This window comes from Ralstonia sp. GX3-BWBA (assembly GCF_003290055.1).
GTDB lineage: Bacteria > Pseudomonadota > Gammaproteobacteria > Burkholderiales > Burkholderiaceae > Ralstonia > Ralstonia holmesii.
This window is the reverse complement of sequence record NZ_QMKS01000006.1, coordinates 1-57,671: the sequence shown is the minus strand read 5'-3', so window position 1 is coordinate 57,671 and position 57,671 is coordinate 1. Positions and strand designations below refer to the sequence as shown.

Sequence of the window (57,671 nt, the reverse complement as noted above, 5' to 3'; positions counted from 1 at the left end):
CGGTCGTGTCACCCACCCCTCTTCTGCGCCGGCCTCTTCGCTTGCTCCGCTTCCGAACCAGAAGCGATCGGCCGCGTGCCGCCACCCTCGGCGCGCCGGCCATCCCCCACACACAACAAAAGCATTCAAGAGGAGACACCCCATGCAAATGGGTAACCCACGCGTGCGGCGCAGCCGCATGCTGATGTCGGCGCTGCTGTGCGCGGCGCTTTCGCTGTCGGGCTGCGGCGGCGGTGACGGCTCGACCGTCGCCAACAGCATCCCCGCAAATTCAAACACCATGCAGCCAGCACAGCCGGTGCAGCCGGCCGCAGTCAACTGGACCACGCTCGGTACGCGTGCCACACCGGCGCAACCGGGAACGTCCATCAAGAGCAACGCGGGCGCGAAGTGGGTCGACTACAACCCGCCCATGCTCTACGCGGGCGTCGCGCGGCAGGCCACGCAGTACATCACCATGCCCGACGGTACCAAGCTTGCTGCCTATGTGACACTGCCGGCCGACGCATCAGGCAAAGCCGCGACGGGCGCCTTTCCGACGGTGCTCGTGCAAACCTCGTACAACGGCGGCAACGCGCAATACGAAGCCTCGATTGGCTCAGCGCTGGGCGCGGCCGATCCGTACATCGTCCAGCACGGCTATGCGACCGTGGTGGTGGACGTGCGCGGCACCGGCCAGTCGCAGGGTGCGTGGGATGCCTTTGGCGCCGATGAGCAAAGCGACTACGGCCACGTGGTCGACTGGGTGACGCAGCAATCGTGGAGCAACGGTGCCATCGGCCTTTACGGCGTGTCGTACCTCGGCATCACAACGGTGATCACGGCGGCGCAGAACCATCCGGCGGTCAAGGCGGCCTTCCCCATCGTGCCGATTGGCGATGGCTACCGCGACATCGTCTTCACGGGTGGGCAGACGAATCTCACGTTCATACCGGCGTGGTTCGGTCTGGTGTCAGTGCTGAGCCTGACCGATCCGACGCTGGTGACAGACCCGACCATCGGTTTGCCGGCCGTGCTGCAGCACCTGGTGTCTGCAGTCACGACGTTCCAGCTGCCAACCATGGTCCAGGCGCTGCTCGGCACAACCGCCACCGCCTATGACGGCGCGTTCTGGGCAACGCGCTCGCCGCTGGAAAACGACGGGAAGATCAAAGTGCCGACCTTCGTGGTGGGCGGCCTGCACGATCTTTTCCAGCGCAGTGAACCTCTCACGTACGAGAGCATCAAGACGCAGGCACCGGCCAAGCTGCTGATCGGCCCGTGGACGCATCTGCAGGCCGCTTTGGGCAGCGGGTTGCCGGTCGATGGCGTGCCGCCGCTGAACCACATTCAGTTGCAATGGTTTGATCAGTACGTCAAAGGCATGAACGTGGGCGCCGATGCGCTTCCCAACGTCACGCAATATGTGACCGGCCTCGGCCACTACGCCACTGCTACAGACTGGCCGCATCCGCAGGTGCAGGCTCAGCAGCTCTTCCTGCGTGGTGACAAGAGCCTGTCGGCCACCGCGCCGGCCGCCAACGAGGGGCCCAACATGGTCGCGCAGCAGCCGCTGAACGGTGCGTGCTCGATCAGCCTGTCGCAATGGACGGCCGGCTTGACGGGTTTCCTCCCGCTGCCGTGCCAGACCGACGACACCATCGCTGAAGCCGCCGATGTGAAGTTCGAGACGCCACCCATGCCGGCGGATGTCTACCTCAACGGGCCGATTGAGGCGGATGTTTGGATCTCGACCACCGCGCTGGACGCCGGCGTCTCGGTACGCATTGACGACGTGGACGCGGCGGGGAACGTCACGCCACTCACTGACGGCCTCCAGACAGCCTCGCTGCGCGCGGTGGACGCGAGCCGTTCGCGCACGATGAATGGCCTGATGATCCAGCCCTGGCATCCGTTCACCCCAAGCTCCGCGCAGGCACTCATGCCCGGTCAGGCTGTGATGGTGCCGGTCGAGGTGTTCCCGACGAGTGCGCTCATCGCCAAGGGGCACAAACTGCGGGGGGCCGTGGGCGCAAGCAACTTGCCGCAAGGCGTGCCGCCGCTGCCCTCGCTGCTCAACTCGCTCATCGGTGTGCTGACGGTCTATAGCGATGCAGCCCATCCATCCAAGGTGGTGCTGCCTGTGGTGCCGGCCACGGCGCTGTAGCAAGCGCGCAGTCCTCGGTGATGTAACGGCCCGCTTCGCGGGCCGTTTTCTTTAAATACCAGGCACCACCAAAATATGTAATCCGCCAAATACATCCGTAAAACTACGCACCGTGAATAGTGTAGTGAAAATATCGATATCTGAATATAAATAACGCAAATAGAGTAGGAAAACGTTGGCACCATTCAGCCCGCATAATCCGTCTCACGATTCGAAACGATGGCACCCCAGGCCTTGCCAGATAAGGTTTCACCGGCAAAACAAAGGCCCCCGATTTGCATTAAGTGAAAACGCTCAGAAAGAATGTTATTCAGGATTTTCTTTTCAATGCCGATAACCCCGTGGAGACCGGGATATCGGACGAAAACAACCGGTCATACTGTGACATAACCTGCCTCTCTCAAGTACGCAGCCCTTGCACCTAACTAACGTGGTCGTCGACCGTCTTTCCCTAGCCGCTCCGGTGCGCGACCGCATCTCAATTCAGTCAGCAAACCGGAGGACACAGTGAACCTTTTTCAGATGACCATCAAAGCCAAGCTCAGGGCGGGCTTTGGCGTGTTGGCCGCCATTGTTGTCGTGGTGTCAGGCATGTCGTTGCGGGCGCTCTCCGAATCGACGGAAGGGTTCTCGAACTACGTGCACGGCATCAGCGCCCGCGCAGACGTTGCAAACGACGTGCGCACGGCGGTGGATCGGCGCGCCATTGCGGCACGCAACCTGGTCCTCGTGGTCACGCAAAAAGACCTGGATCTGGAGAAGGCTGACGTCTTTCGGGCGCACGACGATGTGAAGAGCAAGCTCAAGCAGCTCAACGACATGATTGCGGGCGCAAAGGACGCCAACGACCGCGCCCGTACGCTGGTGGAAGACATCAACCGTGTGGAAGCCCAGTACGGCCCCGTGGCAACCGACATCGTCGGGCTGGCGCTTGCCGGCAAACACGACGAAGCCATCCAGAAGATGGACAACGAGTGCCGCCCGCTGCTGGCCGCCCTCATCAAGGCCACCGACGCGTATGCCACGTACACGCACGAGCGCCAGGAACAGCTCGTGCAAGCGTATGAGGCGCAGTACGTCATGCAGCGCAATCTGCTGGCCGGCCTGTCGATCGGCGCGGTGCTGCTGGCCGTGATCGCGGGCATCATCATCACGCGCTCGATCACGCAGCCGATCCGCACCGCTGTGGATGTCGCCCGGACGGTGGCACGCGGTGATCTGAGCAGTCGCATCCAGGTGCAAGGCAAGGACGAGACGAGCCACCTGCTCTCTGCCCTGCGTGACATGAACGGCCGCCTGACGGAGATCGTCGACAAGGTACGCGACAGCAGCACAAGCGTCGCCGGCGCAGCCAAACAGATTGCGGCGGGCAATGCCGACCTGAGCCAGCGCACGGAAGCACAGGCTTCGTCGCTGCAAGAAACAGCCGCCAGCATGGAAGAGCTGACTTCCACTGTGAAGCAGAACGCCGACAACGCCCAGCACGCCACCGCGCTGGCCTCTACCGCGTCGGAAGTGGCGCTCAAGGGCAGCACGGTCGTCGGCCAGGTCGTGTCGACCATGCAGGACATCAGCGACCGATCAAGCAAGATCGCCGACATCACCGGCATCATCGAAGGCATCGCGTTCCAGACCAACATCCTCGCGCTGAATGCCGCCGTGGAAGCCGCACGCGCAGGCGAGCAGGGGCGCGGTTTTGCAGTGGTCGCCAGCGAGGTGCGCAGCCTGGCGCAGCGTTCGTCAACGGCGGCAAAGGAGATCAAAGAATTGATCGCCTCGTCGGCAGAGCGCATTCACGACGGCTCCACGCTGGCGGGCGAAGCCGGCGAGACCATGACGGAGGTCACGCAAGCCGTGGCCCGGGTCACGCACATCATGGAAGAAATTGCCGCCGCATCCGTCGAGCAGAAGCGCGGCATCGAACAGGTCAACCAGGCGATCTCGCAAATGGATGAAGTCACGCAGCGCAATGCGGCGCTGGTGGAAGAAGCCGCAGCCGCATCGCAATCGCTGCAGGACCAGGGGCAAGAGCTGAACGCTGCGATGTCCTTCTTCCGCGTCGATCCGCACACCGCACGCGCCTGATCGGAGCACGGTCACCGTCGTAGTTGTCTTCTCCAAGCTGTCATTGCGCCCGCCGCCGCAAGGCCGCGGGCGTTTTCTCTTTTCTGTCCTGTGTCTTTCGTTAGGCCGTCGTTCGTGACTTCCGCTGCATTGGCGGGCTCGCACGCGCGACGCAAAGTGGACTGGCCCCGTGTGCAACAAGCAACGGGGCAAGCCGGGGCCGTGCACGGCCCAGCCTGCCGACGAAGGCCACCATGCGACACAACAGCCCACACCTGCAACGCGGCTCGCTTTCCATCATCCTGCCGAGCACGCCAGCTAACGACGGGAGGCCAGCATGATCCCGCTCGGCTTCGCGCATTGGCTGCGCCCGCGTGCGGCACCGCAGCCACAACCAATCCCGCCCCTCGTTGAACAACTGCGTGAAGAATGCGAAGCGATGGCCCGCTACGCCCTGCACCACGGCTTGCCGGTCGCGCCGGAACTCATCGCCCAGCTTGGCCCGCTCATCGACAGGCAAATGCCATCGCAGGCCACACCGCACCACGCGCTGGCCGCCATCCACCGCAAACTTGCGGCCGCCATCGCGCCGGCTACCCCGCAAGCCGTCACGCTGCTCGACGCACAGCATCGCAGCGATCATCCATTCCCATGGCTCGGTCCTGTGCCGTTGATACGGCTGCTGACCAGCGCTGCGATCGTCTTCCTGATCGCCGTGATTGCCACCGGCATGTCGCCCGACGTGTCGAGCGCAAACATCGACCGGGGTTTCCTGGATTCGGACGGCGCGCCTCTGTTATGGAACACGCTTTTCCTGCTGTTCTGCGCGGGGCTGGGCGCGTCGTTTGCCACACTGTTTCAGGCACATCGCTATGTGGCTGCAGCCACCTACGACCCGAAGTACGACGCCTCCTACTGCGCACGGTTGATCCTCGGTGTGATTGCCGGGTTGATCCTGGTCGAGATGCTGCCGGCGCATCTGTTCGACGGGGGCAGCATGCACAACTTCGGCAAACCGACGCTGGCGATGCTGGGCGGCTTCTCTGCCACCGCTGTGCACCGGCTGCTGCAGCGGCTGGTGGACGCGCTCGAAACGCTCGTACGCGGTGACCGCTCGGCCGATGCCGACGCTGCCATGCAGACCTACCGTGCGCGCGCCGCCAGCGAGCGCACGCAGTGGCAAAGCGAACTCGCAGCCAACCTGATCGATCTGCAACAGTCGTTCGACAGCAACGCCTCACCCGAGGCGATGCGCCAACGCCTGGCCGACTTCACGCGCGCCATGCTCGCCGCCAGCGACCCGCCGGCTTCTGCGCCCCTCTCTGCCTCCAACCGGCCATCCAAGGAGTGACCTCATGCTGTTCCTCTACAACATCCCCGCATGGGCGATGGGCGCAATCATCGTCTTCGCCACGCTATTCGTAGCATTGGGCGGCTACGCGCTGTTTCGCCGCGTTTTTCCAGTCACGCTCGACGCCGAGCAGCGCAACATGACCATCGCCATGATGACGGCCGTCACGACCATCAACTCGCTGCTGGTCGCCTTCTCGGCCATCTCGGTATGGGGTGCGTATCAAGCCGCCGCCGACATCGTCGCCGCCGAAGCTGCGTGCGCCACGGAACTCGCGCGCGATCTCTCGGCGTTCTCGCACCCGAGCGCCACAACCGCGCGAAGCGAGCTGATCACCTATCTGGAGCACGTTGTCCGTGACGAATGGCCGAGCATGCAGCAGCAAGCGCGTCCTGACGCCGACACGGAGGCTGCGTTCAACAGCATGTTCGCCACGGCCAACCGCATCACGCCCCGCGACGACCGCGAACGCGTGCTGCTGATCGAAGTGCTCGCCCGCGTCAACGAGATGGTGAAGTACCGGGAGAAACGCCTGCAGAACCTGGAAGCCGCCATGCCCAGCACGCTCTGGGGCGTGATGCTGATCGCCAGCGGCCTTTCGTTGTTGCTGCTCTATGCGCTGCCGGCCACGCGCTTTCACATGGCGCTGGTGGCCGTGTGGGCGACCACGCTGGGCCTGGCGTTCTTTTTTGTGCTGGCCGTGGACCGGCCCTTTGCAGGCGAAGTCAGCGTCAGTGCGGCACCGCTGGAGCGGGCCATCGAGACGTTATCGAACGACAAGCCGCAGGCGCATCCCTTGCCCGACTGAGCGCGCCGCCTCGCCGCGCTACCCCACTCGTGTTGTGGGCTGGCGGGAGAGGTCAGCCCCAGGGCCGGAGCCCCCACGCTTCGGTCCTGCCCTTTGCCGGCTCGTCGGGAGCCGGCTTTTTTACTGCGGATCGCGAATATAGCCGACGAGTTTGTCGATCACCGGCCGGTTCGGCTTGGTCACGAGGCTCACGACAATCGCGGCGACAAAACCGGCCGGTACGCCGAACGCACCGGAGGCGATTGGGTCGACGCCAAACCACGGCTGGCCAAGCACGCCCGTCATGCGGGTGAAGAACGGGTAGTTGGCGATGATGTAGTACACGCTCACGGCCAGCCCCGTCAGCATGCCCGCGATGGCACCGGCACGATTGGTGCGCTTCCAGAACACGGCCAGCACCAATACCGGAAAGAAGCACGATGCCGCCAACGAGAAAGCCGCCCCAACCAGGAAGAGGATGTTGCCCGGCTTCAATGACGTCACATAAGCCGCCAGCAGCGCCACGCCCAGCAGCACCACCTTGGCGCTCGTCACGCGCCGCTGGTGGCTGGCCGTGTTGTCGATCATGTGGAAGTACACATCGTGCGACAGCGCGTTGGCGATGGTCAGCAGCAGGCCATCGGCAGTCGACAGCGCCGCCGCCAACGCGCCCGCCGCAATCAACCCGGACAACACGTACGGCAGCCCCGCAATCTCGGGCGCGGCCAGCACAACCATGTCCGGCTGCATCATCACCTCCGCCCACTGCACGATGCCGTCGCCGTTGATGTCATGCAGTGCAAACACGGGCGGGTCGACCTTGCGCCACGGCACGATCCACTGTGGCAGGTCGGCAAACGGCGCCCCTACCAGGTGCTGCAGCAGATCAAGCTTGACGAGCGCCGCCAGCGCCGGCGCTGACACATACAGCAGCGCCACGAAAACCAGCGTCCAACTCACGGAATTGCGCGTCTCGCGCACCGACGGCGTGGTGTGAAAGCGCGTGAGGATGTGCGGCAGGCTGGCCGTGCCGACCATCAGGCAAAACACCAGGAGCACAAAGTTCAGCCGCTCGGTGCCGCGCTCGTTTTGCGACGCCGACGGAAATGGCTCAATGGATGGCGGCGCCATGCGGCTGCGTGCCAGCGCGTCTTCGCGCTGCTGATTCCAGAGGATCGACGCGGTGGCCGCATCTGGAGGAAACTCTTCGCGCTGGCGCTCCAGTGCCTTGATCTCGCGCAGCGGCGCATTGCGTTCTCGTGCAAGCCTGAGCTGCGTGTTCAGTGTTTCCCGCGCATGCTCGAACGACTGCGGCAGTTGCGAGATGCGCTCCTGCAGGGCCTGCGCCTCGCTCAGGAACTGGTCGCGCACGTGCTGCTCTGCAGGGTCGTGCGCGATGCGCTGTTCCTCTTTCTCGATCTGCAGCAGCAGGCGGCCCGTCGAAAGCTGCGGCACCGGGTCGTGATACCGATGCCAACCGATGATCGACACCACGCCCAGGAACGACACGATCATGATGATGTACTGCGCCACCTGGGTCCAGGTCACGGCACGCATCCCGCCCAGGAACGAACACACCAGAATGCCCGCCAGCCCGAAGAACACACCCACCGAAAACTCGACGCCGATAAAGCGCGTAACCACCAGCCCCACACCCTGGATCTGCGCGACGAGGTAGACGAACGAGCACAGCGTCGCGCCCAGCACCGCGATGCCGCGCACGACAGAACTGCCGCCGCGCTCGCCATTGCCGTAGCGATTGGCCAGGAAATCCGGCACCGTGTAGCCACCGAACTTGCGCAGGTACGGCGCCAGGAGGAAAGCGACGAGGCAGTAGCCGCCCGTCCAGCCCATCACGTAAGCGAGGCCCTCGTAGCCCGAGGCGAACACGATGCCCGCCAGGCCGATGAACGAGGCGGCGCTCATCCAGTCAGCCGCCGTGGCCATGCCGTTGAAGAACGCCGGCACGCGGCGCCCTGCCACGTAATACTCGGTCAGATCCGCCGTGCGGCAGATCAGCCCGATGCACGCATAGATGGCAATCGTGACGAACAGGAACACATAGCCCAGCCACACGCCCGCGCCGCGCACGCGCTCGATCGCGCCCATCATCACGATGAAGAGCAGCAGCCCTACGGTATAGAGCCCGTAATACAGAAACAGCCGCTTGCGAAAGCGGCTGTCTTGTTGGGTGTCGGCGGCCAAGATTGGCGACCAGCGCTGGCGGTTAGCGTGTTTCCTTCAGTTGATCGAGGATGGCTGGGTTCTCAAGCGTGGACGTGTCCTGCGTGATGTCCTCACCCTTGGCCAGCGAGCGCAACAAGCGGCGCATGATCTTGCCCGAACGCGTCTTGGGCAGGTTGTCGCCAAAGCGGATGTCCTTTGGCTTGGCGATCGGCCCGATCTCCTTGCCAACCCAGTTGCGCAGCTCGTTGGCGATCTGCTTGGCTTCCTCGCCATCGGGACGCGAGCGCTTGAGCACCACGAAGGCGCAGATGGCTTCGCCCGTCATGTCGTCTGGACGGCCCACCACGGCGGCTTCGGCCACGATCGGGTTCGCCACCAGCGCCGACTCGATCTCCATCGTGCCCATGCGGTGGCCCGAGACGTTCAGCACGTCATCGATGCGGCCCATGATGGTGAAGTAGCCGGTGTCCTTGTCGCGGATGGAGCCATCGCCCGCCAGATACAGCTTGCCCCCCAGCTCTTCCGGGAAGTAGCTCTTCTTGAAGCGCTCCGGGTCGCCCCAGATGTTGCGGATCATCGACGGCCACGGACGCTTGACGACGAGGATGCCGCCCTGCCCGTTCGGCACGTCGTGCCCGGTTTCATCGACAATGGCAGCCATGATGCCCGGCAGCGGCAGCGTGCACGAGCCCGGCACCAGCGGCGTGGCCCCCGGCAGCGGCGTCATCATGTGGCCGCCGGTCTCGGTCTGCCAGAACGTATCGACGATCGGGCAACGGCCGCCGCCAATGTTCGTGTGGTACCACATCCAGGCTTCCGGGTTGATCGGCTCGCCCACGGTACCGAGCAGGCGCAGGCTGGAGAGATCGTACTGCTTTGGGTGGACCTTTTCGTCAGCTTCGGCGGCCTTGATCAGCGAGCGGATCGCCGTCGGCGCGGTGTAGAACGTGTTGACCTTGTGACGCTGGATCATGTCCCAGAAGCGGCCGGCGTTCGGATACGTGGGCACACCTTCAAACACGACTTGCGTGGCGCCGGCCGCGAGCGGGCCGTACGCAATGTAGCTGTGGCCCGTCACCCAGCCGATGTCGGCCGTGCACCAGAAGATGTCGTCGGGCTTGAGGTCGAACGTCCACTGCATGGTGAGCAACGTCCACAGCAGGTAGCCGCCCGTGCTGTGCTGCACGCCCTTCGGCTTGCCGGTCGAACCCGAGGTGTAGAGGATGAACAGCGGATGTTCCGCGCCAACCGGCGTCACTTCGCAGGTGTCGGGCTGGCCCGCTTCGACCTCGTCCATCGCGCGGTCGCGACCTTCCACCCAGTTCACGTTGCCGTTGGTGCGGCGGTAGACGATGACATGCTTGACGGCGTCGGTGCCTTCCATGGCCAGCGCTTCATCGGCGATGGCCTTGAGCGGCAGCGCCTTGCCGCCGCGCATCTGCTCGTCGGCCGTGATGAGCGCCACGGCGCCCACGTCGACGATGCGTTCCTGCAGCGACTTGGCCGAGAACCCGCCAAACACGACGGAGTGGGTGGCACCAATGCGCGCGCAAGCCTGCATGGCGACGATGCCCTCGATCGACATCGGCATGTAGATCACGACGCGGTCGCCCTTCTTGATGCCCAGGGCCTTCAGGCCATTGGCGAAGCGGCAGACGCGTGCGTGAAGTTCGCGGTAAGTGACGCGCGATACCTTGCCGTCGTCGGTCTCGAAAATGATGGCGACCTTGTCGGCGTTGCCGTTCTCAAGGTTGCGTTCGAGGCAGTTGTACGAGGCGTTGAGTTCGCCGTCTTCAAACCACTTGTAGAACGGTGCGTTGGACTCATCCAGCACCTTGCTGAAAGGCTTGTGCCACAGCAGATGCTCGTGTGCGAGGCGCGCCCAGAAGCCTTCGTAATCGTGCTCGGCTTCGGCACACAGCGCACGGTACGCATCCATGCCGGCGATGTTTGCCTGTTTGACAAAGGATTCGGGCGGGTCGAACACGCGCGTTTCCTGCAGGACAGATTCAATGCCAGCCATGGTGTCTCCTGATAGCGATGTCTGTAGTCGTTTTGCGGCGAATCTAAGGGGCTGACCTGACTCCAGCCTTACGCATTTCTGCGCGGCAAACCGACGTGAAGGGCATTACTATAATGCGTCACTTCATGTTACGGCACGCATCGCAACGCAACATAGCCGGCCAGAGAGCCGCGTCCCGTGCCGGTTTCCACTGATTCCTCATCGTGCCCATCCACGCCCTTTTTCTGATTGCTGCCATGGCATTGGTCGGCAGCAACGTCGGTTTCGGCAAATCGATCGTCGCCGTCATGCCGGTGATGTTGTTTGCATTGCTGCGCTTTTTGATTGCCATCGTCTGCATGGCGCCGTGGTACAAGCCATCGCGCATGCGCCGTGTGACGCGCGGCGAGTGGACCAACCTGTTCCTCCAGGCATTCTTTGGTACGTTCGGCTTCACGCTGCTGATGCTCAACGGCGTGCGGCTGACCTCGGCGCTGGCCGCGGGCATCATCACGAGCACGATCCCGGCCACCGTGGCGCTGCTGTCGTGGCTCGTGCTGCGCGAGAAGCCGTCGGGGCGCACGCTGGTGTCGGTGGCGCTGGCGGTGGCGGGCGTCGCCATTCTCAACGCCTATCGCGGGGGCGAATCTTCGGGCGCGGCGACTGCCGATGCCGCGCAAGCGCTGCTGGGCAATGCGCTGGTGATGGGCGCGGTGTTATGCGAGTCGATCTACGTCATTCTGTCGCGGCGACTGACACAAACGTTGCCCGCCATCGAGATCTGCGCGTACACGCACCTGATCGGCGGCCTGCTGATGCTGCCCCTGGGGTTGGTGCCCCTGCTCACCTTCGATCTGTCAGGCGTGCCGTTGCCCATCTGGGGCCTTGTGCTCTGGTATGCGCTGTCGGCCAGCATCTTCTCGTTCTGGCTGTGGATGAAGGGCATCCGGCATGTGCCAGCACACCTTGCGGGCGTATTCACCTCGGTGCTGCCGATTGCGGCAGCCACCTACGGGATCGTCGCCCTGGGCGAGACGCCGGGCTGGCCGCACGGCATTGCGCTGGCTTGCGTGGTGGCGGGCATCCTCGTTGCAAGCTGGCCGGCACGGCCACGCTATCCAGCGCGCCGCGCGCGTGTGGCAGACCCGCTGGACCCGCTCGATCCGTCACTGGACCGCGAATAGCGCGGTGGGCGGCAGCCGTCTTCCAGTCAGCGGTTCGGCAAACTTGGGACGCTACAATCACGCGTTTTTCACCCGGCCCCGTTTCCCATGAAGTCGCCCATCGCTCCGCTGCGCCCGATTCCGCGCCTGATCTTCTTTTCCCGCTGGCTGCAACTGCCGCTTTACCTGGGGCTGATCATCGCCCAGGCAGCGTATGTGTATCTGTTCATTGTCGAGGTCTGGCATCTGGTTGCGCACCTGGGCGACTTGGACGAAACCAAGATCATGCTGGCCGTGCTGGGCCTGATCGACGTGGTGATGATCTCCAACCTGCTGATCATGGTGATCATCGGCGGATACGACATCTTCGTGTCCAAGCTCGGCATCGAGGGCCATGAAGATGAGCCCGAATGGCTGGATCACGTCAACGCGGGCGTGCTGAAGGTGAAGCTGTCGATGGCGTTGATCAGCATCTCGTCGATCCACCTGCTCAAGACGTTCATCGACGCGGCCCAGAAAGACACGCACACGATCCTGTGGCAGGTGGTCATCCACGTGGCGTTCCTGGTTTCCGCGCTGGTGATGGCGTGGGTAGACCGCATCGTTTCGCATGCGCATCCGCACGGCGGGGCTGCCGACGCACATTGACGCCGTGCCCCTGTCGGCGTGGCGAGCCCGACGAAACCGGTCGGACAATCCGTGGCCGACATTGGGTGTATGATCGCAGGCTATTCTGAACCGGCAGCGCCCGCTGCCGGTGCGTAGTGCAGATCACTGCCCTGCCGCATCCCGGTTTCTCATTCCTACACGTTGGTCCCCACCATGACCGTCATTCGTCAAGAAGACCTCATCCAGAGCGTCGCCGACGCCCTGCAGTACATCAGCTACTACCACCCGATGGACTACATCACTGCTCTGGGCCGCGCCTATGAGCAGGAGCAGAGCCCGGCCGCCAAGGATGCCATCGCGCAGATCCTGACCAACAGCCGCATGTGCGCTGAAGGCAAGCGTCCGATCTGCCAGGACACCGGCATCGTCACGGTGTTCCTGAAGGTTGGCATGAACGTGCGCTGGGACGGCGCCACGATGAGCCTCGAAGACATGGTCAACGAAGGCGTGCGCCGCGCGTACAACGACGTCGACAACAAGCTGCGCGCAAGCGTGCTGGCCGACCCGGCCGGCAAGCGCACCAACACGAAGGACAACACCCCGGCCGTGATCAACATGTCGATCGTGCCGGGCGACACGGTGGATGTGATCGTCGCAGCCAAGGGCGGCGGCTCCGAAGCCAAGTCGAAGTTCGTGATGCTGAATCCTTCGGACTCGATCGTCGACTGGGTGCTCAAGACCGTGCCGACCATGGGCGCCGGCTGGTGCCCGCCGGGCATGCTGGGCATCGGCATTGGCGGCACGGCTGAAAAGGCCATGCTGCTGGCCAAGGAAGCCCTGATGGAGCCGATCGACATTCAAGACCTGATCGCCCGCGGCCCGAGCAACCGCGCTGAAGAACTGCGCATCGAGCTGTACGAAAAGGTCAACGCGCTGGGCATTGGCGCGCAAGGCCTGGGCGGCCTGGCCACCGTGCTCGACGTGAAGATCCTGGACTACCCGACCCACGCGGCCAACCTGCCGGTCGCCATGATCCCGAATTGCGCCGCCACACGTCACGCGCACTTCACGCTGGACGGCAGCGGCGTTGCCAAGCTGGAAGCGCCGGACCTGTCGCAATGGCCGAAGGTCGAATGGGCGCCGAACACCGAAACGTCCAAGCGCGTGGATCTGAACACCCTCACGCCGGAAGAAGTTGCCTCGTGGAAGCCGGGCCAGACGCTACTGCTCAACGGCAAGATGCTGACCGGCCGCGATGCCGCCCACAAGCGCATCGCCGACATGCTGGCCAAGGGCGAAAAGCTGCCCATCGACTTCACCAACCGTGTGATCTACTACGTCGGCCCGGTCGACCCGGTGCGCGATGAAGTCGTTGGCCCGGCAGGCCCGACCACGGCTACACGCATGGACAAGTTCACCGAGACGATGCTCGCCCAGACGGGCCTGATTGCCATGGTGGGCAAGGCCGAGCGCGGCCCCGTCGCCATCGAGTCCATCAAGAAGCACAAGTCGGCTTACCTGATGGCCGTGGGCGGCGCGGCGTACCTGGTGTCGAAGGCCATCCGCGGCTCCAAGGTGCTGGCGTTTGAAGACCTGGGCATGGAAGCCATCTACGAATTCGACGTGAAGGACATGCCCGTCACCGTCGCCGTCGATAGCTCGGGCACGTCGGTTCACAAGACCGGCCCGGCGGAATGGCAAGCGAAGATCGGCAAGATTCCCGTCGCAGCAGGCTGATCCGTTCACGCGATATGACGACACGCGCGCAGGCACCGGTCGGAGTTTTTGACTCCGGCCTCGGAGGGCTCTCCGTCCTGCGCGCGATTCGCGCCGAATTGCCGGCCGAATCGCTTCTCTACCTGGCGGATTCCCGCCATGCCCCGTACGGGGAAAAATCTCCTGAATACATTGCCGAGCGCACGCTGCGTGTGTGCGAATGGCTGGTCGACCAAGGCTGCAAGGCGCTGGTGATCGCGTGCAACACAGCCACGGCGCAGGCTGTGCACGTGCTGCGCGAAAAGCTCGCGGTACCGGTGATTGGCGTCGAGCCCGGCTTGAAGCCAGCGGTTGCCACGTCGAAGAGCCGTGTGGTTGGCGTGCTCGCGACCGAAAGCACGCTGCACAGCGAGAAATTTGCACGCCTGCTGGCGGCTGCCTCTGGCGATTGCAAAGTGCTGAGCCAACCCGGCTACGGCCTCGTCCCCCTGATCGAGCGCGGCGATACCCATTCGCCTGCGGTGCTGGAGCTGCTGCAGGCGTATCTGCAGCCGATGCTCGATGCGGGCGCTGACACGCTGGTGCTCGGCTGCACGCACTACCCGTTTCTGGAAGACGCCATCCGCGAGATTGCGGGCGACCGGCTGACATTGATCGACACCGGTCACGCAGTCGCGCGCCATCTGGGCCGCACGCTGGCGGCAGCGGGATTGCAGGCATCGGGCCAAGCCGCATCGCCACGCTTCATGAGCACCGGCGACGTGCTTCCGCTGCAAGCCATGGTGGCGGCATTGCTGGGTGAGGCGCCGATGGCACAGCGCGTCGACATTGGTGACGCGCCCCTGAGCCCGGCCGTAACCTCGCTCGCTTACCAGCCCGAATAACGCCGTCTAAATATGACAACGCCGCCCTGAAAGGCGGCGCGCTGTCATCTTGGCTCAACGTCAACCGACGTTCGGCTGCGGCTGCATTGCAGGTTCAGCGGCTTCCGCCACCGCATCCTCTTCTGCCGGCTCATACTTCGCCACCACGGCCGTGGCCAGGCTGTTGCCAATCACGTTGGTGGCCGTGCGGCCCATGTCGAAAAATTGGTCGATGCCGATAATCAGCAGCAGACCCGCTTCCGGCAGGTGGAACATCGGCAGCGTGGCCGCCACCACCACCAGCGAGGCACGCGCCACGCCGGCCATCCCCTTGCTCGTGAGCATCAGCACCAGCAGCAGCGTGACCTGCTGGGTGAAGCTCATCTCGATGTTGTAGGCCTGCGCGATGAACAGCACCGCGAACGCCTGGTACATCATCGAGCCATCCAGGTTGAACGAATACCCCAGCGGCAGCACGAAGCTCGAAATGCGCTTGGGCACACCAAAGCGGTCCAGCGCCTCGATCGTCTTCGGATAAGCGGATTCGCTGCTCGCCGTGGCAAACGCCAGCAGCGTCGGCTCACGAATCAGCCCCAGCAGGCGGCCCAGCGACCGGCCCAGCAGCAGGTAGCCAACGAAGAACAGGATCGACCACAACAGCGCCAGACCCAGGTAGAACTCGCCGATCAGCTTGCCGTAGGTCCACAGCACGCCCACGCCTTCCACCGTGATGGCAGCGGCCATGGCGGCAAATACGCCCAGCGGCGCAAAGCGCATCACGTAGTCGGTAATGCGGAACATCAGCTTGGTCAACTCTTCCAGGCCACGGCCGATCACGCTGTCCATCGGGTTCTTCATCGTCGACAGCGCCGCGCCGAAGAACAGCGAGAACACCAGGATCTGCAGGATCTCGTTGGTGGCCATGGCCTCCACGATGCTGCGCGGGAACACGTGCGTAATGAAGGCCTTGAGCGTGAAATCACCCGTCTTCAGGCCCGACGTGGCCGACACATCCGGCAGCGCGAGGTTCATGTGCACGCCCGGCTGGAAGAAGTTGACCAGCAGCATGCCCAGCGCCAGCGACGTGGCCGACGCACATACAAACCAGATCATCGCGCGCAGTCCCACGCGGCCGACCGAGCGGCCGCCGCTCATGCTCGCCAGGCCCGTCACCAGCGTCGAGAACACCAACGGCGCGATGATCATCTTGATCATGCGCAGGAAGATGTCGGTGATGATGCTGAAGTACGAAGCGATGTCCTTGGCCGCCGCAGCGTCCTTGGCATATTCGTGGCAACCCCAGCCGACGGCAATGCCCAGCAGCATTGCCAGCCCGATATGGGAGGTCAGACGTTTGGTGTTCAAGACTTTCTCCAAGGAATACCGTGGCCGGAGGGACGGCGCGCGGCAGACGCGGATCTCATGGGGCCAAGGGCCGGCCCAAGTTCGTCACGCTTTGTAAAAAGCGACGATATTAGAGAAGCGCATGACGATCGTTATGTCGATGTTGCATGGCACCATGCAATTTATGCATACATTGATATGACGCCGTCGACACCCTGCTGCGATGCCGCACAGGCAGTGGAATCAGCCGGTCAGAAGCGGATTATTGAGCCGCACGCAATGCCGTCGCGGCGTACTGACAAGCGACTTTTTGAGCATATGAAATGCGACGCCTGCGCCACGTAAGCCGCTGATACCATCATGGGCTTACGTCACCCACCGGAGTCCCGCGATGAAGATGGCGCCCTTCGCCTTTGGCACGACCGACTGGTCCGCTGTTGAACCTACCGAACACACCGGCGAGACCGGCATGGCGATCTGGCGCACCCGCTACTTTGGCGACGAGCCGGACCGCATCCGCGTACGCATGGTCGAGTACACGCCCGGCTACCTGGCTGACCATTGGTGCAAGAAGGGCCACATCCTGTTCTGCCTGGATGGCGAACTGGAAACCACACTGGAAGATGGCCGCAAGTTCATCCTCACGCCCGGCATGAGCTATCAGGTGGGCGACGATGCGGAAGCCCATCAGTCGTACACCAGGAACGGCGCCCGGCTGTTCATCGTCGACTAATGGCGACACGCAGTGTCCGCGTCGCACGCGGCCCCGGTTGACCGGGGTCAAGCGATTTCAAGATCAAGGTCTTTAAGACTCACAGACCACAATATGTAGTGCTAGTCTGACTCCATACCACTAGATGGAGTACCTCATGACGAGCACACAGGTCACCAGGCAAGTCACCAAGCGCGACGGTTCATTGGCACCGTTTGATGCGCAAAAGATCTGCCAGGCCATCGCGGCTGCCGGCCAAGCCACCGGCGAATTCGACGCCGTCGAGGCGCAACGCCTGACCGCGGGCGTGCTCGGACATCTCTCCCCGCTCCCCTGCCCCGGTATCGAAATCATCCAGAACTGGGTGGAAGAGGTGCTGGTAGACGCCGGCTATTGGCGCACCGCGCGTGCCTACATCGTCTACCGCGAGCAACACGCCCGGCTGCGTTCGCTCAAGCACACGCTGGTCGATGTCGAGAGCACGATGGACGAATACCTCGAGCAGCGCGATTGGCGTGTCAATGCCAATGCCAATCAGGGCTACAGCCTTGGAGGTCTGATCCTGAACGTGGCAGGCAAGGTCACCGCCAACTACTGGCTTTCGCATGTCTACAGCCCCGAAGCGGGCACAGCGCACCGCGAGGGCGACATCCACATCCACGATCTCGACATGCTGTCGGGCTACTGCGCAGGCTGGTCGTTGCGGCAGTTGCTGACAGAGGGATTCAACGGCGTGCCGGGCAAGGTGGAAGCGACGCCACCGCGGCATATGTCGGCAGCCATCGGACAGATCGTCAATTTTCTCGGCACGCTGCAAAACGAGTGGGCCGGCGCGCAGGCGTTCAGTTCATTCGATACGTACATGGCGCCGTTCATCCGCCGCGATGCGATGTCGTATGCGGCGGTGAAGCAGTCCATGCAAGAGCTGATCTACAACCTGAATGTGCCCAGCCGCTGGGGCACGCAAACGCCGTTCACCAACCTCACGTTCGACTGGACTTGCCCTGCCGACCTGCGCGAACAGGTTCCCTACATTGGCGGCGAAGAGATGCCCTTCACCTACGGCGATCTCCAGCCCGAGATGGACATGATCAACCGCGCGTACATCGAGGTCATGATGGCCGGCGATGCAAAGGACCGCGCGTTCACGTTTCCGATTCCGACCTACAACATCACGCCGGACTTCGATTGGGAGCACCCCAACACCACGTTGCTGTTCGAGATGACGGCACGCTACGGGCTGCCCTACTTCCAGAACTTCCTCAACTCCGATCTGGAGCCGCACATGGTGCGCTCGATGTGCTGCCGCCTGCAGCTCGACCTGCGCGAGCTGCTCAAGCGCGGCAACGGGCTGTTTGGCTCTGCCGAGCAGACTGGTTCCATTGGCGTGGTGACGGTGAACTGCGCGCGATTGGGTTATCTCTACGCGGGCGATGAGGCTGGGCTGCTGGCGCGGCTCGATACGCTGCTTGCGCTTGGCCGCGACGTGCTGGAAGTCAAACGCAAGTTCGTCCAGCGGCTGATCGACCAGGGGCTGTATCCGTACACGCGGCGCTACCTGGGCACGCTGCGCAACCACTTCAGCACGCTCGGCGTGAATGGCATCAACGAGATGGTGCGCAACTTCACGCGCGACGCCGACGACCTCACCACGCCATTCGGCCATGCCATGGCGGTGCGCCTGCTCGACCACGTGCGTCAGCGCATGACGGAGTTCCAGGAGGCGACGGGGCACCTGTACAACCTCGAAGCCACGCCCGCAGAGGGCACGACCTACCGCTTCGCCCGCGAAGACCGCAAGCGCTGGCCAGACATCCTACAGGCTGGTACGACAGAACAGCCGTACTACACCAACTCCAGCCAGTTGCCCGTCGGCTACACCGATGATCCGTTCGAAGCACTGGCGCGCCAGGAAGCGCTGCAGAGCAAATACACGGGCGGCACGGTGCTGCACCTGTACATGAATGAAGCCATTTCCTCGCCGCAGGCGTGCAAGGAACTCGTGCGGCGCGCGCTGGCGAACTTCCGCCTGCCGTACATCACCATCACCCCGACGTTTTCGATCTGCCCGAAGCACGGCTACCTGTCCGGCCATCACGCGTTCTGTCCGAAATGCGACGCAGAACTGCTGGCCCAGCAGCCTAACGGCAAGTGCGGTTGCACAACGGCGGGCACACCTGGTTCTTCCACCCACCTCCATCACGAAGGAGCCTCCGTATGAGCACCATTGCACACACCGCCAACCTCACCGTTGCACTCGACGACAGCCAGCGCACGCGCTGCGAAGTCTGGACCCGCGTGATGGGCTATCACCGGCCCGTCAGCTCGTTCAACATCGGCAAGCAAGGGGAATTCCGTGAACGCCGCTTCTTTGTTGAAGACCGCGCCCGCTGAGCCACCGCACTGCCCGCCGCCGGCCATCGGCGGCCTGGCACCGTTCTCCAGCGTCGACTGGCCCGGGCAGCTTGCGGCAGTGGTGTTCGTGGCGGGCTGCCCGTGGCGCTGTCATTACTGTCACAACCCGCACCTGCAAACGCGGGCCCGCACGCTGGACTGGGACGACGTCTTTGCGTTTCTTCAGCGTCGCACGGGCCTGCTCGACGCGGTTGTCTTCTCCGGCGGTGAACCGCTGAGCGAACCGCAATTACCGCAACTGATGCGCGACGTGCGCGCCCTAGGCTACAAGATTGGCCTGCACACCGGCGGCATTTATCCGGCGCGCCTGGCCGACGTACTGCCGCTGGTGGACTGGGTGGGGCTCGACATCAAGACCAGCGCACCGCGCTACGATGCACTCACGGGCCGCCGCGGCAGCGCCGCGCCGGTCGATGCGTCCCTGGACCTTCTGCTGCAGAACGGCGGCGCATTCGAGTGCCGCACCACGTGGCACCCCGACTGGTTGCCCGAACCGCAGCTTCTTGCGCTGGCGCAAAACCTTAGCCAGCGCGGCGTGAAACACTACGCACTACAAGCCTACCGAAGTGCCCCCGGAACCCCGGCCATCACGCTGCCCAGCGAGGGCGCCCAGCGCGCATTGGCCGCCTGTTTTTCTTCTTTCTGTTGCCGGTGACACTATGCAAGACCCCCTCAATGTGGGCGATCTGCTCAAGCACAGCCCGCTGTTCCTGGACTTCGACGACGATGACATGGCTGTGCTCACGCGAGACAGCCACGCAGTGCGTGTGTTGCGGCACGACTTCGCGTTTCACCGTGGCGATCGGGCCGATGGTTTCTATGTCGTGGTGGTCGGCGCGATCAAGCTCGTGTTGCCGGGGGCGCACGGCCAATGCAAGGTCATCGAGTTCTTCGGGCCCGGCGAGTGCTTTGGCGAGCCATTCATGTTCCTGAACCGCCCTTACGCGGCAGATGCACAGGCCATGGAAGACAGCCTGCTGGTCTGGATCGACAAGCGCGCCATCGACGATGCACTGCACGTGCATCCGCGCCTTGCGCGGCAGATGCTCGCGGGGCTGTCCGCGCGCTTGCACACGTTGATGTGCGACATCGAAACCGTGAACCTGCAAAGCGCCAATGAACGGCTGATCGGGTATCTGCTCTCGCTGCCGCGCAAATTTGACCGCACGCGGTTTCCATGCAGCAAGAGTCTGGTCGCGTCCAAGCTGGGGCTGGCGCCGGCCACGCTTTCCCGCACGCTGCGTCAATTGATTCGCGACGGGCTGATCCGGGTGGAAGGCCGCGAGGTTGTCATCCCGAACACCACGGCGTTGCAGCGCCAGCTCATCGCGGGATAAAAGCAGGCAGTCGGCGCAAATCAATCGCCTGCGGTGTCCAAGCGATGCTGGAGCGTGTTGACGGCGTCGTCCACCAGCGCGGCGGCGGCGCTCAATTCATCGTCACTGCAATCGGCGTGATAGCGCTTCTTGGCGCCGCACTGGTTGAGCACGAGGTGAATGTCGGGCGCCACGCCCGCCGTTGCCAGGCAGGCCTTGACGCACGCCAGCGCGCAACCGTCGAGCGCGAGAATGGGCCGCCCGCTGCGTGCTGTCTTGACGAGCGCGCGCACCCCGCCGCCGACACCGCTGATGCAGGACATCTCTGCCCTGCCTGCCCGGTCCAGATCGACGGCCAGGCGGTTTGCCGCTTGCGCCACACTCGAACAACCCGAGCATGCATAGACGAGCGGCAATGCACGTGATGACATGGCGCCCCTCGCTATCGCGATTGCCAGCGTGCAAGCCACGCCGGGCGTGCAGCCGCATCGAGCCAGTTCTTGACGATCAGCCCAAGCTCGGTGTCGCCCGCAATCTTGAGGCGGCGCTGGAAGAACAGCGTGTCTGCGTCGGCGGTGCCACGAATGAGCGCAACGAAATCGCCCACGCCGGCACGCAGCTCCAATTCGGGTTCGGGGCTTGAAGCTAAAAGCGTGTGGAACGCTCCGCCACGGCAGCAAAAGCAGGCGCGCAGGCCGAGGTCTTCCACGGTGATGGCAAAGCGCCGCCCTTCCAATTCGGGAGGCGGCGTGAGCCAAGACAGGCGCCGGGCCAGATCGAGCCCCAGCACAAACGGCAACGATGTCAGCGGCACCGGTAGGCTGCGCGCCATGCGGACGAATACTTCGGGTGGGCGCAAGCGTGTCATTGCGGCGCCTCCAACCATTCAATGCCGGACTGCCCGTGCCAGTAACCATTGCAGCGCCCAATGCCCTCCGGAGGCTGCACCTGCGGCGCAGGCAGGCCTAGGCGCAGCGCATCCAGCGCCGCCACGGCCTCCAGCGTGCCCTGCGATTGTGGGCTGACACGCAGCACCTTCACGCCCAGCGCGGACAGCGCGGGCGCCTGATCGAGAATGTCGAGGCATTGCCCCGATTGTGTCTGGATACCGTTGATGGCGAGAAACTCCTGCCCTTCGCGCGTGCGCACCGCCAGGCCATCGGGATGCTCGATACAGCGGAAACCGCAGTCGTCCTTGTTGAGGCGAAAGTGCCGCGCCGTAAAGCAGCGTGCAGAAAATGCCAGCGGCAAGCGTCCCCACACCATCGCCTCGATCGCCAACTCGGCAGGCTTCTCATGCATCAGATCGGCCAGTGTGGCCTGGCTCATCTCCAACGGCATGACCGCACGCACGGCACCAAGCCCGGCCAGCCATGCCAGCGTCGCGCCGTGATACGCGTTGCAATGCGGCCCGGCAACGAATGGCCGGCCGTTCAGCAACCGCACAGCGCCAAGCTCGCCGGCTTCGACCATCCAGTCGTCCTGCTGACATTGCTTGCGCAACGCCTGAGCCTCGGCGCTGGTTTCGATGAGCGTGCGCGTCGATAGCACCACCGACTTGCCGGCCTCGCGCAGCATGGCCGCGATATCGAGCCAGTCGTCCGCCCGCAATTCATGGCGGCGGCTGCACACCGTCTCGCCCACGTAGACGATGTCGACCGGGCTGGCGGCGACTTCTGCGTAGAAGTCGAACGTCTGTAGCCGCGGCCAGTAGTACAGCAGCGGGCCAAGCGAAATTTCGTAAGACATGATGTGCCTTCTATTTCCAGGGCCGATCAAACGCGCCTTGCGTGACATGCGCGCCTTCTGCGTGACGCACGAGCGCTGCCTGCCAGTCGGGCTTGACGGAAAAGCGTGCCGGGTCCGCCTGCGCAGCATCCAATGCGGCACGCAATGTGGCCACCACCTGCGCAACGTACGCCGGACTGCGCTGGCGCCCCTCGATCTTGATCGCCGACACGCCCATGGCGATCAGCCTGGGCAACAAGCTGAGCGCATTGAGGCTCGTGGGCTCTTCCAGCACGTGGTCGATCTCGCCGTCGACGAGGAAGCGCCCCTTGCACAGCGTCGGATACCCGGCCGGCTCACCCGGTGCGTATTGGTCGATCATGATGTTGTTCAGGCGGGCATCCAGGCTGCCATCGCGTTCCACCCAGCGCACCGCATGCGCGGGTGAACACACGCCCTTGTTGTTGGGCGAATCGCCCGTGGCATACGACGACAACAGGCAACGCCCTTCGGCCATCACGCACAGGCTGCCGAAGCCGAACACCTCGATCTGCACCGACGTCTGCTGAATCACACGTTCGACTTCGGTCAAGGTCAGCACGCGCGGGAGCACGGCGCGGTGAATGCCGAACTGCTCGCGCATCAGCTCGATGGCGCCGGCATGCGTGGCAGAACCCTGCACGGATAGATGCAGCCGAAGGTTCGGATAGCGGTCGCGCGCATAGGCCATCAAGCCGGGGTCGGCCAGGATGACGGCATCAGCGCCCAGCATGTAGGCAGCATCGATTGCCATGCGCCACTCGATGGCGCGGCCGGGCTGCGGAAATGTGTTGATGGCAAACAGCACCTGTCGCCCTTTCCGATGCGCAAATTCAACGCCAGTGCGGATGTCGCTCTCGGTAAAGTTCAGGCCGGCGAAGTTGCGCGCGTTGGTGGCGTTCTTCAAGCCGAGGTAGACGGTATCGGCCCCGGCCTCCACGGCCGCCTTGAGTGCGGCCAGGCTGCCTGCGGGCGCCACCAGTTCAATGGGGGAAGCGTTCTGTGTCATGGCGGCCAGTCTGCGACTTGTCCGCCAATGTGGTTTTGCGTTCCGTCAACCGGGCGCAAACGCTCGCGAGACACTGCGAAACGTCAGCAGCGCCCGGCACAGCATCGCACCCAGCCACACGTGCGACAGCGCGAACAGCACGCCGGCGATCACCGCCATGCGTTCAGGCTGCAACGGCACCAGCAACAACGCCAGCAATACGAGCAGTAGCAGACGAGCATGCCAATGCTGTTGCCGCTCGCCGATCAACGTTTGCATGGCCGGCAGCCGCACATGCCGCGGCACCCGCCTGCGCAGGTGCATCCAGATCATGAACGGGATGATCTTCCCGAGCATCGCATTGACAGGCAGCACGCCTCCGCCCACGAGGGCCAGCACGCCCATCTCCCACGCGATGGGCCAGTCTGCCGGCAGCCAGGACGCGGTCAACCCCAGCACGGCAACCACCAGCCAGGCGACGGCAGCAACCAGCCACAGCCGCCAGCCCGGATCGTGCCGACGACGCGCGCTACGCACAGCATGCACGCCCACCATCGCCAGCGCTGCCAGGGCGAGCCACCCCCACGTCTGCCAAAGCACCGCGCCACTCCCGACGCCCCACAGAGTGCCAACGATCAGAGGCGCCCACAGCCACCACGGCATCAGCCGATGCCAAGGTTCCGGCAAGCGCCGCGTCTGCCAGAACATCGGCAACACCGTTGACGCCACGCCCGCGACCAACGTTGCCAGCCAGCCCCCGAGGCCCCAACCGACGTGCAGGTTCAACAGCACGGGCGATGGCGCGAACCGTCCGCTAGCCAATGCCGTGGCAAGCGTCGCACCGCTCGCCAGCGTTGCCAACAGGGCCCAGCCGATGCGGCGCAGTGTTCGCACCGTGGCGTGCGTAGCGCGCGTCTGCACCACCTGCATGCCAGCCAGGATGATCAACGCGGCGGGCACCGCCAGCAGCGGCGCCCCCAACCATGCAGCCAGCACGAACGCGCGATGTCCAGCGCCCAGGAAACCCGTTGCCAGTGCAGATGCCGTTGCTACGCACGACAAGGCCACCCACGGCGACACCCATCTCGCGCCACGCACAGGCACGCCGGCCACCACGGGAAGCAATTGAAACAGCGCACCGAGCATCGCCGGCAAGAGCATTCCCACGGCCAAGGCATGAACCAGCGCGAGCGACAGCGAAGCAAATCGGTCAGGCAAACCCCCTGACGGCCCCAGCGCCAGCAGGAGACCGGCCGCCGCGCCGACCCACGGCACTGGCAGCAGGCAGCCGAACACCACGCCGGCGGGCGGCATGCGTTCGTAGAACAGCGTGGGGGCGGTCGGCATCGGAGCGGCTGAAGATCTATCCAGCCGACCACGTTAGCGGAGATGCGCCTGCATGCGCTTGATGTGCATTAAGCGTCAACGCGGTGTGAATCCGATGGAACGCCGCTCGCGCAGTTCCGGCTTGATCGAATGCTCCTGCCGCAGTTGTGCGAGGAAGGACTCAGGGTCAAGCGTCTCGCCCAACAGCAAAGACTGCTGCTTGACCACCGCAAAGTCGCCCGGCGTGAGCATATCGAGCGACGCCAACATCTCGCGCCACACAGGCTTGAGCGCCTCGGGCTTGCCGCCCAGCGCCTCAGCAATGAACATCTGCTCGCGCTGCGCACGCACCAGTGGCTTGAAGCGGATCTTGAACGCAAACCGCCGCAGCGCCGCCTCGTCAATCCGATCAAACAAGTTGGTCGTACAGACAAAGATGCCGTCAAAGCGCTCCATGCCCTGCAGCATCTCGTTGACTTCTGACACTTCGTAATTGCGCACCGCGCCCTGGCGGCTCTGCATGAAACTGTCCGCCTCGTCGAGCAGAAGCAGTGCGCGCTCCTCTTCGGCTCGCGAAAACATCGCCGCGATCTGCTGCTCGGTTTCGCCAACGTACTTGCTCATCAAGTCCGACGCACGGCGAATCATCAACGGCATATCGAGCTGCGCCGCGATGTGTTCGGCCAGCACCGTCTTGCCCGTGCCCGGCGGCCCATAGAAGCACAGGGTGCCGCGTCGCCGCGCGCGCAGCGCTTCGATGATGCGCTCGACAGAAAACCGTGTCTCCAGGTTCAGATAGTCCAGCTTGTATTCGGTCACGACGCGATGCGCCTGCACGTCCGGCCGCAAGCCCATCGCCTGATCGGCGTGGTCAAGCTGACGCTCGATCAGTGATTCGGCGGGCTCTTCCATTGCCGGCTGCGTCAGGCGTGCAAAGCGTGCGGCGGAATCGATCTGCGCAGGCGTAAGCGTCTTGCGCGCCGCCAGCTTGGCCATGAACGCGTCCGACACCTCCAGCCCCTCCAGGTGCTTGCGGATGATGCTCTCGCGTACTGTCGGCGGTGGCACCTTCAGCTCAAGGTGGAACTGGAAGCGGCGCAGGTACGCAGGGTCGATCTGGCGGATGGAATTCGACACCCAGATCACCGGCACGGGGTTCTGCTCCAGCGTCTGGTTCACCCACGCCTTGCCGTTGACGGAGCCACGCGGCTCTTCGTGGCCGAAGAGGCTCATCAGCTCACGCGTCGGGCCGGGGAATACGTCTTCCACCTCGTCGAACAGCAGTACAGCGCCGGGCCGCCCGCGCAGGAACGCCTGCGACACCTGCAGCGAGCGGTAGCGGTCTTTGCCCGTGAGGCTGTTGCCGTCCTTGTCGAGGCAATCCACTTCGTACAGTTCGCAACCGGCATCGCGCGCCAGCACGCGGGCCAGTTCCGTCTTGCCGGTACCAGGCGCGCCGTATAGCAGGATGTTGACGCCCGAGGCGCGCTGCAGCGACGCGTTCTCCAAGAGCGCGGTCAGGTAGCGCGCATCGGTTTCCACATGCGGGTAATCGGACTGCGACAGCGTAGTCGGCGGCGCAGGCCGCGTGAAGACGGCCATCATGTCCGCCTCGCTGGCGTAGTCACCCAGCAGCACGTGCAGCAGGCGGTCAGAGATGCGCATCAGATCGCCCAGGTCGGTAACGCTGTTCTCGGGCAGGGGCGGCTCAATCAGACCCAGCGTCTCCAGCCGCGAACCGGGCCGCAATGACGCAGCAACTTCGGACGTGCTCGCCCCCGCCAGGCTGGCGAGCAGCTGGAACGCTTCCTGGCTGTGCGCGACCTTGCAGTCGACCATCACGGCGCGCAGGTCGCGCTTGTATTTCACCAGAGAGGCAAACAACAGCAGCGCGCGCTCATGTGGCGGCAGGCCGAGCACGCGGGCCAGCATGTCTATGTTGCCGACGAGCAAGACACGTTCACTGGAGAGCCGCTCACCCAGCGCATCGCACGACGCACCGAACACGGTGAACATGTCCTTGGCGTGATGCTTGACGTACTCGTCCAGGTAATAGAAGAGCGAGCCTTCATCGAAGGCGCTGCTCCACTGGCCGTGGCGGTCCATGAAGGTGGGCAGGTCGAGCTTGCCGACCGCGCGCCAGCCCGGCATGTCGGCGCAGCGTGCAGACAGAAAGCGCTGCAGCCGCTGGATGACCGTGACGGGCCAGATCAGCTCCGGCGCGCAAACGGTGAGAATGTCGTTGATATTGGTGCGCAGGTTGAAGCGCAGTCCCATCGCACAGACCGTGCGCAGCGCAAATTGCGCGCACATGGAATCCAGCGACGACAACAGCAGCGCCTGCGGCTGCCTGCCGCCCGTGGGGACGAACGTGCCATCGTCGTCAGCGTCGTCCATGTTGAGGTTGGCTTCATCCATGGTCGCCCCCTTCTTCCCCGTTTCACGGTTGGCCGGCCGGTCCCCGTGTTTGAATGATTTTCATCCTAGCGCGTTTGCGCACACAGCGTACCCCGGGTGGACCCGTGTGTTTGCAAGTTGCGAGCCCGAGGCGTCTTGAATGGCCCACCGCCTGCACAGGCAGTTTCTCGCCATCAGCCGTCTGGACGTGAGCCTCACCCCACGAAAGAGAGGGAATTTGCGCGCAAATAGGAATCATTATCGTTTATACTTTGCCTGTCGACACAATAGGCTGAACGCAAACTGTGCTCGGTTGTCGCAACACTGTTGCAGTTGCGGGCCTACAATACCTGTCACGCTGGCGGCGACCCCGCTGGCTTCAACGCTAGGCGCCATGGAATTGCTCCTGAGTCTGCTCATCAGCATTGGGGTTTCATTGATCGTTTTCGGCAAGCGCTGACGCTGCGCCGCTTTCGCTGTTCATCCCACCACCATCGCATTGCATTCCTTTTTCTGCTTTCGATTCCCGGTCGTTGATGATTCACCCTCGTACTCTGAAGATTCTGGTGGTCGTGCTGTTGCTGCACGCAGGCGTGCTGATGCTGATCCAGCTCGGCCTGATCGCCCCGCGCCCGCCTGTCGAAGAACCGCTGGAAATCCAGGCGCACATCATTCCGGCCGCGCCTGAGCCGATCAAGCAGCCGGAGCCGCCCAAGCAGCAGCCGGTCAAGCAAGAGGCGCCCAAGCCCGTCAACATCGTCAAGCCGGTCGCGCAACCCAAGCCCACGCCGATGCCGACACCCACGCTGCCGCCGTCGGACAACGCCCCCGTGGTGCCCGCCGCTCCGCCCACGCCGCCGGCACCGGCCCCAGAACCCGCGCCCGCACCGGCACCGGTTTCGTCCGGCCCGATCAGCGTCGGTATCAACGACATCCAATGCAGCGATCCGCCGCTCGTCTATCCCAGCATGTCGCAGAAGATGGGCGAAGAAGGCCGCGCCATGGTCAAGATTTCCATTGGCACGGCGGGGGAAGTCACCAACGTGACGGTCACCTCGTCCTCCGGCTCGCCGCGCCTGGACCGCGCCGCCACCGATGCCGCGCGTGCCATCAAGTGCAGCCCTTACAAGCAGAACGGCCACGCCGTGCCCGTGGTGGCCAGCAAGCCGTTCGTCTTCAAGCTCGATAACTAATTCGATTCCGCTTCTCGCTTAGCCTCTCGCTCAATTCAGGACATTCATCATGCAGGAACTCGGTCTTTCCCACCTCTGGACACAAGGCGATATCGTCACCCGCGCCACGGCGATTCTGCTGCTCATCATGTCGCTCGCCTCGTGGATCGTCATCTTTACCAAGGCGTGGGACATCGTGCGTCTGAAGTCGATGGCGCAAGGCGCTGAAAAGCGTTTCTGGCACTCGGATGATTTCGATCACGCCATGCAGACGCTGGGCTCAGCCAAGGACAACCCGTTCCACATGTTGGCGCAAACCGGCCGCGAGGCCGCACAGCACCATCGCGCCAGCCAGCCGCAGCTGCACGATGTGATGGACATCTCCGACTGGATCACGCGCTCGCTCAAGAGCGCCATCGACGAGTCGGTGGGCCAGATGCAATCGGGCTTGGCCGTGCTGGCATCGGTCGGCTCCACTGCACCGTTCGTCGGCCTGTTCGGCACGGTGTGGGGCATTTATCACGCCCTGCTCGGCATCGGCGCCGTGGGCGTGCCGACCATCGACAAGGTGGCCGGCCCGGTGGGTGAATCGCTCATCATGACCGCCTTCGGTCTGGCCGTCGCCATTCCGGCGGTGCTCGGCTACAACGCGCTCACGCGCGGCAACAAAGCCATCATCGCCAAGCTCAACCGCTTTGCGCACGACCTGCATGCCTACTTCGTGACCGGCGCGCGCCTGCGCCCGGGCGCTTCGCGCGATGAAGCCGGCGTGCGTCTGGCGGCGGTCAAGCAGCAGTAAGGAGAGACCATGTCTTTCGGATCTTTCGACAGCGACGACGAGGTGATGAGCGAGATCAACATGACGCCGCTGGTCGACGTCATGCTGGTGCTGCTGATCATCTTCATCATCACCATTCCGGTGATCAACCACGCGGTGAAGATCGACCTGCCGCGCGCATCCAACAAACCCGACGACGCCAAGCCACAAAGCGTGAACGTCGAAATCAACGCAGACGGCCAAGTGTTCTGGAACAACCAGCCCGTTGACGAGGCGACGCTGCAAGCGGACATCGCGCAGGCTGCGCAGCAGCAACCACAGCCGGAAATGCACCTGCGCGCTGACCGCAACGTGCGCTACGAGCGCGTGGCGCAGGTGATGGCCTCCATCCAGCGCGGCGGCCTTTCGCGCATTGGCTTCGTGACGGAGCCGCAGCACTAAGGCGCCACGCATCACGGTGGCCAACGGACCCGCCTTCACACGAGGGTTCGTCGCTTCCGAACCTAGACGCAACCGGGCCACGCGCCCGGTTTTTTGTTTTTCGGGCACAGATCAGCACATCGCCAGACCGCTCTTGTAATGATAACGCTTCTCATTTAATCTATCTGGAATCCGCTGGAAATACTTTGCCAGCCAACGCTTCAGCCTCGTTTCTCGCTCGCTAGGACATCGCTATGAATGTTGCCGAACATCAAGATGCAGGACGTACCGTGACCCGCCGTCGTCACGTCATCGTGGCCCGCAAGCGCCCCGCTGATCTGGATGCCGCGCCCGAAACATCCGCCGCATCAACAGCATCCGAAGCCGTTCGGGATATTCCCGCCACCATCGGCGACACGCGGGTGATGACTTCCGAACAACTCTTTGCCGGTCAGAACGCCGTGGCCATCCGCCACAACGGCGCGATCTACACGCTGCGCGTGACGCGCTTCGGCAAGCTGATTCTGACCAAGTAACACCGCAACACGCACCGGCTTTTGTGGGGACGTCTCTCTCAGGAGACATTCGGCCCTAGCCAGCCGTCGTCATTTCGCATTGCCGTTTCGCATGGCCAGACGACCGCCAGCCACGCCGTTCTTTTCCTGCATCGCGCGCCCAAAGAAAAAGGCGCGACCATTGCCGCGCCCTTCCCTTTGCTGATTCGTCTAGCGTGATTGCGTATCAGCAGATCACGTTCACAGCCGCAATGCCCGCCTTGGCGATCACCACATCTTCCGTGGACTTCACGCCCGACACACCCACCGCACCGGCACACACGCCCTCCACCATCACCGGCACACCGCCTTCGAGCATGCCCTGCAGATGTGGCGCCGACAGGAACGAGATGCGACCGTTGTTGATGATGTCTTCGTAGATCTTCGACTCGCGACGGCCCAGTGCTGCAGTACGCGCCTTTTCCGGAGCGATGTACGCCGAGATGGTGGCGCAGCCGTCCATGCGGCGCAGGCCCATCAGATGGCCGCCATCGTCCACCACGGCGATCGTCACGTTCCATTGGTGCGCGCGCGCTTCTTTCTCGGCAGCGTCCAGGATCTTGGTGACATCGTCCTGGCACAGGCACGGTTTCGTTTTCATGACGTTCTCCTTGGTGGTTTGTAATGCAAAGGCGCAAAGGCTGCGTAAAGCTCGTATCAGGCAAAAGTATGCCATCGGCATCGATCGCTTTCGCAGCATGATCCTGCACCAATGACGCAAAAGAGCCGATACATTCCTGCGCTTCAGTATCGTTGAGTATCGTTCCGCCTGCGCCGTATGCCAGCGTTTCCCGAGTCTCTTGCGAGCCAACGTTAACACGCGGCATGCGTCAGAAAGATGCACAAAGAAAAAGCCCGGGTATCGCCCGGGCTTGATGTTGCGATGCGGCAGCAACCCTGCCGCTCTCAGTTTATGGCTGACGGCCGCTGCAGGCGCCATCGGTGTACGGATCGACGCGCCCCATCTTCGCCCCATCGGTATAGGGGTCGGTGCGGCCCATTTTTGCGCCATCGGTGTAGGGATCAGCACGGCTGACCTTTGCCCCATCGGTATAAGGATCGGCGCTGCTCACCTTGTGGGTGGCCTGATACGGATCGATCGAGCCGGCGTGCGCGACCGCCGCGCCTAGCGCCAAGGCCAAGCCGCTTGCGGCTGCAACCAAGGTGCGCGTTGCAAAACGTTGCGTGGTGACTTGCATGAGGACTCCTTCGGTCAAGACACTGCAAACATGACGTGCGCCGCTGTGACACACGCGTCCGCGTCTTTCACGCGGACGTCATTTCGACCCAGTAAGCGAGCTGCCAGTTCTGCACGGCGCCGCCTTTTCACGGGGCTGGAAACGCGCTTACCCGTCATTCGGATCGACGCAGATACCGTGCCATGGTGGCACGTGCCGCCCAAGAAAAAAGCTCCCGAAGGAGCCTTTCTCTTGGCGAGTGCGCCGCTTAACGCCAGTGGCCCCAGTGACGGCCGTCGTACCAGCGATAACGCGGGCCCCAACGGTACCAGCCAGCGCCCACCACAACAGGTGCCGGGCCGTAAACCGGCGGACCGTAATACACAGGCGCCGGGGCGTAATACGCCGGAGGCGGCGGTGGCGCGTAGTAGACCGGAGGCGGCGGCGGATAATAGACCGGCGCAGGGGCCACATACACAGGCGCCACCGGCACGCCAAACCCGATGCCGACGCTCACGTGCGCCGACGCCATCTGCGGCATGGCCAGCATTGCCAGCGCGGCCGCACCTGCAATCCACAGCACATTGCGTCGAATCATCTTCATCACCTGCAGCTAGAGCGCCGAGCGAGTCCGTAGCCGGCGCGGAATACGGTATCTGTATTGTATTCAGGGCCGCTGACACAGGTGATACGGCGCTGGCGAATTAGTAACAGAACGTAACGCCACATCGCACATACGGCTCGCCCCGTCAGCCCAGCGCGGGACTACAGTCAAACTCGCCGGAGGCGATCATCGCTTCGGCATACGCTCGCGCAGCCTCGAGCGCGCTGGCGGCGCTCGGATACGTATTCGCCGATTCGCGCACGGTTGTACGGGCTAAGAGGGTCTCACCGTTGCTGACGCGCAGGATGCTTACTTCGGCGCGCCACGCTTGCGGCGAGAGTTCATAGGCAGATACCTCGATTTTGCAGTCGTCTCGGAAAGTCATGTGTCCTCCGGTTCGTATTGGATAGGCCCAGCTCCGTGTCAATGCACGAAGAGCCAGATCACCAGCAACACAAGCGCGGGAACACCCAAGAGCCACGCAACGAGATAGGGCATGACAACCTCCCACATGTTGATAGGCATGTAGGAAGTGTAGAGATGCGCGCACGGGCGGAGTATCGACCTCCGCCCGCGCCGTTTTGTAGGACTGTACCGAAATGACTGTCGGCCCACGCCGACGCTTCTCACCCGTACAGAGGAGGCTCAGTGTGCAGTGCCGTCCTTGGCGGCTACGTCACTTGGGCCCAGGATTCGGCTCGCACCGGCGTCTTCCGCCGCCTCTGCGGCGGCCACTTCCAAGCCGACCGATGCTTTGAAGAAATTCACGGCCGCCTCGGCGCCAGGAGGCGCGGCGTCCACAAAATTTTCCGCGACGAAGCCCCATTGGCGGCGCACTTCGTCACCGTGTTGCTGCAAAGCGCGGGCGATTCCGTTTTGCGTCTCGACGCCGATCTCAACAAAGTTGCGCGTATAGCCGGAAACGCGTTCGCCGGCCGGTTGAAGGTAGCGCGCTTGTGCGTTCCACCATTCGCCGGCGTCCTGCGCGCCAGCGGCGTCGTGCAGGCAGTGTTCCGTCTCGCCGAGACCGGTCTTGATGGCCTGCAGATTGAGCCCGATCAAGCGATTGACGCCGTTCACGGCCTCTTCCGTGACGGCCATCCAGGTTTCGAGCTGCGATCGTTGCAGAACGCCGAGTTGCTCCAGAGTCATCATGTCGGTTACTCCCTCGTGAGATCGGAAAATACGTCCAGCATGTGCCGGGCGTTTCAGTGTAGCTGCGCGCGCCACCGATTTCCTTGACCTCACGCGTTTGTCCTACAGGTGTTTCGGACGCCTTCGCCTGCGGTGCCAGCCATGTGCGCGTTAGAGTCGAACGCATCCCTCACCAAACCACGGAGTCACGATGAAACGTCTCGCCGCTGCCCTGATCGCCACCGCTTCCATTGCCGCCACACCGCAGGCTTTCGCGCAAGTCGCTGGCCACGCTGCGCTGGGGGTAACCGTTACCGAACTCGATGCCGTCATCAAGGGCGTGAGCGTGAAGAAGCAGGTGCTCGGCAGGCCGGTCTACAACGAGGCCAAGGAGAAGGTCGGCAATGTGCAGGACTTGATCGTGACGCCGGAGAACGCCGTTTCGTTCGCCATCGTCGGTGCAGGCGGCTTCGTGGGCGTGGGCCGTCATGACGTTGCCATTCCTGTGAATCAGTTCCAGTACGACCAGGGCAGGATCGTGCTGCCTGGCGCGACCAAAGACGCAATCAAGGCGCTGCCGGAATTCCAATACGCGCGTCAGCAGAAGCCTGCCAAGGCCTGATGACTCGCGGGAACTTTGCCCTCAGAAGCTGCGCTGAAGGTGTGGGAATCGGCTGACAAGCGTTTCAGGCAGCCTGCCCTGCACATAGCGGCGTGCATGCTCTTGAATGAAGGTACACAGACGACAAAAGGAGTTTGTTATGCGTGCCTTCGTATCCTTGATTCTGGCGGCCGCATTGGCATCCGTCAGCGGGTGCGCGGACATGACGCCAAAGCAGCGCAATACTGCGCTAGGCGCAGCCGCAGGTGGTGTCGCCGGGGCGGCCATCTGGGGCGGTCCGGGCGCCACGCTGGGTGGTGCGGCACTGGGTGGCGTGGTCGGTAACGCCGTCACCAAGTAACCCCCGCCAGAGCGCGCAGCGATGCGCGCGCTGCAAGCTCGGGCCAGGCATGTCGCCTGGCCCTTTTTGTTGCCTGAGAGCGGCGCAATGTCATGGCACATTCCCCTCATACGCATATGCCAATGCCGGCGCATAATCGGCGTTTTGCAACGGAGGCAATGTGCGATACGAGCAAGAAGGTTTTGGCGTGAGCAGCACACCGATCCTCAGCGTCGAAGGCCTGCGCAAACGTTACGGCGACCAGACTGTCGTCGACAACCTGAGCTTCAGCGTTCGGCGCGGCCAGTGCTTTGGCCTGCTCGGCCCCAACGGCGCCGGCAAAACCACCACGCTGCGCATGCTGCTCGGCATGACGATGCCCGATGCAGGCAGCCTGAGACTGTGCGACGAGCCCGTCCCCGAAGCCGCGCACCGTGCACGCATGCGCGTGGGCGTGGTGCCGCAGTTCGACAATCTCGATCCTGATTTCTCCGTCTCGGAAAACCTGCGCATCTTTGGACGCTACTTTGGCCTGTCGTCCGCCACCATCCGCGAGCGGATCCCTACCCTGCTGGAGTTCGCGCGGCTCGAACAGAAAGCCGATGCGCCTGTACGCGCGCTCTCGGGCGGCATGAAGCGGCGGCTGACGGTAGCCCGCGCGCTGATCAACGATCCTGACATCCTCGTCATGGACGAGCCCACCACGGGGCTCGACCCGCAAGCGCGACACCTGATCTGGGAGCGCCTGCGCTCATTGCTCGCAGCGGGCAAGACCATCTTGCTGACCACGCATTTCATGGAAGAAGCCGAGCGCCTGTGCGATGAGCTTTGCGTGATCGACAACGGCCGGAAGATCGCGCAAGGCAAGCCACAAGAACTCATCGCGCGCGAAATCGGCTGCGATGTGGTTGAAGTCTATGGCGACGACCTCAACGCCCTGCGCACGCTGCTCACGCCGCTGGCGGATCGCGTCGAAACCAGTGGCGAGACGCTCTTCTGCTACGCACGCGACCCCCAGCCGCTGGTGGCCGCGCTGCGCACGCAGGCAGAAACGCACACCATGCCGGGGCTGCGCTACCTGCACCGCCCGGCCAATCTCGAAGATGTGTTCCTGCGCCTGACCGGCCGCGAAATGCGCGACTGAGGGAATCACCCATGTCCACTGAAACCGCACTCACTCCAACGCACAACCAGGCTTTTCCGCAGCCGCTGCTGCCACTGAACTTTCGCAACTGGCAGTACGTCTGGCTGCGCAACTTCATGGTGTGGCGCAAGCTGGCCATTCCGTCGATGGCCGGCAACCTGGCCGACCCGATGATCTACCTGTTCGGCCTCGGGCTCGGCCTGGGCCTGCTGGTCGGGCGCGTCGACGGCGTGTCGTACATTGCATTCCTGGCCGCCGGCACGGTGGCGTCCAGCACGATGATGTCGGCGAGCTTCGAAGCGATGTACTCCGCGTTCTCGCGCATGCACGTGCAACGTACGTGGGAAGCAATTCTGTACGCACCGCTCAGCCTGGGCGACGTGGTCCTCGGTGAACTGTTCTGGGCCGCCAGCAAGTCGGTGTTGTCAGGCCTGGCGATCATGCTGGTGGCAGGCGCGCTCGGATATGCGTCGATGCCGCAGGCACTGCTGGCCCTGCCCGTCATCGTGCTGACCGGCTTCACCTTTGCCTGCCTGGCGATGAACATGACGGCGCTTGCGCCCAACTACGACTTCTTCATGTTCTACCAGACGCTGGTGATCACGCCGATGATGCTGCTCTCGGGCGTGTTCTTCCCACTGTCGCAACTGCCGGCGCCCGTGCGCGCGGCGACGAGCGTCCTGCCATTGCCACATGCGGTGGATCTGATCCGCCCGCTCATGCTGGGTCGCACGCCCGACAACATCCTGCTGCACCTCGGCGTGCTGCTGCTGTACGCCGTTGGCGCGTTGCTGCTGTGCCTGTGGCTGCTGCGTCGTCGCATGCTCAAGTAAGGAGCGGCCCGAACAGCCAACAAAAAAGCCCGTCGCGATGACGGGCTTTTCTTTGCTGCGTTCGAGACTCACTCGTTCACGGCGGAGCGCTGCAGATGCAATTGCGTACGCGGATCATCGTTCTGCGCATTCTCACGGTCAGCTTTGGCCGAGCTGTTGCGCGCGGCCTCCAGGCGATCGAGGTACGCCTCGTCAATATCGCCGGTCACGTACTTGCCGTCAAAGCATGACGCATCGAAATCCTTCAGCGCCGGATTGACGTCGCGCACGGCGCGCTTCATGTCTTCCACGTCCTGGTACACAAGCTGGTCTGCGCCGATGATCTTGGCAATCTCTTCGTGCGTGCGGCCATAAGCCACCAGTTCGCCGCGCGTCGGCATGTCGATACCGTACACGTTCGGGAACTTCACCGGCGGCGCGGCAGAAGCGAAGATCACCCTCTTGGCGCCGGCATCGCGCGCCATCTGCACGATCTCCGACGACGTCGTGCCCCGCACGATGGAGTCGTCGACGATCAGCACGTTCTTGTCCTTGAACTCGATCGCCATGGCGTTGAGCTTCTGGCGCACGGACTTCTTGCGCACCGCCTGCCCCGGCATGATGAAGGTGCGGCCCACGTAGCGGTTCTTGAAGAAACCTTCGCGATACGGCACGCCCAGGTGGTTGGCCACTTGCATTGCAGCCGGACGCGACGAATCCGGGATCGGCATCACCACGTCGATCTTGTCGGTCACCTCGCGCTTGATCTTCTCGGCCAGGTAATCGCCCATGCGCAGGCGCGCGTCGTACACCGACACACCGTCCATGCGCGAATCCGGACGGGCGAGGTACACGTATTCAAAAATGCACGGCGAAAGCACCGGGTTCGCGGCGCACTGCTTGGTGTGCAGCTTACCCTCGAGGTCGATGAAGATGGCTTCGCCGGGGGCCACATCGCGCTCGAACTTGAAGCCGATGCCTTCCAGCGCCACGGATTCCGACGCCACCATGTATTCGATGCCGCCCTCCGGCGTCTCCTGGCTGCCCAGCGCGAGCGGACGGATGCCGAACGGGTCACGCACCGCCAGCACGCCGTAGCCGGAAATCTCGGCAGCGATGGCATACGAACCGCGCACGCGGCGGTGCAGGCCTTCCACCGCCGTGAAGATGGAATCGCGATTAAGGGGGATGTCGTTGCTGGCGCGTTGCAGCTCGTCGGCCAGCACATTCAGCAGCACTTCGGAGTCGGACTGCGTGTTGATGTGGCGGCGATCACGCCGGAACATCTCATCGCGCAACTGATCGGAGTTCGTCAGGTTGCCGTTGTGTGCCAGCACGATGCCGAACGGCGCGTTGACATAGAACGGTTGGGCCTCTTCCTCGCTGGAGGAACCTGCCGTCGGGTAGCGCACTTGACCGATGCCGCTCGTGCCCGGCAGGCCGCGCATGTTGCGCGTGCGGAACACGTCACGCACCATGCCATTGGCCTTGTGCATGTGGAAAGTGCTGCCTGACGCGGTGGCAATGCCCGCCGCGTCTTGCCCCCGGTGTTGCAGGAGCAACAGACTGTCGTAGATCAGCTGATTGACGGGCGTGGCTGAGACCACCCCAACGATACCGCACATGTCGAACTCCAGCGAGAACGTATTTGGTGGCGCCCACACCCGTTGCGGGCGCCGAAAAAGCTTCCCGGATTGCCTAGCTTGTGGCCAGACGCCCCAGATCAATAGTGAACATACTTCGCGACATCCGGGGGCAACAGTGGCTTGGCCGCTTGCGCTGCCTGCTCCGCATAGGGCCGCGTAATCGCATCGCGCCAGAACGGCTGCTCAGGCAGGCTGGTAAAGCCGGCCACCGTTATCAACACGAGGATGATCACGCCACCGCGCGCCAGCCCGAACACCATACCCAGACCGCGATCAGCCGGTTTGAGCCCCGCGCTCGCCAGCGCTGCCGAAAGCAGCGCACCCACCAGCGAAGTTGCAATCACCGTCACGATAAACAGTAGGACGAAACCGAGAATGGTGCGTGCGACCGGCCCACCGGGCAGCGATTCCGGCATCCAGCCCGCCGCCACGCCTGAAAACGTGTACGCCACCCATGCGGCAAACAACCACCCGAGCAACGCCAGCACTTCGCGGATCAGCCCCCGAAACAACCCAATCAGCGCCGACGTGACGATGATGAACAGCACGCCGTAGTCAAAGAAAGTCGGTTGCATCTGGCAGCGGCTTGGATGGACTGAGGCGGAATGCGGCGTGACGAATCAGCAAATCTGGCGAGCGCGCTGCGTACACGTTCGGCCGCATTGTCATTGCTGCACGAGTTTCGGCGTCAGGCCAATCTGCTCGGCACGCTTCTGCGCCGCTTCGGCGGATGCACGATCGTTGAACGGACCCGCTCGCAGCAAGGCCAGATCGCCCTTCTCAGGCACCTTCTTGTGTTCGATGTAACCGGGGATCTTCTCGCCCTTGAGCTTGCCCAGCCAATTTCGGGCGCGGTCCTCGGAAGCGAACGCGCCGATCAGGAGAATGAACTTGCCGCCGCTGGCATCGGTGCTCGGTGCAGCCGCTTGCTGTACGGGCTGGGCGGCCGGTTGGGCGGGTTTCGTTGCGGGCTTGGATTCAGCAGGTGGCGCCAGATTGGCGACAGGCTTGGGCGGTGTCGCGGGCTTGGCTGCAGGCTGCGGGTTCTGAGCCGCTGGCAGCGCGTCGTTGCTTGCGACAACCTCTTCGCCCTGGTCAAGCGCCTGCACCTGATCCGCCGACGAGGTTGCAGGACGGGACGCGGAACGCCGGCTGGCGACCTTCGGCTCATCGGCCGAGGCCTTGGCACCACGATCGACCGGCTGATCCTGGATCTGCACGGCCACGGCATCGGTCACGGGGCGCGGCTTGGCATCAAACACGAGGGGCAACACGATCACGGCGGCGCCCACCAGCACCAAGGCACCGATCAGCCGACGGCGAGCGCGTTGCTTTTGCGGAAGTTCGGGATCAAGACCGTCGTCGTCATCGTCGGTGCGACGGGAGGCGCGGCTGCGAGCATTCGACGATGCGCGCGAACCACGCACCGCATCGCGAGCCACATCGGCAGCGCTGCCGGCGGCTGCGCCGCGAGTGCGTTCGCCTTCAGCGTTCTTGCGGGAGGAGAAAATGGAAAACAGTCCCATGAGGGCCCCGGTTTTAGTGCGCGCGACTCTTGCGTTCCGCCAGCACGCCGGCAACGGTGTAGAACGATCCGAAGACCACGATTCTATCATCCTCGGTGGCCCGCTCCATGGCGTTGCGATAGGCTGTGGCAGGATCGCTGAATGTGCTCACGCTCGATTCCTTGCCTGCGCGGAAACCGGCGTCGGTCAGCGCCTGCGCCAAGCTTGCCGCACTCGCGGCGCGCGGCGTCGGCAAGTCGGTCAGGCACCAGTGGTCGACCTTGTCGAGCATGTGCGCGAGCACACCGGCGATATCTTTGTCCTGCATCGCACCGAACACCGCGTAGGTGTAACGGTAGAAGCCCATGTTTTCGAGGTTCTGGCCCAGCGCGGCCGACGCGTGCGGGTTGTGTGCGACGTCCAGGATGACGGACGGACGCCCCGGCAGAACCTGGAAGCGCCCCGGCAGCACCACCTGCGACAACCCCAGACGCACGTCCTGCGCAGAGATCGGCAACCGGTCGCGCACCGATTCTAGCGCAGCCAGCGCCGCCGAAGCGTTCAGCAACTGGTTTGCCCCGCGCAAGGCCGGATAGCCCAGGCTCGGCCAACGGCGCCCGCGCCCGCTGAAGCCCCACTGCTGCTTGTCACCCTGGAAGTTGAAATCACGGCCGATCAGCCAAAGATCTGCGCCAATGGCCTCAGCGTGCTTGACCAGGGAAATCGGCGGCACTGGGTCAGAGCAGATCGCCGGCTTGCCTGCGCGGAAGATGCCGGCTTTCTCAAAACCGATCGCCTCGCGGGTATCGCCCAGGTAGGCCATGTGATCGAGATCGACGCTGGTGATGATGGCGCAATCGGTATCGACAATGTTGACCGCATCCAACCGGCCGCCCAGGCCGACTTCCAGGATCACCGCATCAAGACCCGCATTGGCGAACAGATGCATGATCGCCAGTGTGGTGAATTCGAAATAGGTCAGGCTGACGGGCTCGGGAAAGCTGCAGCGTGCACGTTCCACCGCTTCGAAGTGCGGCAGCAACATCGCGTCTGTGGCGATCTCGCCATTCACGCGAGCACGCTCGTTAAAGTCGATCAGGTGCGGCGAAGTATGGCAACCCACCTTGTAGCCGGCCGCCAGCAGGATCGCCTCCAGCATCGCGCAGGTCGAGCCCTTGCCATTGGTGCCGCCCACCGTGAAGACGACTGACTTGAATTCCAGCCCGAGCGCATCGCGCACGCGACTGATGCGGGCCAAGCCCATGTCGATGCCAACCGGGTGTGCGGTTTCCAGGTGGGCGAGCCAGTCGGGCAGCGTGTCGAATGTAGGCATGCGAAATAGGTGGCGCGGCTTCAGGAAATGGGCCGCGCAAAAACAAGAAGCGCGGACTCACGCCCGCGCTTCGGTTCAACAGATGTGCTGCATCAGGCCAGTGCGTCGGCCGGTTGCTTCTGCAGGAGCGCCAGGAGCTCGGCGATCTCGCGGCGCATGTTGCGACGATCGACAATCATGTCGATGGCACCCTTTGTCAGCAGGAACTCAGCGCGCTGGAAGCCTTCCGGCAGTTTCTCGCGCACGGTCTGCTCGATCACGCGCGGGCCGGCAAAGCCGATCATTGCCTTGGGCTCGGCGATCACCACGTCGCCCATGAATGCGAAGCTGGCTGACACACCGCCCGTGGTGGGATCGGTCAGCACGCTGATGAACGGCAGCTTGGCTTGCGCCAGCTTCTGGACCATCGCAGTAGTCTTGGCCATTTGCATGAGCGACAGCAGGCTTTCCTGCATGCGCGCGCCGCCCGACGCCGTCACGCAGATGAACGGCACCTTCTGTTCCAGCGCCATCTGCGCGCCACGCGCGAAACGCTCGCCCACCACCGAGCCCATCGAGCCCGTCATGAACTCGAACTCGAAGCACGCCACCACCACCGGCAGCGCATGGATGGCGCCGCCCATCACGACCATGGCATCGGTCTCGCCGGTGTTATCCATGGCCGCCTTGATGCGGTCGGGGTACTTTTTGCTGTCCTTGAACTTGAGCGCGTCGACCGGGAGGATCTCCTGGCCCAGCTCATAGCGGCCTTCGGCGTCCAGCAGCGCGTCCAGACGGGCACGCGCGCCAATGCGCATATGGTGGTCGCACTTCGGGCAGACGTGCAGGTTGGCTTCGACGTCGGTACGGTACAGCACCGACTCGCAGGCCGGGCATTTGACCCAGAGGCCTTCCGGAATGCCCTTGCGTTGCGACGGATCGGTCTGTTGGATCTTGGGCGGAAGCAGTTTGTCCAGCCAGCTCATGCGTGCTCCTTGAATGCAATGTCGCCGAGATCAGGCGTCGAGCGCCTGGCGAATCTCCGCGATGAAATCAGTCAAGTATTGTACCGCTTGTTCGCGAGGTGCTTCTTCAAGCAATTGCACAATGCGGGATCCGATGACCACCGCATCGGCCACGCCGCTAATCGCACGTGCTGTTGCCGCATCACGGATGCCGAAACCGACACCCACCGGCAGCCGCGCGTGCTGGCGGATTTGCGGGATGCGCGCGGCCACAGCGTCGAGGTCGATTGTGGCCGCGCCGGTCACACCCTTGAGCGACACGTAGTAGATGTAGCCACTCGCCACGCGGGCAATCTGCGCGATGCGCGCCTCGGTAGATGTGGGCGCCAGCAGGAAGATCGGATCAATGCCGGCGGCGCGCATGGTCTTGGCAAAGGCCTCGCACTCTTCGGGCGGATAGTCGACCACGAGCACGCCGTCCACGCCGGCTTCGGATGCAGCCTTCGCAAAGGCCTCCACGCCCATGCGCTCGATCGGGTTGGCGTAGCCCATGAGCACCACGGGCGTCGTTGAATCTGTGGTGCGGAATGCGCGCACGTATTCCAGCACCGTGCGCAGGCCAACTTTGTTAGCCAATGCGCGCTCTGACGCACGCTGGATGACGGGGCCGTCGGCCATCGGGTCTGAGAACGGTACGCCCAGTTCGATGACGTTGGAGCCGCCCTTGACCAGCGCGTGCATCAGGTCGACGGTCATCTCAGGGTACGGATCGCCCGCCGTGATGAACGGAATCAGGCCCTTGCGACCCTGTGCGGACAACTGCGAAAAAGTTTGAGCAATGCGGGACATAGCGGGATCAGTGTGTCAGGCGACCTTGATGGTGTCGGGCGCCAGAGATTCAGTCGGTTGGGCGGCAAATTCGGCGGCGGCATGCACGGCAGCCACACGCTCGCGCGCCACGCGGCAATAATCAGCGTTGATCTCGAAGCCGGCGAAGCGGCGTCCAAGCCGCGCACAGGCCGCAGCCGTGGTGCCGCTACCCAGGAACGGATCCAGCACTAGGCCGCCCGGCGGGCAGCTTGCCAGGATCATGCGTTCCACCAGTTCCAGTGGCTTCTGTGTCGGATGCTCAGCGCGCTCCGGGTCTTGCCGGTGCAGGCGCGATACGCTCCACACGTCCTTCGGGTTGTAGCCGACTTCCAGCCACTTCTTGCCCTCAAAACGCTTGCGGCTGCGTGCTTTCTTCGTCTCGGCGTCGTACGGAATGCGCACGGCATCGACGTCGAAGTAGTAATCGCGCGAAGCAGCAAAAAAGCCGATGTTGTCGTGCACCGACGAGAACTTGCGCGTGCTGCCCCCCATGCTGGGCACGCGGCGGTCCCAGATGATCTCGTTGACCATCGTGAGGCGTCGCTTGAGCATGACGAACAGTTCCGGCGCGTATTGCCACGTGCAGAACAGGTAGAGCGATCCGTTGCGCGCCAGCTTCGGCCGCACCGCATCGATCCAGCGTTCGGACCAGGCAAGGTAGGCATCGCCCGACAGCTTGTCGGAGTCGTTGCCGTAATCCTTGCCCAGCCCGTACGGCGGATCTGCGATGACGAGGTCCACACTGCCGTCGGCCAGATGCTCGACCCCGGTAATGCAGTCCTCGTTGAAGATGCCGTCGATGGCGCGCTCGGTCATGCGTGTGCCAGTGCCGTTAGAGTTGGATGCCGGAGAATTCGGCGACGGTATGCATATCCTTGTCGCCGCGGCCGGACAGGTTCACCAGCAGGATCTTGTCCTTCGGCAGCGTCGGCGCCAGCTTGCACGCATACGCCAGCGCATGGCTCGATTCCAGCGCCGGGATAATGCCCTCCATGCGACACAGGTCGTGAAAGGACTGCAGCGCTTCCTTGTCGGTAATGCCGACGTATTCCGCGCGCTTCACATCTTTCAACCACGCGTGTTCCGGGCCGACGCCCGGATAATCGAGCCCGGCCGAGATCGAATGCGTCTCGATGATCTGGCCGTCCTCATCCTGCAGCAGATAGGTGCGGTTGCCGTGCAGCACGCCCGGTGAGCCCCCCGTGAGCGACGCAGCGTGACGGCCGGTCTCGATGCCCTCCCCCGCCGCTTCCACGCCGATCAGCTTCACGTCGGCATGGTCGATGTACGGGTAGAAGATGCCCATGGCGTTGGAGCCGCCGCCCACGCAGGCGATGACGGCGTCCGGCTGGCGCCCGATCATCTCAGGCATCTGCACTTTGCATTCCTCGCCGATCACGGCCTGGAAGTCGCGCACCATCATCGGGTACGGATGCGGGCCCGCCACCGTGCCGATGATGTAGAAGGTGTCAGCCACGTTGGTCACCCAGTCGCGCATCGCTTCGTTCAGCGCGTCCTTGAGCGTGCGCGAGCCCGACTCCACCGGCACCACGGTCGCGCCCAGCAGCTTCATGCGATAGACGTTGGCGGCCTGGCGGCGCACGTCTTCACTGCCCATGTAGACGACGCATTCCATGCCGTAGCGCGCGGCAATCGTGGCGGTCGCCACACCGTGCTGGCCGGCACCAGTTTCAGCAATCACGCGTGGCTTGCCCATGCGGCGTGCCAGCAGCGCTTGGCCGATCACGTTGTTCACCTTGTGCGCGCCGGTGTGGTTCAGGTCTTCGCGCTTGAGGTAGATCTGCGCGCCGCCGCAGTGTTCGGTCAGACGGCGAGCGTGATAGATGGGCGACGGGCGGCCGACGAAATGCTTCAGCTCGTATTCGTATTCCCTGATGAATTCCGGATCGTGCTGGTAGCGCGCGTAGGCGTCGCGCAATTCATCGAGCGCGTGGGACAGCGTTTCCGCAACGAAGGTGCCGCCGTAGGGGCCGAAATGGCCGTGGGCGTCGGGAAGGTTGTACATGGCAATCTCTCGAGGCATCCGCCGAGGTCAGGGTGAAGACCTGTCGGCAGAGATATTCAGGAAGGCGTACGTCGCGAGAAACCTGCCAGATCGGCTCAGGCCTGAACCGATGCGCCCAGGGCTGCATCGGCCTCGCGGACCGCACGCACAAATGCGGTCATCCGGGCGTGGTCTTTCACGCCCCGTGCGGCCTCGATCCCGCTGCTGACGTCAACAGCGTACGGCCGCACGCGTTCAATCGCGCCAGCGACGTTTTGCGCGCTCAACCCACCACTCAAAACGAGCCGAGGAGCGGCGCTTGTGGTTGGCAAGGATGGCGATTGCGGGAGCCATTGTGGAGGAATGAGGGTCCAGTCGAATACGTGGCCGCCACCGCCATAGCCCTCAACAAATGCGTCGAGCAGCAGGCCTTGGGCAGCAGCAAACCGATCGGCGAATTCTACCAAATCGGCCCCGGGCTGAACACGCAGGGCACGCAGCCACGGCAGCCCCACCTTTTCGGCAATCTCGGCGCACCGCTCTGCCGGCTCGTCGCCGTGGAACTGAAGCAGCGTAAGCGCCACTTGGTCGAGCACGCGCGCCACGTCGTCCGCGCTGGCGTTGACGAACAGGCCTGTCACGGTGACGAACGGGCCAGCACGGCGGGCCAGCTCTGCCGCACGTTCAGCGGCGACGTAACGCGGGCTGGGCGGATAGAAGACGAGCCCGATCGCATCGGCGCCGAGCTCGACGGCGTGGTCGACGTCGGCCGGCTGGGTCAGGCCACACAGCTTGATACGGGTACGGTGCAACGGCATGGTGGAAGCGGAATTCACGGGCCTGCGTGTTCGTCGAACACGCCACGAAACAGGCTGGACGATGCCGGAGATGCCGGCAACGAGAAGGCATCAGGATAGCCGACCTCGGCCAGATACAACCCGTCGGGCATGAAAGTCGGGGCGGCGGCTACGCGGCTGCGGGCAGCCAGCACATCGCGCATCCACGACGCGGGCTGCCGGCCGCGCCCGATCGCCACCAGGCACCCCATGATGTTGCGCACCATGTGGTGCAGGAACGCGCTGCCGCGAATGCGCACGAATACCCATTCGCCCTCGCCTCGCACCTCAATCGAGTACATCGTTTTGACGGGCGACTTGGCTTGGCATTCGGCCGCGCGGAACGACGAGAAATCGTGTTCACCGACCAGTACCTGCGCGGCCTCGTTCATGGCTGCCACGTCAAGGGATTGGCCGGGCGGGAGCATCACGTAGCCGGCCTTGTCTTCGAGCAATGGTGCGCGCGTCGGACCGAAGGTCAGCGCGTAGTAATACGTGCGGCGATGCGCGGAGAAGCGCGCGTGGAAATCCTCCGGCATCTCCTGCGCCCATCGCACGGCCACCGTGGGCGGCAGAAAGGCGTTGGTGCCGCGCACCCACGAGAACGGCTCGCGCACGAGGTCGGTATCCAGGTGGACGACCTGGCCCAGCGCATGCACACCCGCATCGGTGCGGCCGGCCACCGTGGTCTGCAGCGCCACGCCGGCAAACTGCCGCAGTGCCGCCTCCAGCGCGTCCTGCACGGTGTTGCCATGCGGCTGCGATTGCCAACCCGAAAACGCGGCACCGTCGTACTGAATGCCAAGCGCGATGCGCGTCATGCCGTGTGAATCCTCGTGCGGAAAGAAAAACGCCGGCAGGATACCACCCTGCCGGCGCTGTCGATGGCGTAAAACGCGTTGCGTCAGCCGATCTGGCGCATCAAGGCTTGCGCCTCTGCGTGGAACGACGGATCGCCCAGGTCCAGCACTTCCTGCAGCAATTCGCGTGCGCCTTCCTTGTCGCCGATCTCGATGTAGGCCTTGGCCAGATCGAACTTGATCTGCAGATCGCGCACCCCATCGGCACCATGCTCGCCGGACAGCGTGTGCGGCAGGTTGGTGTCCAGACGGATGGCCGATTGCGGCTCATCGTTCGCGACCTCGGCGTGCTCTGCGTGATGCGGCTCGGACTCGAAGTGCATCGGAGCCTGCGACAGGTCGGTCGGCTGGGCCCAGCTCGGCAGGCTTTCCTCCGCGGCAACCGGAGCTGCCGGAACAGCCGTTTCTGCGGCAGGCGGCGTCGGGTTCAGATCCAGCGACAAGTCCGACAGATCCATATGCAGCGGGGGCGCGGCGACGGGCTGATAAGCCTCGCCAGCGTGCGCGTTGAACTGCGGCAGATCCGTTTCTGGTTCGGCATGCACCCTGAAGATGTCCGACGCTTCTTCCGGCGCGGTGATCGGCTCGCCTGCTGCCGGCGCCGGGAACGACTCCAGCGGCAGATCGAAATCGGCCAGCTGCGGTGCCTTGGTCGACGGCGAGGACGGGTCCAGATCCGGAGACAGCGTGGTCCAGTCGTCCCCGCGGCGGGTGGTCTGACCCGTCACTGTCGGGCTGAAGGCCTCGGCAGCCACCGCGGCGCCCACACCGGCCAGGGCAGCGGCACCTGCCACTGCGGCGCCAGCGTGGCTCGGCTCTGCATGCGCTTCGGCACCCGGATGGCTTCCGTCACCCTGCACCGTCAAATACAGCGGATTAGCCGGATCGAACTTGCGGCCCATCGCAGCAGCCTCTGCCCATTCCGACGAGGCCGCGCCGACTTGCGCCAGCATCTCTTCAGCAATGGTCTGGAAGCCATGGGCGTCCTGACGATTGGCGTAAATTTCCATCAACTTCAGGCGAATGGCTTGGCGCTCCGGATGCTGCTCCAGGGCCTCGCGCAGGATTTCTTCGGCTTGTACGTCGCGCCCGTAGGCGATATAGACATCGGCCTCGGCAATCGGGTCGACTTCATTGCTCTCGTTGCCGCCGCCAATGCGGAAATCCGCACCGAACACGCTGTGCTGCGAGGTGTCGACGCTTTGACCACCGGCTGCGCCAAACAGCGAGTTGGCGCCCGCCATCACAGTGCTTTCCTGCGACAGAAGGCTGTCCTGGAAGCCATGTGCCTGCTCAGGCTTCTGCTGGCGACGGCGATACACAACCAGCCCCCCCAGCAAGGCGACCACCAAGCCGCCCAGGCCCAGGGCCATCGGGTTGCCCAGCAGCGACGAGAGGAACGATTCTTCTTGAATCGGCGGCGGAGCCACAACCACCGGCGCCTTCTTCGGCGCGGCAGCAGGAGCCGACGCAGCAGCAACCGGTGCGCTGGCAGCCGCTTGCGGTGCCGAAGCTGCAGCCATCGGCGCCGATGCGACCTCCGGTGCGGAAGCCGCTGCAGCAGCCGTTGCCGACGAAGCCGGAGCAGCAGCGGCCGTTTCTGCCGGCGCAGCCGCAGCAGGGGCCGGGGCAGACGTAGACGCTGCGGACGGCGCGGGAGCCGGCGCGTTGGCCGCCGCCACTGCCGGAGCGGCCGTCGATGGCGCAGCACCAGCAGCCGGTTTGGCAGCGCTGGCAGCCTTGGCCAGTTCAGCGTTCTTCAATTCAACCAGGCGCTGCATGTCAGAGAGATTCTTCTCCAACTGTGCAACGCGTGATTCCATTTCCTTGAGCGCGCGCTCCTTGGCGACGAGTTCCTCATCACGGGCAGCAGCCGAGCCGGCCTTGCCGGTACGGTCAGCCTTGGACAGACGCAGTTCGTCACGGCCGCTGGCAGCAGGCGTGGCTTGATCCTGCACACGGGCCGACACACTGCCGCTCTGCTGGCGGGCGGAGTCGGTATCCGTGGCTGCGTTGGCTTCAGCCGCCGTTGCGAGGCGGTTGCGATAGCCGGCAAAGCCAGACGTCTGCGCAATGACTTCGCGGCGCGCCTCGCGCGCAGGCGTTTTCTGCGCTTCGGCCTGCGACGGCACTTTCAGCACCGAGCCGGTACGCAGCCGGTTGATGTTGCCACCAATGAAAGCGTTGGGATTGTTCCGATACAGGGCCAACAGCATCTGGTCGAGCGACACGGCGTCTTGACCTTGAGCAGCCGTCGATGCCACGTCATACAGACTATCGCCGCGCTGCACGGTGTACGAACCACCGGGTGTAGCGTCCGGTGCGGTGGCAGCAGGAGCAGCTTGCTGGGCACGCACAGCTTGGCGAGCAGCGCGGGGCTGGCGTGTTGGTGCCGGCGCGGCTGCAGTCGAGGCTGCAGCTTGCGGCTGCGCGGTCGAAGCACCCGGCGCCGATTCAGCGGCGCCCGGCGTTGTGGCCTGCACCACCGGCGTCGGCGCAAAATTCTGCGCGGTATTGCTGGAGCCTACCGGGTCCAGCAGGAACGTATAAGCGCGCGAAACGTGGCCGCTCGCCCAGTTCAGGTCAACCAGGACATCAACGAACGGCTCGGCGACGGGCTGGGTCGAACGCAGACGCACCACGTAGTTGCCATTCGACTGGCGCTCCAGCGAAGCGCGCAGCGAGGAGACGATCGGGTTGTAGGTCAGACCGGCACGCGAATAAGCGTCCGGCGCAGCCAGTTTGGCGACCAGGTTTTGCGCCTCTTCGGGCGTCACGCCGGTCAGATCGATTTCGGCCTGCAACGGCTGGCCGAGGCTGGAACGCACGTACAGCGCGCCGAAACCGGCCGCTTGCGCAGCGGGCTGAATCAGCAGCAGGCTCGCCGCAGCAAACGCGACGGCCGACCAGCGAGGACTGCGATGGGACGATTCTCTCCGGCGGTATTGGCTCACCCTCACCTTCGACTCCGTTATCTTTTAATGTGCAAACGAACTTAACATCAACGAGTTAGCGCAGCAAGTTCACCTAAAAAGTGAAGTGCTGGATAAGAACCGCCGTCAATCTTTATGAAAACGACACAATTGGCGAGATTCTGAAGCACCCGACGTACCCCCCGGAATGCGTGTGCTTCATGTGGCGCTAACCCTTCCCCGTGCCCCGTCCACCCCACGAATGGGCGGACAGCGTTCCGGCCGCTATTGTGTACCAACGTTACAGACCGTGGGCGTCCAGATGGCACAACGCCGCGCAGGCCGCGCGGCGTTGGTAGAAAAAGCGCACTTTCTGTTGTCAGGCCGCAACGACAGCTGCCGATGCCCGGCCCGACGAGGAAAGCAAAGCCCGGATCACTTGCCCAGCAGGATACGCAGCGTACGGCGCAGCGGCTCGGCAGCGCCCCACAGAAGCTGGTCGCCGATCACGAAGGCGCTCACATACTCGGGCCCCATGTTCAGCTTGCGCACACGGCCCACTCCGATTTCGAGACCACCAGTGATGGACGCCGGTGTCAGTTCCTTCTCGGTGATGCTGCGGTCGTTCGGCACCCACTTCACCCACGGGTTGCCCGAGCGGATAATCTGCTCGATTTCTTCGAGCGGCAGATCGCGCTTAAGCTTCAGCGTCAGGCCCAGGCTGTGGCAGCGCATTGCGCCAATTCGCACACACAGGCCGTCGACCGGAATCGTCTGCGCCGTCCCCAGGATCTTGTTGACCTCGGCCTGGCCCTTCCATTCTTCCTTCGACTGACCATTGTCGAGCTGCTTGTCGATCCACGGGATCAACCCACCAGCCAGCGGCGCCGGGAAGAATTCGGTCGGCACGTCTTCGCGGATGGTCTTGGCAACCTTGCGATCGATGTCCAGGATGGCGGATGCCGGGTTGGCCAGTTCATCAGCCACGGCGCCATGGATCACGCCCATGCCCTTGAGCAGTTCGCGCATGTGGTTTGCGCCACCGCCCGAAGCCGCCTGATAGGTCATCGAGCTGACCCACTCGACCAGGCCTTCGCGGAACAGGCCGCCCACGCCCATCAGCAGAATCGAATTGGTGCAGTTGCCACCGATGAAATTCTTGGTGCCAGCGGCCACCGCGTTCTTGATGAGCGACAGGTTGACCGGGTCCAGCACGATCACGGCATCATCTTCCATGCGCAGCGTCGAGGCGGCGTCGATCCAGTAGCCGTTCCAGCCCGCGGCGCGCAGCTTCGGGAAGACTTCGGTGGTGTAGTCACCACCCTGGCACGTGATGATCGTGTCGCATGCCTTGAGCGCTTCGATGTCGTTGGCGTCAGCCAGGGGCGCATCCGTCTTGGCGAATGCGGGCGCCTTGCCGCCGGCGTTGCTGGTGCTGAAAAACACCGTGTCGATCAGGTCGAAATCCTTTTCTTCCTGCATGCGCTGCATCAGCACGCTGCCAACCATGCCGCGCCAACCGACGAGACCTACCTTCATGATTGTGAACCTCTAGTGATTTTCCCCGCCTCGGTCGCCCGGCGTGACCGCGCGGGGAAGGCGAACGGACACGACGGACGATCTACGAGATCGTTTTTTTGGTAATGATTTTCGTGGTCGTGCGAATCTCGACAGGCGTCATGCGAGCGCGCGCGGCGGTGCCCTTGGCGGCGATAGCCAGGGTGCCCAGAATGCCCAGTACGAGGACGGGGAGCGCGATCGAGATCATCTGCAAAAATATACACGATTTGGCGGCCACACAATGCACTGCAACATATGTCCGCCGAAAAAATGACGATTGCGGCGCCGCATGTGACGGCACCGCAACGCATGCTTTGATTTACAAGGCAGCGACCACCGCGTCGCCCATCTCCACAGTGCCGACCTGTTTGCAGCCCGGCGTCAGGATGTCGCCGGTCCGGTAGCCCTGCGCCAGCACCTTCTTGACAGCCGTTTCGATACGATCAGCCTGCTCGGCCTTGTTCAGCGAATAGCGCAGCATCATCGCCGCCGACAGGATCGTCGCCAGCGGGTTGGCAATACCCTTGCCTGCGATGTCCGGCGCGGAGCCGTGCGACGGCTCATACAGGCCCTTGTTGTTCGCGTCGAGCGACGCCGACGGCAGCATGCCGATCGAGCCCGTCAGCATGGCGGCCTCGTCCGAGAGGATGTCACCGAACATGTTGCCGGTGACGATCACGTCGAAGTTCTTCGGTGCCTTCACGAGTTGCATGGCAGCGTTGTCGACGTACATGTGCGACAGCTCGACTTCCGGATATTCCTTGTGCACATCGGTGACGATGTCCTTCCAGAACTGGAACGTCTCGAGCACGTTGGCCTTGTCGACACTGCAGAGTTTCTTGCCGCGCTTGGCGGCAGCCTGGAAGGCGACGTGCGCGATGCGGCGGATTTCCGGCTCGCTGTAGCGCATCGTGTCGAAGCCTTCGCGCGCACCGGCAAACGCGCCGTCCGGGGCCGAACGCACGCCGCGCGGCTGGCCGAAGTAGATGTCACCAGTCAGTTCGCGCACGATCAGGATGTCGAGACCAGACACGATCTCCGGCTTCAGGCTCGATGCACCGGCCAGCTCCGGATAGCAAATCGCCGGACGGAAATTAGCGAACAGCTGCAGATGCTTGCGCAGGCCGAGAATGGCCTGCTCGGGGCGCAGTTCGCGAGCCAGCGTGTCGTACTTCCAGTCGCCCACGGCACCGAACAGGATGGCGTCAGCCTCCTTGGCGAGCTTGAGCGTGTCTTCGGGCAGCGGATGGCCCTTGGCCTCGTAGCCTGCGCCGCCCACGGGGGCGAATTCCATCTCGAATGACTCGCCCAGTACCTTGAGCACCTTCACGGCCTCGGCGACGATTTCCTTGCCAATGCCGTCACCCGGCAACACTGCAATCTTGGTCATGTGGTTGTCCTTGTTGTTCTGGTGTCAGCTCAGCCGACGAGCTTGTGCGCGAGCCACGGCATCTTGGCCAGGCGCTGCGCTTCGTAAGCCTTGATCTGGTCGGCATAGCGCAGGGTCAGACCGATGTCGTCAAAGCCGTTCAGCAGGCAGTATTTGCGGAACGCCGTGACGTCGAACGGATACGCCGTACCGCCTGGCGTGACAACGATCTGCTTGTCCAGATCGACGGTCAGCTGGTAGCCGGTAAAGGCTTGCGTTTCGTTGAACAGATGATCGACTTGCGACTCCGTCAGCACGATCGGCAGCAGGCCGTTCTTAAAGCAGTTGTTGAAGAAGATGTCCGCAAAACTCGGCGCGATGATGGCGCGAAAGCCATACTGCTGCAGCGCCCACGGCGCATGCTCACGCGAGCTGCCGCAGCCGAAGTTCTTGCGGGCCAGCAACACGGAGGCGCCCTTGTAACGCGGTTGGTTCAGCACGAAGTCCGGGTTCAGCGGACGCTTGCTGTTGTCTTGGCCGGGCTCGCCGGCGTCCTTGTAGCGCCACTCGTCGAACAGGTTCGGGCCGAAACCCGTGCGCTTGATCGACTTGAGGAATTGCTTCGGGATGATGGCGTCGGTATCGACGTTCTCGCGGTCGAGCGGGGCCACGAGGCCGGTGTGGATGGTGAATTGTTCCATGATTGCTCTCTCTAACCTGCCGCTCAAGCGAGCTTGCGCACGTCGACGAAGTGACCTTCCAGCGCGGCTGCAGCGGCCATCGCCGGGCTGACCAGGTGGGTGCGGCCACCCGCGCCCTGACGACCTTCGAAGTTGCGGTTGGACGTGGATGCACAGCGCTCGCCCGGGTCGAGGCGATCAGCGTTCATCGCGAGGCACATCGAGCAACCCGGCTCCCGCCATTCAAAGCCTGCCGCCTTGAAGATCTTGTCCAGCCCTTCGCGCTCGGCCTGTTCCTTCACGAGGCCCGAGCCCGGCACGACCATCGCCAGCTTCACGTTCGAGGCAATGCGCTTACCCAGCTTCTGCACAACCCACGCTGCGGCGCGCATGTCTTCGATACGGCTGTTAGTGCACGAGCCGATGAACACCTTGTCGATGTTAATGTCGCTGATGGCGACGTTCGGCTGCAGGCCCATGTATTCGAGCGCGCGCTCCATGGCGTTGCGCTTGTTCGGGTCTTTCTCTTTGTCGGGATCCGGCACGCGGTCTTCAATGCTGACCACCATTTCCGGCGACGTGCCCCAGCTCACCTGCGGGCGAATCTCTTCAGCACGCAGCTCGACGACCTGATCGAAGTGCGCACCTTCGTCGGAATGCAGCGTGCGCCAATAGGCGACGGCCTGCTCCCACTCCACGCCCTGGGGCGCGAACGGACGGCCCTTGATGTATTCCAGCGTGACATCGTCCACGGCGACCATGCCTGCGCGTGCGCCGCCTTCGATTGCCATGTTGCACACCGTCATGCGGCCTTCCATCGACAGCGCGCGGATGGCCGAGCCGCCGAATTCCATGGCATAGCCCGTGCCGCCGGCCGTACCGATCTTGCCGATGATGGCGAGCACGATGTCCTTGGCGGTGCAGCCGCGCGGCAACGTGCCTTCCACCTTCACGAGCATGTTCTTGCTCTTCTTGGCGAGCAGCGTTTGCGTGGCCAGCACGTGCTCGACTTCCGACGTGCCGATGCCGTGCGCCAACGCACCGAATGCGCCATGCGTGCTGGTATGCGAATCACCGCACACCACCGTCATGCCCGGCAGCGTCGCGCCCTGCTCCGGCCCGATCACGTGCACGATGCCCTGACGCTTGTCGTTCATCTTGAATTGCGTGATGCCGTAGCTGTCGCAGTTGGCGTCAAGCGTATCGACCTGCAGCTTGGAAACCGGATCGGCAATGCCGTGCGAGCGGTCGGTAGTCGGCACGTTGTGGTCCGACACAGCCAAGTTGGCACTGATGCGCCACACCGGACGCTCGGCCAGTTTCAGGCCCTCGAACGCCTGCGGGCTCGTCACTTCGTGCAGCAGTTGACGATCGATGTAGAGGACGGTCGTGCCGTCTTCTTCGGTATGAACGACGTGATCGTCCCAAAGTTTGTCGTAGAGCGTCTTGGCCATGATGCGATCCGTGCACAACGCGCCCATTGAAATTCAGGGCCGCTGCGCGAGCAGTTTCGTGGGGAGTGATCGATTATGCCACCCGGTGCATTGGGCACCGGACGTGACTGACGAAAGGGGGTTTCGCCATTTCGCGAAGGCCCTTCCAGCACCTACGGGCAACAAAAAGCCCCGCCGGTTTCCCGTGCGGGGCTTCTGTGAAACAACCAACCTGGCTTAGCGCTTGTCGATCGACGGCACTTCGCGGGTTGCTGCGCCGTTGAACAACTGGCGCGGACGGCCGATCTTGTATTCCGGATCGGTGATCATCTCTTCCCACTGCGCAATCCAGCCCACCGAGCGGGCCAGCGCGAAGATGCAAGTGAACATCGACGACGGAATGCCCAGCGCGCGCTGCACGATGCCCGAGTAGAAGTCGACGTTCGGGTACAGCTTGCGGCTGACGAAGTACTCGTCTTCCAGCGCGATCTTTTCCAGTTCCATGGCCAGCTTGAACAGCGGGTCGTTGTGCAGACCCAGCTCTTCGAGCACTTCGTGGCAGGTTTCGCGCATCAGCTTGGCGCGCGGGTCGTAGTTCTTGTACACGCGGTGGCCAAAGCCCATCAAGCGCACGCCGCTGTTCTTGTCCTTGACCTGCTTGATGAACTCGGGAACCTTGTCCACCGAGCCGATTTCTTCCAGCATGTTCAGGGCGGCTTCGTTCGCACCACCGTGCGCCGGCCCCCACAGGCAGGCGATACCGGCGGCGATTGCTGCGATCGGGTTCGTGCCCGACGAGCCGGCCAGACGCACCGTCGACGTCGAAGCGTTCTGCTCGTGGTCTGCGTGGAGAATGAAGATGCGGTCCAGAGCGCGCTCCAGCACCGGGTTCACCTTGTAGTCCTCGCACGGCGTGGCGAACATCATGCGCATGAAGTTACCCGTGTACGACAGGTTGTTCTGCGGATAGATGTTCGGCTGACCGATGTTGTACTTGTATGCCATGGCCACCAGCGTCGGCAGCTTGGCGATCAGGCGGATCTGCGAGATTTCGCGCTCGCGCGGGTCATTGATGTTGGCAGCGTCCGGATAGAACGCGCTCATGGCACCAACCAGGCCCGTCAACACGGCCATCGGGTGGGCATCACGACGGAAACCGCGCAGGAAGAACTGCATCTGTTCGTGCACCATGGTGTGATTCGTCACCACATGGTTGAACTCTTCCTTCTGCTTGGCGTTGGGCAGCTCGCCCTTCAGCAGCAGGTAGCAGATTTCCATGAAATCGCATTTGCTGGCCAGATCGTCGATGGCGTAGCCGCGATACAGCAGCTCACCTTTGTCACCATCGATGTAGGTGATCTTGGAATTGCACGACGCGGTCGACATGAAGCCGGGGTCGTACGTGAACTTGCCCGTCTGACCGTACAGCTTGCGAATGTCGATCACGTCCGGGCCAACCGTGCCCTTGTAGATCGGCAGCTCGACGCTGGGCGAGCCATCGGAAAACGATAGGGTGGCTTTCACTTCGGACGGCGTCATGTCGGTTTCCTTCTCTGCTGTTTATAAAAATGAAGTCGGGAGACTCCCGCCAGACGGATCGAGGGGCGCCGGCCGGGGGGCGGCTGGACCGATTCGTCTTGCGGCAACCTCTCGCGCGCCGGTTCAGACCGAGCGCAGCAAGGTCAGGACGTGCTGGATGTGAGGCACGTCGAGTTCGCCCTCCGGCTCCTTGCGTGCAAGCAGGAGATCCATCAGGTCGTTGTCGGGAAGCTCGAACAACTGCGAGAGTGCGGCAACGTCGTCGTCCGACAGTTCCGTCTCGTAGCGGTTGAAGAAGCGCTCGACGATGATGTCGTTCTCAAGCAGGCCGCGTCGGGCACGCCAGCGCAAACGGGCACGCTTGTGCGGATCGGACTGATGGGAGAACGTCGGAGTGTTCACAGCAACCATACTTCCTAAAAATGCGTCGCCGGAGAAACCGCTCCGGCGACACACAATGCCAAAGTGCGCTGACTCGCGGCTTACACCGCGCGACGCACCATCAATTCCTTGATCTTGCCGATGGCCTTGGTCGGGTTCAGACCCTTCGGGCACACATCAACGCAATTCATGATGGTGTGGCAACGGAACAGGCGGTACGGATCTTCCAGATTGTCCAGACGTTCGCTGGTGGCCTGGTCGCGGCTGTCGGCGATGAAGCGATACGCCTGCAGCAGACCGGCCGGGCCGACGAACTTGTCCGGGTTCCACCAGAACGACGGGCACGACGTCGAGCAGCTCGCGCACAGGATGCACTCGTACAGACCGTCGAGCTCTTCGCGCTCTTCCGGCGATTGCAGGCGCTCCTTCTCGGGCGGCGGCTCGTCGTTGATCAGGTACGGCTTGATCGAGTGGTACTGGTTGAAGAACTGCGTCATGTCGACGATCAGATCGCGGACCACGGGCAGCCCCGGCAGCGGGCGCAGCACGATCTTCTCGGGCAGCTCACGCATGTTGGTCAGGCAGGCCAGACCATTCTTGCCGTTGATGTTCATGGCGTCGGAGCCGCACACGCCTTCACGGCACGAGCGACGGAACGCGATCGACTCGTCGAGCTTCTTCAGCTTGACCAGCGCGTCGAGCAGCATGCGCTCGTGACCGTCGAGCTCAACCTCGTAGGTCTGCATGCGGGGCGCTGCGTCCTTGTCCGGATCGTAGCGATAGACTTCAAAAATACGCTTCATTTTTGTGGGCCCTTCTTATCCGTTAGAACGTACGCGCCTTGGGCGGCACCGATTCCACCGACAGCGGCTTCAACTGCACGGGCTTGTAGTCGAGGCGGTTGCCTTCGCTGTACCACAGCGAGTGCTTCATCCAGTTTTCGTCGTCGCGGTTCGGGAAGTCGCTGTGTGCGTGTGCGCCGCGCGATTCCTTGCGGGCGGCGGCCGACACCATCGTCGCCTTTGCCACTTCCACCAGGTTGGCCACTTCCAGCGCTTCGACGCGCGCGGTGTTGAACACCTTGGACTTGTCCTTCAGGTGGATGCTGCCAGCGCGCTCGGCCACTTCAAGGATGCGCTCGACGCCTTCATCCATCAGCTTCTGCGTACGGAACACGCCCGCGTGCGACTGCATGTTGCGGCGGATGTCGTTGGCGACGTCCTGCGCGTACTCGCCCGAGCTGGACGAATCGAGCTTGGCCAGGCGCGACAGTGCGCGGTCCGCTGCATCGGCCGGCAACGGCTTGTGCTCGCGGTTCTTCAGGTTCTGCGCAACGATGTGGTTGCCCGCCGAACGGCCGAACACCACCAGGTCGAGCAGCGAGTTCGTGCCCAGGCGGTTGGCGCCGTGCACCGACACGCACGAGCATTCGCCGATCGCGTAGAAGCCGTTGATGACCTCGTTCGGGTTGCCGTTCTTCGGCACCACGACCTGGCCGTGATAGTTCGTCGGAATGCCACCCATCTGGTAGTGGATGGTCGGCACCACAGGAATCGGTTCCTTGATGGCGTCGACGTTGGCGAACTTCAGGCCGATCTCGCGAATCGACGGCAGGCGCTTCATGATGGTCTCGGCGCCGACGTGGGTCAGGTCGAGCAGCACGTAGTCGCCGTTCGGGCCGCAGCCGCGGCCTTCCTTGATTTCCTGATCCATCGAGCGCGACACGAAGTCACGCGGTGCCAGATCCTTCAGCGTCGGGGCATAGCGCTCCATGAAGCGCTCGCCATCCTTGTTACGCAGGATGCCGCCCTCGCCACGCACACCTTCCGTGATCAGCACGCCCGCGCCGGCCACGCCGGTCGGGTGGAACTGCCAGAACTCCATGTCTTCCAGCGGAACACCCGCGCG

Annotated in this window: 55 protein-coding genes; 21 read left to right on the top strand and 34 right to left on the bottom strand. The window is 63.5% G+C overall.

What is annotated here, in order from left to right:
- Positions 1–142: 142 nt before the first annotated feature.
- From DOD19_RS05300 to DOD19_RS05285, 4 genes are all read left to right on the top strand, one after another.
- Positions 143–2,146, top strand: coding sequence for a CocE/NonD family hydrolase (locus tag DOD19_RS05300; RefSeq protein ID WP_112184433.1), 2,004 nt, complete (start codon positions 143–145; stop codon positions 2,144–2,146).
- Between the two features lie 522 nt (positions 2,147–2,668).
- Positions 2,669–4,231, top strand: coding sequence for a methyl-accepting chemotaxis protein (locus DOD19_RS05295; protein ID WP_112184431.1), 1,563 nt, complete (start codon positions 2,669–2,671; stop codon positions 4,229–4,231).
- 316 nt (positions 4,232–4,547) lie between these two features.
- A complete protein-coding gene (locus DOD19_RS05290; protein WP_112184429.1) occupies positions 4,548–5,561 on the top strand; it encodes a hypothetical protein in 1,014 nt (337 codons plus the stop codon).
- A gap of 4 nt (positions 5,562–5,565) precedes the next feature.
- Positions 5,566–6,369, top strand: coding sequence for a DUF4239 domain-containing protein (locus DOD19_RS05285; RefSeq protein WP_112184427.1), 804 nt, complete (start codon positions 5,566–5,568; stop codon positions 6,367–6,369).
- Positions 6,370–6,489: 120 nt separating this feature from the next.
- Here DOD19_RS05285 and DOD19_RS05280 read toward each other — a convergent pair whose 3' ends face one another.
- Positions 6,490–8,553, bottom strand: coding sequence for a sodium:solute symporter family protein (locus DOD19_RS05280; RefSeq protein WP_112184425.1), 2,064 nt, complete (start codon positions 8,551–8,553; stop codon positions 6,490–6,492).
- Positions 8,554–8,575: 22 nt separating this feature from the next.
- A complete protein-coding gene (acs, locus tag DOD19_RS05275) occupies positions 8,576–10,558 on the bottom strand; it encodes an acetate--CoA ligase (RefSeq protein ID WP_024975387.1) in 1,983 nt (660 codons plus the stop codon).
- A gap of 203 nt (positions 10,559–10,761) precedes the next feature.
- Here acs and DOD19_RS05270 point away from each other — a divergent pair, with 203 nt between their 5' ends.
- The 4 genes from DOD19_RS05270 (at position 10,762) to murI (ending at position 14,909) form a co-directional block, all read left to right on the top strand.
- The gene (locus tag DOD19_RS05270; protein WP_112184423.1) at positions 10,762–11,721 is read left to right on the top strand and encodes a DMT family transporter; all 960 of its coding nucleotides are present in this window, start codon (positions 10,762–10,764) and stop codon (positions 11,719–11,721) included.
- 87 nt (positions 11,722–11,808) lie between these two features.
- The gene (locus tag DOD19_RS05265; protein WP_024975385.1) at positions 11,809–12,348 is read left to right on the top strand and encodes a TIGR00645 family protein; all 540 of its coding nucleotides are present in this window, start codon (positions 11,809–11,811) and stop codon (positions 12,346–12,348) included.
- A gap of 174 nt (positions 12,349–12,522) precedes the next feature.
- Positions 12,523–14,046 (top strand): fumarate hydratase, encoded by a 1,524-nt coding sequence (locus tag DOD19_RS05260; RefSeq protein ID WP_004634356.1) that lies wholly within the window; start codon positions 12,523–12,525, stop codon positions 14,044–14,046.
- Positions 14,047–14,060: 14 nt separating this feature from the next.
- On the top strand, positions 14,061–14,909 hold the full coding sequence (gene murI, locus DOD19_RS05255) for a glutamate racemase (protein WP_024975384.1): 849 nt from the start codon (positions 14,061–14,063) through the stop codon (positions 14,907–14,909).
- Positions 14,910–14,969: 60 nt separating this feature from the next.
- Here the strand turns inward: murI and DOD19_RS05250 are convergent, their stop codons facing one another.
- Positions 14,970–16,253, bottom strand: a complete 1,284-nt coding sequence (locus tag DOD19_RS05250; RefSeq protein WP_024975383.1) for a dicarboxylate/amino acid:cation symporter — start codon at positions 16,251–16,253, stop codon at positions 14,970–14,972.
- Positions 16,254–16,623: 370 nt separating this feature from the next.
- On the opposite strand from DOD19_RS05250, the gene DOD19_RS05245 reads away from it, so the two are divergent.
- The 5 genes from DOD19_RS05245 (at position 16,624) to DOD19_RS05225 (ending at position 20,696) form a co-directional block, all read left to right on the top strand.
- Positions 16,624–16,965, top strand: coding sequence for a DHCW motif cupin fold protein (locus DOD19_RS05245; RefSeq protein ID WP_024975382.1), 342 nt, complete (start codon positions 16,624–16,626; stop codon positions 16,963–16,965).
- A 136-nt stretch (positions 16,966–17,101) separates the two neighbouring features.
- A complete protein-coding gene (locus tag DOD19_RS05240; RefSeq protein WP_112184421.1) occupies positions 17,102–19,165 on the top strand; it encodes a ribonucleoside triphosphate reductase in 2,064 nt (687 codons plus the stop codon).
- Positions 19,162–19,338, top strand: a complete 177-nt coding sequence (gene nrdD, locus DOD19_RS05235; RefSeq protein WP_024975380.1) for an anaerobic ribonucleoside-triphosphate reductase — start codon at positions 19,162–19,164, stop codon at positions 19,336–19,338. Before DOD19_RS05240 ends, nrdD begins: the two co-directional genes overlap by 4 nt.
- Entirely contained in the window at positions 19,301–20,014 is a 714-nt protein-coding gene (locus tag DOD19_RS05230) for an anaerobic ribonucleoside-triphosphate reductase activating protein (protein ID WP_024975379.1), read from the top strand. The genes nrdD and DOD19_RS05230 overlap by 38 nt, the downstream gene beginning before the upstream one ends.
- Positions 20,015–20,018: 4 nt before the next feature.
- Entirely contained in the window at positions 20,019–20,696 is a 678-nt protein-coding gene (locus DOD19_RS05225; protein WP_024975378.1) for a Crp/Fnr family transcriptional regulator, read from the top strand.
- 20 nt (positions 20,697–20,716) lie between these two features.
- Here the strand turns inward: DOD19_RS05225 and DOD19_RS05220 are convergent, their stop codons facing one another.
- The 6 genes from DOD19_RS05220 to DOD19_RS05195 all read right to left on the bottom strand — a co-directional run bounded on the left by DOD19_RS05220 (position 20,717) and on the right by DOD19_RS05195 (position 27,174).
- Positions 20,717–21,106 carry a putative zinc-binding protein gene (locus DOD19_RS05220; protein ID WP_112184419.1) on the bottom strand — a complete coding sequence of 130 codons (390 nt, stop codon included), beginning with the start codon at positions 21,104–21,106 and terminating at the stop codon, positions 20,717–20,719.
- 11 nt (positions 21,107–21,117) lie between these two features.
- Positions 21,118–21,543: an SCP2 sterol-binding domain-containing protein gene (locus DOD19_RS05215; protein ID WP_112184417.1), complete on the bottom strand. Its 426-nt coding sequence runs from the start codon at positions 21,541–21,543 to the stop codon at positions 21,118–21,120.
- The gene (locus DOD19_RS05210; RefSeq protein WP_024975375.1) at positions 21,540–22,424 is read right to left on the bottom strand and encodes a U32 family peptidase; all 885 of its coding nucleotides are present in this window, start codon (positions 22,422–22,424) and stop codon (positions 21,540–21,542) included. The genes DOD19_RS05215 and DOD19_RS05210 overlap by 4 nt, the downstream gene beginning before the upstream one ends.
- 10 nt (positions 22,425–22,434) lie before the next feature.
- The gene (locus DOD19_RS05205) at positions 22,435–23,451 is read right to left on the bottom strand and encodes a peptidase U32 family protein (RefSeq protein WP_112184416.1); all 1,017 of its coding nucleotides are present in this window, start codon (positions 23,449–23,451) and stop codon (positions 22,435–22,437) included.
- Positions 23,452–23,496: 45 nt separating this feature from the next.
- Entirely contained in the window at positions 23,497–24,777 is a 1,281-nt protein-coding gene (locus DOD19_RS05200; RefSeq protein ID WP_112184415.1) for a hypothetical protein, read from the bottom strand.
- 75 nt (positions 24,778–24,852) lie between these two features.
- Positions 24,853–27,174: an ATP-binding protein gene (locus tag DOD19_RS05195; RefSeq protein ID WP_024975372.1), complete on the bottom strand. Its 2,322-nt coding sequence runs from the start codon at positions 27,172–27,174 to the stop codon at positions 24,853–24,855.
- Between the two features lie 515 nt (positions 27,175–27,689).
- Here DOD19_RS05195 and DOD19_RS05185 point away from each other — a divergent pair.
- The 4 genes from DOD19_RS05185 (at position 27,690) to hemP (ending at position 30,059) form a co-directional block, all read left to right on the top strand.
- Positions 27,690–28,346, top strand: a complete 657-nt coding sequence (locus DOD19_RS05185; RefSeq protein WP_112184411.1) for an energy transducer TonB — start codon at positions 27,690–27,692, stop codon at positions 28,344–28,346.
- A 49-nt stretch (positions 28,347–28,395) separates the two neighbouring features.
- On the top strand, positions 28,396–29,124 hold the full coding sequence (locus tag DOD19_RS05180) for a MotA/TolQ/ExbB proton channel family protein (protein ID WP_024975370.1): 729 nt from the start codon (positions 28,396–28,398) through the stop codon (positions 29,122–29,124).
- A 9-nt stretch (positions 29,125–29,133) separates the two neighbouring features.
- Positions 29,134–29,544, top strand: a complete 411-nt coding sequence (locus DOD19_RS05175; RefSeq protein ID WP_024975369.1) for a biopolymer transporter ExbD — start codon at positions 29,134–29,136, stop codon at positions 29,542–29,544.
- A gap of 233 nt (positions 29,545–29,777) precedes the next feature.
- Positions 29,778–30,059: a hemin uptake protein HemP gene (gene hemP / locus DOD19_RS05170; RefSeq protein ID WP_024975368.1), complete on the top strand. Its 282-nt coding sequence runs from the start codon at positions 29,778–29,780 to the stop codon at positions 30,057–30,059.
- A 205-nt stretch (positions 30,060–30,264) separates the two neighbouring features.
- Here the strand turns inward: hemP and DOD19_RS05165 are convergent, their stop codons facing one another.
- From DOD19_RS05165 to DOD19_RS05145, 5 genes are all read right to left on the bottom strand, one after another.
- Positions 30,265–30,678, bottom strand: coding sequence for a heme-binding protein (locus DOD19_RS05165; RefSeq protein WP_024972523.1), 414 nt, complete (start codon positions 30,676–30,678; stop codon positions 30,265–30,267).
- A 310-nt stretch (positions 30,679–30,988) separates the two neighbouring features.
- Entirely contained in the window at positions 30,989–31,276 is a 288-nt protein-coding gene (locus DOD19_RS05160) for a hypothetical protein (RefSeq protein ID WP_024975367.1), read from the bottom strand.
- Positions 31,277–31,523: 247 nt separating this feature from the next.
- Positions 31,524–31,859 (bottom strand): hypothetical protein, encoded by a 336-nt coding sequence (locus DOD19_RS05155; RefSeq protein WP_204360036.1) that lies wholly within the window; start codon positions 31,857–31,859, stop codon positions 31,524–31,526.
- Positions 31,860–32,004: 145 nt separating this feature from the next.
- The gene (locus DOD19_RS05150; protein ID WP_112184409.1) at positions 32,005–32,244 is read right to left on the bottom strand and encodes a hypothetical protein; all 240 of its coding nucleotides are present in this window, start codon (positions 32,242–32,244) and stop codon (positions 32,005–32,007) included.
- Positions 32,245–32,504: 260 nt separating this feature from the next.
- The gene (locus DOD19_RS05145; RefSeq protein ID WP_024975364.1) at positions 32,505–33,014 is read right to left on the bottom strand and encodes a phasin family protein; all 510 of its coding nucleotides are present in this window, start codon (positions 33,012–33,014) and stop codon (positions 32,505–32,507) included.
- Positions 33,015–33,204: 190 nt separating this feature from the next.
- Between DOD19_RS05145 and DOD19_RS05140 the strand changes: the two genes are divergently transcribed.
- From DOD19_RS05140 to DOD19_RS05125, 4 genes are all read left to right on the top strand, one after another.
- A complete protein-coding gene (locus DOD19_RS05140) occupies positions 33,205–33,615 on the top strand; it encodes a PRC-barrel domain-containing protein (protein ID WP_112184407.1) in 411 nt (136 codons plus the stop codon).
- Between the two features lie 139 nt (positions 33,616–33,754).
- Positions 33,755–33,955, top strand: coding sequence for a glycine zipper 2TM domain-containing protein (locus DOD19_RS05135; RefSeq protein ID WP_004634401.1), 201 nt, complete (start codon positions 33,755–33,757; stop codon positions 33,953–33,955).
- 160 nt (positions 33,956–34,115) lie between these two features.
- The gene (gene nodI / locus DOD19_RS05130; RefSeq protein ID WP_024975362.1) at positions 34,116–35,078 is read left to right on the top strand and encodes a nodulation factor ABC transporter ATP-binding protein NodI; all 963 of its coding nucleotides are present in this window, start codon (positions 34,116–34,118) and stop codon (positions 35,076–35,078) included.
- Positions 35,079–35,089: 11 nt separating this feature from the next.
- Positions 35,090–35,911, top strand: coding sequence for an ABC transporter permease (locus DOD19_RS05125; RefSeq protein ID WP_024975361.1), 822 nt, complete (start codon positions 35,090–35,092; stop codon positions 35,909–35,911).
- Positions 35,912–35,979: 68 nt separating this feature from the next.
- On the opposite strand, the gene purF is transcribed toward DOD19_RS05125, so the two are convergent.
- The 20 genes from purF to DOD19_RS05030 form a co-directional block, all read right to left on the bottom strand.
- Entirely contained in the window at positions 35,980–37,515 is a 1,536-nt protein-coding gene (gene purF / locus DOD19_RS05120; RefSeq protein ID WP_024975360.1) for an amidophosphoribosyltransferase, read from the bottom strand.
- A gap of 98 nt (positions 37,516–37,613) precedes the next feature.
- Positions 37,614–38,111 (bottom strand): CvpA family protein, encoded by a 498-nt coding sequence (locus DOD19_RS05115; RefSeq protein WP_112184405.1) that lies wholly within the window; start codon positions 38,109–38,111, stop codon positions 37,614–37,616.
- Between the two features lie 90 nt (positions 38,112–38,201).
- Positions 38,202–39,062 carry an SPOR domain-containing protein gene (locus tag DOD19_RS05110; RefSeq protein WP_112184403.1) on the bottom strand — a complete coding sequence of 287 codons (861 nt, stop codon included), beginning with the start codon at positions 39,060–39,062 and terminating at the stop codon, positions 38,202–38,204.
- Between the two features lie 13 nt (positions 39,063–39,075).
- On the bottom strand, positions 39,076–40,374 hold the full coding sequence (gene folC, locus DOD19_RS05105; protein ID WP_112184401.1) for a bifunctional tetrahydrofolate synthase/dihydrofolate synthase: 1,299 nt from the start codon (positions 40,372–40,374) through the stop codon (positions 39,076–39,078).
- A gap of 92 nt (positions 40,375–40,466) precedes the next feature.
- Positions 40,467–41,339, bottom strand: coding sequence for an acetyl-CoA carboxylase, carboxyltransferase subunit beta (accD, locus tag DOD19_RS05100; RefSeq protein ID WP_024975356.1), 873 nt, complete (start codon positions 41,337–41,339; stop codon positions 40,467–40,469).
- A 30-nt stretch (positions 41,340–41,369) separates the two neighbouring features.
- Positions 41,370–42,167 carry a tryptophan synthase subunit alpha gene (gene trpA / locus DOD19_RS05095; protein ID WP_024975355.1) on the bottom strand — a complete coding sequence of 266 codons (798 nt, stop codon included), beginning with the start codon at positions 42,165–42,167 and terminating at the stop codon, positions 41,370–41,372.
- 15 nt (positions 42,168–42,182) lie between these two features.
- Entirely contained in the window at positions 42,183–43,004 is an 822-nt protein-coding gene (locus DOD19_RS05090; protein WP_024975354.1) for a site-specific DNA-methyltransferase, read from the bottom strand.
- A 16-nt stretch (positions 43,005–43,020) separates the two neighbouring features.
- The gene (gene trpB / locus DOD19_RS05085; RefSeq protein WP_112184399.1) at positions 43,021–44,214 is read right to left on the bottom strand and encodes a tryptophan synthase subunit beta; all 1,194 of its coding nucleotides are present in this window, start codon (positions 44,212–44,214) and stop codon (positions 43,021–43,023) included.
- A 95-nt stretch (positions 44,215–44,309) separates the two neighbouring features.
- A complete protein-coding gene (locus DOD19_RS05080) occupies positions 44,310–45,029 on the bottom strand; it encodes a phosphoribosylanthranilate isomerase (protein WP_275426878.1) in 720 nt (239 codons plus the stop codon).
- On the bottom strand, positions 45,026–45,850 hold the full coding sequence (truA, locus tag DOD19_RS05075) for a tRNA pseudouridine(38-40) synthase TruA (RefSeq protein WP_024975351.1): 825 nt from the start codon (positions 45,848–45,850) through the stop codon (positions 45,026–45,028). Before truA ends, DOD19_RS05080 begins: the two co-directional genes overlap by 4 nt.
- Before the next feature lie 83 nt (positions 45,851–45,933).
- A complete protein-coding gene (tapV, locus tag DOD19_RS05070; protein WP_112184394.1) occupies positions 45,934–48,849 on the bottom strand; it encodes a FimV/HubP family polar landmark-like protein TapV in 2,916 nt (971 codons plus the stop codon).
- A gap of 387 nt (positions 48,850–49,236) precedes the next feature.
- Complete coding sequence (asd, locus tag DOD19_RS05065) at positions 49,237–50,340, bottom strand: aspartate-semialdehyde dehydrogenase (protein ID WP_024975349.1); 1,104 nt, start codon at positions 50,338–50,340, stop codon at positions 49,237–49,239.
- 82 nt (positions 50,341–50,422) lie between these two features.
- Positions 50,423–50,599, bottom strand: coding sequence for a hypothetical protein (locus tag DOD19_RS27485; RefSeq protein ID WP_155954077.1), 177 nt, complete (start codon positions 50,597–50,599; stop codon positions 50,423–50,425).
- An 81-nt stretch (positions 50,600–50,680) separates the two neighbouring features.
- Entirely contained in the window at positions 50,681–51,751 is a 1,071-nt protein-coding gene (gene leuB, locus DOD19_RS05060) for a 3-isopropylmalate dehydrogenase (RefSeq protein WP_112184393.1), read from the bottom strand.
- Positions 51,752–51,780: 29 nt separating this feature from the next.
- On the bottom strand, positions 51,781–52,431 hold the full coding sequence (gene leuD, locus DOD19_RS05055; protein WP_024975347.1) for a 3-isopropylmalate dehydratase small subunit: 651 nt from the start codon (positions 52,429–52,431) through the stop codon (positions 51,781–51,783).
- A gap of 23 nt (positions 52,432–52,454) precedes the next feature.
- Positions 52,455–53,864, bottom strand: coding sequence for a 3-isopropylmalate dehydratase large subunit (leuC, locus tag DOD19_RS05050; RefSeq protein WP_024975346.1), 1,410 nt, complete (start codon positions 53,862–53,864; stop codon positions 52,455–52,457).
- Between the two features lie 216 nt (positions 53,865–54,080).
- Positions 54,081–55,382: a citrate synthase gene (gltA, locus tag DOD19_RS05045; RefSeq protein WP_024975345.1), complete on the bottom strand. Its 1,302-nt coding sequence runs from the start codon at positions 55,380–55,382 to the stop codon at positions 54,081–54,083.
- Between the two features lie 123 nt (positions 55,383–55,505).
- Positions 55,506–55,793, bottom strand: coding sequence for a succinate dehydrogenase assembly factor 2 (locus DOD19_RS05040; RefSeq protein ID WP_009241006.1), 288 nt, complete (start codon positions 55,791–55,793; stop codon positions 55,506–55,508).
- A gap of 71 nt (positions 55,794–55,864) precedes the next feature.
- The gene (locus tag DOD19_RS05035; protein WP_009241007.1) at positions 55,865–56,566 is read right to left on the bottom strand and encodes a succinate dehydrogenase iron-sulfur subunit; all 702 of its coding nucleotides are present in this window, start codon (positions 56,564–56,566) and stop codon (positions 55,865–55,867) included.
- Positions 56,567–56,588: 22 nt separating this feature from the next.
- On the bottom strand, positions 56,589–57,671 hold a 1,083-nt coding region (locus DOD19_RS05030), incomplete at its 5' end, for an FAD-binding protein (RefSeq protein WP_162634347.1).

Coding starts and splice junctions, on each gene's coding strand:
- DOD19_RS05300 (WP_112184433.1), top strand. CDS start 143: ATGCAAATGGGTAACCCACGCGTGCGGCGCAGCCGCATGCTGATGTCG.
- DOD19_RS05295 (WP_112184431.1), top strand. CDS start 2,669: ATGACCATCAAAGCCAAGCTCAGGGCGGGCTTTGGCGTGTTGGCCGCC.
- DOD19_RS05290 (WP_112184429.1), top strand. CDS start 4,548: ATGATCCCGCTCGGCTTCGCGCATTGGCTGCGCCCGCGTGCGGCACCG.
- DOD19_RS05285 (WP_112184427.1), top strand. CDS start 5,566: ATGCTGTTCCTCTACAACATCCCCGCATGGGCGATGGGCGCAATCATC.
- acs (WP_024975387.1), bottom strand. CDS start 10,558: ATGGCTGGCATTGAATCTGTCCTGCAGGAAACGCGCGTGTTCGACCCG.
- DOD19_RS05265 (WP_024975385.1), top strand. CDS start 11,809: ATGAAGTCGCCCATCGCTCCGCTGCGCCCGATTCCGCGCCTGATCTTC.
- DOD19_RS05260 (WP_004634356.1), top strand. CDS start 12,523: ATGACCGTCATTCGTCAAGAAGACCTCATCCAGAGCGTCGCCGACGCC.
- murI (WP_024975384.1), top strand. CDS start 14,061: ATGACGACACGCGCGCAGGCACCGGTCGGAGTTTTTGACTCCGGCCTC.
- DOD19_RS05245 (WP_024975382.1), top strand. CDS start 16,624: ATGAAGATGGCGCCCTTCGCCTTTGGCACGACCGACTGGTCCGCTGTT.
- DOD19_RS05240 (WP_112184421.1), top strand. CDS start 17,102: ATGACGAGCACACAGGTCACCAGGCAAGTCACCAAGCGCGACGGTTCA.
- nrdD (WP_024975380.1), top strand. CDS start 19,162: ATGAGCACCATTGCACACACCGCCAACCTCACCGTTGCACTCGACGAC.
- DOD19_RS05225 (WP_024975378.1), top strand. CDS start 20,019: ATGCAAGACCCCCTCAATGTGGGCGATCTGCTCAAGCACAGCCCGCTG.
- DOD19_RS05220 (WP_112184419.1), bottom strand. CDS start 21,106: ATGTCATCACGTGCATTGCCGCTCGTCTATGCATGCTCGGGTTGTTCG.
- DOD19_RS05215 (WP_112184417.1), bottom strand. CDS start 21,543: ATGACACGCTTGCGCCCACCCGAAGTATTCGTCCGCATGGCGCGCAGC.
- DOD19_RS05210 (WP_024975375.1), bottom strand. CDS start 22,424: ATGTCTTACGAAATTTCGCTTGGCCCGCTGCTGTACTACTGGCCGCGG.
- DOD19_RS05205 (WP_112184416.1), bottom strand. CDS start 23,451: ATGACACAGAACGCTTCCCCCATTGAACTGGTGGCGCCCGCAGGCAGC.
- DOD19_RS05200 (WP_112184415.1), bottom strand. CDS start 24,777: ATGCCGACCGCCCCCACGCTGTTCTACGAACGCATGCCGCCCGCCGGC.
- DOD19_RS05195 (WP_024975372.1), bottom strand. CDS start 27,174: ATGGATGAAGCCAACCTCAACATGGACGACGCTGACGACGATGGCACG.
- DOD19_RS05185 (WP_112184411.1), top strand. CDS start 27,690: ATGATTCACCCTCGTACTCTGAAGATTCTGGTGGTCGTGCTGTTGCTG.
- DOD19_RS05180 (WP_024975370.1), top strand. CDS start 28,396: ATGCAGGAACTCGGTCTTTCCCACCTCTGGACACAAGGCGATATCGTC.
- DOD19_RS05175 (WP_024975369.1), top strand. CDS start 29,134: ATGTCTTTCGGATCTTTCGACAGCGACGACGAGGTGATGAGCGAGATC.
- hemP (WP_024975368.1), top strand. CDS start 29,778: ATGAATGTTGCCGAACATCAAGATGCAGGACGTACCGTGACCCGCCGT.
- DOD19_RS05165 (WP_024972523.1), bottom strand. CDS start 30,678: ATGAAAACGAAACCGTGCCTGTGCCAGGACGATGTCACCAAGATCCTG.
- DOD19_RS05160 (WP_024975367.1), bottom strand. CDS start 31,276: ATGCAAGTCACCACGCAACGTTTTGCAACGCGCACCTTGGTTGCAGCC.
- DOD19_RS05155 (WP_204360036.1), bottom strand. CDS start 31,859: ATGAAGATGATTCGACGCAATGTGCTGTGGATTGCAGGTGCGGCCGCG.
- DOD19_RS05150 (WP_112184409.1), bottom strand. CDS start 32,244: ATGACTTTCCGAGACGACTGCAAAATCGAGGTATCTGCCTATGAACTC.
- DOD19_RS05145 (WP_024975364.1), bottom strand. CDS start 33,014: ATGATGACTCTGGAGCAACTCGGCGTTCTGCAACGATCGCAGCTCGAA.
- DOD19_RS05140 (WP_112184407.1), top strand. CDS start 33,205: ATGAAACGTCTCGCCGCTGCCCTGATCGCCACCGCTTCCATTGCCGCC.
- DOD19_RS05135 (WP_004634401.1), top strand. CDS start 33,755: ATGCGTGCCTTCGTATCCTTGATTCTGGCGGCCGCATTGGCATCCGTC.
- DOD19_RS05125 (WP_024975361.1), top strand. CDS start 35,090: ATGTCCACTGAAACCGCACTCACTCCAACGCACAACCAGGCTTTTCCG.
- purF (WP_024975360.1), bottom strand. CDS start 37,515: ATGTGCGGTATCGTTGGGGTGGTCTCAGCCACGCCCGTCAATCAGCTG.
- DOD19_RS05115 (WP_112184405.1), bottom strand. CDS start 38,111: ATGCAACCGACTTTCTTTGACTACGGCGTGCTGTTCATCATCGTCACG.
- DOD19_RS05110 (WP_112184403.1), bottom strand. CDS start 39,062: ATGGGACTGTTTTCCATTTTCTCCTCCCGCAAGAACGCTGAAGGCGAA.
- folC (WP_112184401.1), bottom strand. CDS start 40,374: ATGCCTACATTCGACACGCTGCCCGACTGGCTCGCCCACCTGGAAACC.
- accD (WP_024975356.1), bottom strand. CDS start 41,339: ATGAGCTGGCTGGACAAACTGCTTCCGCCCAAGATCCAACAGACCGAT.
- trpA (WP_024975355.1), bottom strand. CDS start 42,167: ATGTCCCGCATTGCTCAAACTTTTTCGCAGTTGTCCGCACAGGGTCGC.
- DOD19_RS05090 (WP_024975354.1), bottom strand. CDS start 43,004: ATGACCGAGCGCGCCATCGACGGCATCTTCAACGAGGACTGCATTACC.
- trpB (WP_112184399.1), bottom strand. CDS start 44,214: ATGTACAACCTTCCCGACGCCCACGGCCATTTCGGCCCCTACGGCGGC.
- truA (WP_024975351.1), bottom strand. CDS start 45,850: ATGACGCGCATCGCGCTTGGCATTCAGTACGACGGTGCCGCGTTTTCG.
- asd (WP_024975349.1), bottom strand. CDS start 50,340: ATGAAGGTAGGTCTCGTCGGTTGGCGCGGCATGGTTGGCAGCGTGCTG.
- leuB (WP_112184393.1), bottom strand. CDS start 51,751: ATGACCAAGATTGCAGTGTTGCCGGGTGACGGCATTGGCAAGGAAATC.
- leuD (WP_024975347.1), bottom strand. CDS start 52,431: ATGGAACAATTCACCATCCACACCGGCCTCGTGGCCCCGCTCGACCGC.
- leuC (WP_024975346.1), bottom strand. CDS start 53,864: ATGGCCAAGACGCTCTACGACAAACTTTGGGACGATCACGTCGTTCAT.
- gltA (WP_024975345.1), bottom strand. CDS start 55,382: ATGACGCCGTCCGAAGTGAAAGCCACCCTATCGTTTTCCGATGGCTCG.
- DOD19_RS05040 (WP_009241006.1), bottom strand. CDS start 55,793: ATGGTTGCTGTGAACACTCCGACGTTCTCCCATCAGTCCGATCCGCAC.
- DOD19_RS05035 (WP_009241007.1), bottom strand. CDS start 56,566: ATGAAGCGTATTTTTGAAGTCTATCGCTACGATCCGGACAAGGACGCA.